The organism is Stenotrophomonas sp. TWI602 (genome assembly GCF_039674045.1).
Classification (GTDB): domain Bacteria; phylum Pseudomonadota; class Gammaproteobacteria; order Xanthomonadales; family Xanthomonadaceae; genus Stenotrophomonas.
The window spans coordinates 344,797-400,866 of record NZ_JBDJMT010000002.1; the positions used below are offsets into that span (position 1 = coordinate 344,797).

Below are 56,070 nucleotides of genomic sequence, written 5' to 3' on the forward strand. Positions count from 1 at the left end.
CGCGCGGGACCGGCTCTTCCTCCACCTTGGTGGTGCCGCCCTTGGCCTTGATCCGCTTCTTCAGCAGCGTGTGCAGGCGCTCGCGGAACTCATCGTGGTACTCGTCCGGCTTCCACTCGCCGGACATCGACTCGATCAGCTGCTCGGCCATGGCCGTTTCCTTGCTGTTGATCCGGTACTCGGCCAGGCTGCCGCTGGGCAGCTTGTAGTCTTCCGGGTCCACCAGTTCCTGCGGATAGCGCAGGATCATCAGTACCAGCGCGTCGCCGTGCGGCATCACCGCGCACAGGTACTCGCGGGTGCGCACCACGACCCGCGCGATGCCGACCTTGCCGGTGCTGCGCAACGTTTCGCGCAGCAGCACGTAGCCTTTCTCGGCTTTCTTGGCGGGCACCAGCAGGTAGGGCTTCTCGTAGTAGCGCGGATCGATCGTGCCGGCATCGACGAAGGTCTCCACCTCCACCGCCTCATGACTTTCCGGCGCGGCCGAGCGGATGTCGTCTTCTTCCAATACGACGTAGCTGCCCTTGTCGTACTCGTAGGCTTTGACGATATCCTTCCACGGCACTTCTTCGCCGGTATCCGCGTTGACGCGCTCGAAGCGGATTGGTTTGCGGTCGCGCGAATCCAGCATCCGGAAGTGCAGATCCACATTGCGTTCGCCGGACATCAGCGACACCGGGACATTGAGCAGCCCAAATGACAGCGTGCCGGTCCAGATCGGTCGGGCCATGGTGGCGCCACTCCAACACTTCAGGGAGGGCAGCTGTACCGCGCAGCACGTGAAACGCCTGTGTCCGGGCTGTGCAGGCCGGCTGCACGCCGCGGCTACTGCAGCAGGCCGTGCACCGCCGCCGCCGGCATGTGGTCCAGGGCCAGCCACGCGTCTTCGACCACGGCGCGGGCCTGGTGCCAGCCCAGCCGCGACTGCCCGCGCATCTGTTCCCAGTGCTCGGCCAGCTCGCCATCGGTGTCATCGGCACCGCGCGGCCAGTCCGCGTAGTGGGTGGTCAGCGCGAAGGCGTAGGCCGGATACAGGTCGCGCCAGCTGCGGCGGCCGTGGCTGCGGCGCTGCTCATAATCGCTGCGCATGTACTGCAGGTAGTCCTGTGCGATCGCCTGCGCGTCCTCGGCGCGGTCGCGGCGCGCACGGCGCCCGCTCCGTTCCGGCTGCAGGTAGGCGTTGAACAACGCGGGTGCGGCACGGCGGTCCAGGCGGGGCATGACACGACTCCGACAGCGGCGGGGCAGGCAGGAATAGTCCCGCCGCCGTTATCCAGCCGTGACAGATTCGTTGATGCGGCGGGATTCGCAGCGACTTCACCCGCCGCGCGCTGTAGTGGGGCGCACAGCAACTGGAGAACTCCCATGCCCCGCGATCCCCTGCGCGACGCCACCGCCCCGGTCCCCGGCGAGCAGCGCGCCAAACATGACAACCAGGACGCCGAAGACCGCGGCGCCGGCATGTCCGTGCCCGACGACGCACCCGATCACCTGCCGGTGGCGGTCACGCCGGATCCGGTCCCGCGCGACCGCAAGGATTCGGCGGCCGGCGAGAAAGGCCCGGCCGGTCATCATCGCCGCGAAGATGAATACCAGCGCCGCCAGCGCAAGGAACACGCCAGCGACAACCAGGACGAGGCGCTGGAAGAGACGTTCCCGGCCAGCGACCCGACCTCACCCTTCGTGCCGGCCAAGCCGCCCAGGTAAGTCCCTTGGGTCAGGGCGCCCACTGCCACTGCAGGCCCACGTTGTAGCGGCGGTCCGGGCCGGGTTCGAAGAAGCGCTGGTTGCCGTCGTTGACGATCACCGAGCCGATGTAGCGCTGGTCCAGCGCATTGTCGATCCGCGCGAAGGCCCGCAGCGTGCCCTGCGCGGTGGTCCAGCGCCGCGATAGTTCCAGATTCAGCAGCGCATAGCCCGGCGATCGCTCGGTGGCCAGATCGTTGACCACGGTGTCGCTGGAGGCCACCACCTCGGCGGCCCACTGCCACGGGCCCGGGCGGTACTGCACCCGCGCGTTCCACTGCTGCCTGGGTACGCCCGGCAGGCGTGAGCCGGCCGCCACCGTGTTGCAGCCAGCGGCCGCGCACAGCGCATACGGATCACGCACGGTGGCCTCGATCCAGGTGTAGGCCAGCGAAAGATCCGCCTGCGCGCCCAGCGGCTGCACATAGCTGGCCTCCGCGCCCTGCCGGCGCGTGCGGCCGATGTTGCGGTAGGTGCTGCGGCCGCCGCTGTTGCTCGCCACGGCCAGCTCGTCATCGGTATCGGCGCGGAACAGCGCCGCCTCGATCTGGGCGCCACTGCGCCCATGCCACTTGCTGCCGACTTCCAGGTTGCGGCTGCGGGCGGCCGAGAGATCCAGCGCCAGCCCGGCCTGGCCATCGGCGCGATAGCCCAGCTCGTTGAAGGTCGGGGTTTCGAAGCCACGTCCGGCCGACGCGTACAGCCGCCAGGCATCGCTGGCGCGGAACACCACGCCGGCCACCGGCGTGGTCGCTTCGTAGCGACGCGATCCGCTGTCGTCCGGATTGCCGGCGGTGATGTAGTGGTCGTTGGAGTGGAAGCGGACGGTGCTGTGGCGCACACCGAGCAACAACGACCAGCGCGGCGCCCACTGCCACCACGCCTGCGCGAACTGGTCCACGTTCTCGACCCGGTCGCTCTGGTCGCGGCGCAGGCGGCCCTTGATACCGACCTGATCACCCACGAAGTTCTCGTAACCGCGGCGATCCTGCTGCTGACGGTCGGCATTGGCACCGATCACCACATCCAACGGGCGGCCGGCCCAGTCACCGTGCCACGCCCAGCGCGCGTCCAGGCCGCCATAGGCCCCGTCCAGATCGATCACCCCGCCGGCGTGCAGCGGGTTGGCCTGCGGCCCCGGTGGGATCGCCAGGTACTGCTCCACGCTGCGCTGGCCGGCATAGCCCATCGCACGCCAGGTCTGCGCGCCCTCCGTTCGGGTGAAGACCAGCCCGGCCTGGGCCTGGCGCACGGATTTGCGGGTGTTGTACTGGGTAGCCACCGCGGTCGCCTGACGCGGGTTCTCGCGCACCTGGGCGCGGGTGAGGCCGAGCGGATCCTGTGCGTCGGGCGCATCGAAGTAGTTCAGGACCAGATCCAGCTGGCCGCCGCCGACATCGGTGCCCAGCCGGGCGTTGACCGACTCGCGCCGGGCCTGGCTGTGATCGCGCCAACCATCGGTGCGGAAGTGGTTGGCGGCCACGTTGTAGCGGATCGGCCCCTGCACGCCGCGCAGCTGGGCGCCGGCGCTGACAGTGTTGTCGCTGCCGGTATCCAGCCGCAGGCGCCACGGGTCGCCCTCGGCGCCATCCGCGCTCCAGACCTGGACCACGCCACCGGACGAGTTGCCGTACAGCGCCGAGAACGGCCCGCGCAACACCTCCACGCGCTGCGCCGAGAGCAGGCTGGCGTGGGAGAGCTGGCCCTGGCCGTCGGGCATGGTGGCCGGCACACCGTCCACCAGCACGCGTACGCCGCGCACACCGAAGGTCGAGCGCGCGCCGAAGCCACGGATCGAGAGCTGGGTGTCCTGCGCGTAGTTCTGGCGATCGCGGGCGACCACCCCGGGGATGCCGTTGAGGGCCTCGGAGAGCTGGGCCAGCGGGCCGGTACGGTCCTCGTCCACCCAGACCGTGGTCAGCGAGGCCGGCAGATCGATATCGGCCACCTGCGCCACGCGGGCGGCCTGGACCTGGACCGTCGGCAGCCGCTCGATCGAGGCAGCGGGAGCGGGGGTGTTCTGGGCCTGCGCCAGCGACGGCAGCAACACGGCCGAGGCCAGCGCACAGTGGCGGGCCAGCGGGGTAAGACGGAGCATGCGGGGCGGGATCCTCGGTAAATGGGCGTGCCGCACGCCATGGTACGGAAGACGACGTGACGACGGCCTCGGCGCCCTCGGCGGGGCTTTGTTACGATGGGTCGGTTTTGGCTGATTCTGCCGCCAACTCCGCGTCGCGCCACCCTCCCCCTTCCGTCATCCGAATGAGTACCGCCGTGTCCTTCTTTGCAAATGTGGAACTGGTCCCAGGCGACCCGATCCTGGGCCTGACCGAGGCTTACAACGCCGACAGCCGCCCGATCAAGGTCAACCTGGGCGTGGGCATCTATTACGACGAGAGCGGCCGCATCCCGCTGCTCCGCGCCGTGAACACGATCGAACAGCAGCTGGCCACTGACGCCAAACCGCGCGGCTACCTGCCGATCGACGGTCTGCCGGCCTACAACCAGGCCACCCGCGAGCTGGTCTTCGGCAAGGATTCGCCGCTGCTGGCCGCAGGTCGCGTGGCCACCTCGCAGACCATCGGCGGCAGCGGTGCGCTGCGCATCGGCGCGGACCTGCTGCACAAGCTGTTGCCACACGCCACCATCGCCATCAGCAACCCGAGCTGGGAAAACCATCGCGCGGTGTTCGGCGCGGCCGGCTTCGAGGTGGTCGATTACACCTACTTCGATGCCGCCACCCATGGCGTGGACTTCGACGGCATGCTGGCCGACCTCGGCAAGCTGCAGCCGGGCACCGTGGTGCTGCTGCACGCGTGCTGCCACAACCCGACCGGTGCCGACCTCACCGTCGCGCAGTGGAAGCAGGTGGCCGAGCTGTTGAAGGACCGCCAGCTGTTCCCGTTCATCGACATGGCCTACCAGGGCTTCGACAAGGGCATCAGCGAAGACGGCGCCGCCGTGCGCATCATCGCCGAGGCCGGCATCGACAGCTTCGTGGTCGCCAACTCGTACTCCAAGTCGTTCTCGCTGTATGGCGAGCGCATTGGCGCGCTGTCGGTGGTCGCCCCGGACGCGAACGCGGCCAAGGCCGTGCAGTCGCAGGTCAAGCGCATCATCCGCACGATCTACTCCAGCCCGTCCAACCACGGTGCGGCACTGGTGGCCGGCGTGCTCAACAGCGTTGAGCTGCGCCAGGTGTGGGAAGCGGAACTGACCGAGATGCGTGAGCGTATCCACGCCCTGCGCCATGGTCTGGTGGAGAACCTGGTCGCCGCCGGCGCACCGGAGTACGCCTTCATCAACGACCAGGCCGGCATGTTCTCGTACTCGGGCCTGAGCCGCGCCCAGGTGGACCGCCTGCGCGACGAGTTCGCGATCTACGCCGTCGGCACCGGCCGCATCTGCGTGGCCGCACTCAACCAGGGCAACCTGGCATACGTGGCCAAGGCCGTGGCGACCGTCAGCAAGGGCTGAGCAGTAGTGCTCCTGTGAAGCAGAACGGCCGCCCTGCGCGGCCGTTTTTCTTTGCCGCGCCGGCAGCGCGTTGCGCGCGGTGGGAACGGTTACGGCGGCCCGCGCCTCGTAATGGCTCCGGCGAAGGGCGACAATAGGCGCTTCTCCTCTGAAGGCCGCCTGATTCCATGTCCCAGACGTCGCTGACCCGCTATCTGATCGAAGAGCAACATGCCGGCCGCATCAACGCCGATCTGCGCCAGCTGATCGCTGTTGTCGCCCGCGCCTGCACCAGCATCTCCATCGCGGTCAGCAAGGGCGCGCTGGGCGGTGTGCTCGGCGAAGCCGGTACCGGCAACGTGCAGGGCGAGGCGCAGAAGAAGCTGGACGTGATCAGCAACGAGATCCTGCTGGAAGCCAACGCCTGGGGCGGTCACCTGGCTGCCTGTGCCTCGGAAGAAATGGATCACTGCCAGCCGGTGCCCGACACCTACCCGCGCGGTGACTTCCTGCTGCTGTTCGATCCCCTCGATGGCAGCTCCAACATCGACGTCAACGTGTCGGTCGGCACCATCTTCTCGGTGCTGCGCTGCCCGCCGGGCACCGAGCAGCCCAGCGATGCCAGCTTCCTGCAGCCGGGCACCGCGCAGGTCGCGGCCGGCTACTGCATCTACGGGCCGAGCACGCAGATGGTGCTCACCGTCGGCCACGGCACGCACGCGTTCACCCTGGACCGCGAGAAGGGCGAGTTCGTGCTGACCACGCCGGACATGCAGATCCCGGCGGACACCCAGGAATTCGCGATCAACATGTCCAACCAGCGGCATTGGGAAGCCCCGATGCAGGGCTACGTGCAGGACCTGCTGGCCGGCAAGGAAGGCGCGCGCGGCAAGAACTTCAACATGCGCTGGATCGCCAGCATGGTGGCCGACGTGCATCGCATCCTGACCCGCGGCGGCATCTTCATCTACCCGTGGGACACGAAGGATCCCTCCAAGGCCGGCAAGCTGCGCCTGATGTACGAAGCCAACCCGATGGGCCTGCTGGTCGAGCAGGCCGGCGGCGCCGCCACCACCGGCCGCGAGCGCATTCTCGACATCCAGCCCGATCAGCTGCACCAGCGCGTGCCGGTGTTCCTCGGGTCGCGCAATGAAGTGGAAGAAGCCACCCGTTACCACCGCGAACACGACAGCGCGGCGGGTTGATTTGCTACACAGGGCTGGCCATCCGGTCAGCCCTGTTGATACGTGGCAACGGCGTGACATCGGCCACGGCAGCGGTCACCATCGGCCATTCGTGCCCACGGATGACCCCATGACTGCCGACGCACCGCTCGATTTCATCGAAGTAATCCACAACGCCGTCCCCAACGAGGTCTGCGCGGCCCTGCAGGCCCAGATGCGATCCAGTGCGCAGTTGCAGCCGGGCGAAGTGGGCAGCGGTGTGTTCCCGGAACTCAAGCACAGCAAGGATCTTCGCATCAGCGGGCGCCCCGAGTGGCGGCAGGCCGAAGCAGTGCTGCAGCAGGCGGTTTTCAAGGGTTTGCTGACTTATCTACGCCGTTATCCACAGGCCCTGATCTCGCCGTTGATGTTGCAGATCCAGGACAGCCAGGGCCAACCGCGCCGGTTGGCGGCCGAGGATTTCCCCGACATGGACGACGCCACGCTGTCCGACCTGGCCCGCACCTGCCTGCGGCCCGGTGCCATCAATCTGCAATGGTATGCGGCGGGCGAGGGCGGCTATCCGTACTGGCACTGCGAGCTGTACCCACGCGATCCGGCCGGCGAAACGCTGCACCGCCACCTGCTGTGGACGCTCTACCTCAATGACGATTTCGATGCGGGCGAAACCGAGTTCCTGTTCCAGGGCCGCAAGGTTGCGCCGCGCACGGGCAGCCTGTTGATCGCACCGACGTCGTTCACCCACACGCATCGGGGCAACCGGCCGCAGGGTGGGGACAAGTTCATTGCGACGAGCTGGATTCTTTTCCAGAGTGCGCAGAAATTATTTGGTGGGAATTGATCAGCGCGCCGACACCAGCAACACAGCACCGACCACCACTACCGCCGCCAACACCATCACCGTGATCAGCACATTGCGCCCGGTGCGCTTCGCCTTGGCCTTCAACCCGGCCAGCACGTCCAGATCGAGATAGAGACGATCAGCGCCCGCGTCGCGGATGACGCCGTTGTCGCGGTAGTAACTCAGCGGAGCATGGAGTGCCAGGTCTAGACCTTTGCGTAACTCGCCAAGAGACGACGAAATCACCTTCGATATTTTCCGTACTTCTGATCAAGCGATCTGACGTTTTCCTCCGTCTTCTGGACAACCAAAAATCGAGAATGAAGAATAATTGCAGGCAGAAGTGCCAGGAGTGCAAATAATAAGCCTGAGATCAGAACCTGAAGAACATTGCCAGTAACCAATCCAATTATGAATGCAGACCCCAGTAGGCCGGCAAATATATATGTATAGGACACCAGTAATATATACCTGAGCCAGCCTATATCCGATTCAATGATTGATCGACATCCTCTACATTTGACGACGAGCACTCTCTCAAGCGATTTAAATGCTGGCAATCGCTGTGCTCTTGTGCCGCATGCTGGACACTTGAATTTAAAAGATGAATTCATCGACATGTTTCCTCCCCAACTATTCCTGCTGTCGCTATTGCTTTAGAGTCATTGTAAGTGGCGGTAAACATTGAGCCATAGAAGGCGGCAGCGGAAGCATAACCACCCACGTGCCCGCCAAATGCAGTCCCGACGGCGATGCCGGAGATCAGTGATGCTTCCGGCGCCTACTGCAGCCAGTAGTCGTGTGTTGCTTGCTTCACTTTGTGTGCGCAGCTCTATCGCAGTCTGCTGCGACTACTACACCAGCACTCGATGCCCATTGGTCAGCGCGCCAACACCAGCAACACAGCACCGACAACCACAACCACGGCCAACACCATCACCGTGATCAGCACATTGCGCCCGGTGCGCTTCGCCTTGGCCTTCAGCCCGGCCAACACGTCCAGATCCAGATAAAGACGATCACCGCCCGCGTCGCGGATGACGCCGTTGTCGCGGTAGTACTTCAGCGCTACCTGCAATGCAGGGTCGATGCTGTCCGCCGCGATCGCGCTCTGCGGGGACAACGCCTGATGGCCGGTGAAGTGTGCGATCACCGCGTCGCGCTGCTGCTGCACCGCTGCGGTGATGGCAGCGTTGATCGCGATGTTGGTCGCGTTCGATGCGGCCGAGGTGGCTGCCGATGACATGGGGTTCCCCCTGGATATCCGATATGGACGTCAGGCCACCGCGGCGCGGTGCCTTGGCCCGATTGTTGGTCGGGCGCGCCCTAAAGTCCATCGGGGGCTGATCAGAACAACGAGCCCTGCGGTGACTCCGCCCGCGGCGGCAACGGCCGCAGGAAGCGGGTGCAATCCAGTTTCGGCCAGTGGCTGTGCTGCGCATCGAAGCCCAGGCGCTTGCGGGCCAGCTTGAAGCGGTTGGACAGCAGGTCGGCGTAGACCCCTTCACCGCGCATGCGCGTGCCGAATTGGCTGTTGTAATCCTTGCCACCGCGCAGCTGGTTGATGGTGCTCATCACGTGCGTGGCGCGGTCTGGATGGTGGGTGTCGAGCCAGTCGCGGAACAGCGGCGCCACTTCCAGCGGCAGGCGCAGCAGCACGTAGCCAGCGGTGGAGGCACCCGCATCGTGGGCGGCTTCAAGCACGGCTTCCAGTTCGGCATCGTTGATCCACGGGATCACCGGCGCGACCATCACCCCGACCGGGATGCCGGCATCGCTCAGGCGACGCATCGCGCGCAACCGTGCATGCGGGGCCGAGGCACGCGGTTCCAGCTTGGCCGACAGGTGCGGGTCCAGCGAGGTCACCGAGAAGTGCACGCTGACCAGGTGCTTTTCGGCCAGCGGCGCAAGCAGGTCGATGTCGCGCTCGACCAGCGCGTTCTTGGTGATCAACGAGAACGGGTGCTGGGTTTCGAGCATCACCTCGATCAGCTGGCGGGTGAGCTTGAGCTTGCGCTCGATCGGCTGGTAGGCGTCGGTGTTGATGCCCAGCGCGATCGGCTGCGGCACGTAGCCGGGGCGCGAGAACTCCTTGCGCAGCAGCTGCGGCGCATTGGTCTTGGCGAACAGCTTGGTCTCGAAGTCCAGCCCGGGCGAGAGATTGAGATAGGCGTGCGAGGGTCGGGCGAAACAGTACGAGCACCCGTGCTCGCAGCCGCGGTACGGATTGACCGACTGGCTGAAGCCGACGTCCGGCGACTTGTTGCGGCTGATGATGCTACGGGCGGTCTCGGCGCGCACTTCCGTGCGCAGACGCGGCGCGGCGAACTCCTCGCTCTCGTCCGGCGCCCAGCCGTCGTCCATCGCTTCGCTGACGGTGACCTCGAAACGGCCCGCCAGGTGCGTGCGGGAGCCCCGGCCTTTGATCGCAATACCCATCGTCAAAGGCTATCGCCGGGAGGTCTCAGGGAATGAGACGTCGTGGCGTGGCAACGGCGGGGATAGGGGATAGCCATGGTTAGTAGTATTACTAACCACAGGCGTAAAGGGAAGTGAAACCCGCGCCGGGTAAGGGTCGGCGGAGGTGGAGACCGATTTGATCCCCCAATTTATCCACAGGGCCAGAGCGCGTGCCTGCGGTGCCACGTCACGGTCGGCTGAGCCGACCAACGGTCGGCGCTACCTGATGCCGGGCGCCCCTTACGCGGCAGGGCTACGCGCCGCATCACAGCAGCCGCAGATAGCCCTTCACCGTGGCATCCAGCCCGTCATACAGCGCCTCGCTGATCAGCGCATGGCCGATCGAGACTTCCAGCACGTCCGGCACGGTCCGCAGGAAATCGGCCAGGTTGTCCTGCGACAGGTCGTGGCCGGCGTTGACGCCCAGGCCGGCCGCCTGGGCGCGGCGCGCTGCATCGGCAAACACCGCCAGCATGGCGGTGGCGTCACCGGCGGCATGCGCCTCGGCGTAGGGGCCGGTGTAGAGCTCCACGCGGTCGGCCCCGATCTCGGCGGCCTGGGCGAGGTCGGGATTGCCCGCGTCCACGAACAGGCTGACCCGGCAGCCATACGACTTCAACTCGGCGATCAGCGGGCGTAGGCGCTGCGCGTCGCGGCCGAAGTCGAAGCCGTGGTCGGAGGTGAGCTGCCCGTCGCCATCCGGCACCAGGGTGGCCTGGGCGGGGCGGGTCTGCGCGCACAGCGGCAGCAGCCCGGGATAGCCCTCACGCGGGGGCGCGAACGGGTTGCCTTCGATGTTGAACTCCACGCCGCGCTCGGCCGTCAGCGCGGACAACGCGAGAACGTCCTCGGCGCGGATGTGGCGTCGGTCCGGGCGCGGGTGCACGGTGATCCCATGCGCGCCGGCATCCAGGCAGGCACGGGCGGCCTGCAGCACGTCCGGGTCGGTGCCGCCGCGCGAGTTGCGCAGGACGGCGATCTTGTTCACGTTGACGCTGAGTTGGGTCATGGCACTACGAGGGGTCGGATTCACCCTGAGCAGCCGGGGTGCGCGCCTGGAGGGCGAGCTCCCGCAGCCGACGGAGTTCGTTGGGATCGGTGATGGCCGCGCGGGTGGGCTGCACATCGCCGAAGCGGGCCACGTAGAGGCCGCGGACCCACGCCAGCAGGAACACCAGGGTGCCCAGCAGCGACAGCGCCATCAGCCCCATGTGGGGGGTCTTGAGCGCCATGCCGAAACAGGCCAGCGCGAACAGCAGAAACAGCCAGTACATGTCGTTCTCCCCGATTGACCGGGCCAGTGTAGCGCTGGCGCCGGGTGCGGTTCCACGGGGAGCAGTGGCTACAGCAGCGGCGAGGCCAGGCGGGCGAACGCCTCGGGCACACGGTGCCGCCACAGCGAACGCTGGCGGTCGTTGTAGACCGGCGCGGCGCTGCTGTATTCGGCCAGCAGGATCTCGGCCAGCGCCGCAACGCGGCCGGTGTCGCTGATCATCATCGAGAGCTCGAAGTTGAGCCGGAAGCTGCGGTGATCGAAGTTGGCACTGCCGACGATGCACACGTCGTCATCGGCGATGAAGGCCTTGGTGTGCAGCATGCGTGGGCCGTACTCGTAGATCTTGACCCCGGCCTGCAGCAGCTCGTCGAAATAGGAGCGCGCGGCCTGGGTGACGAACCAGGAGTCGCTCATCTTGGGCACCAGCAGGCGCACGTCCAGGCCACCGAGTGCGGCCGAGGTCAGTGCCATGCGCGCGGCCTCGCCGGGCACGAAGTAGGGCGTCACCAGCCAGACGCGCTCCTTCGCTTCGTGGATCGCCGCCACGTGCAGCCGGTGGATGGTCTCCCACGACGAATCCGGACCGGAGACCAGCACCTGCGCATTGATGCTGCCCTCGCTGCGGCTGGGCATGGTTTCCGGCCACAGCTGGGCGATGTTGAAGCGCGCCGGCTCCTGGCCGGTGGCGTAGATCCAATCCTCGATGAAGACCAGCTGCAGGCTGCGCACCACGTGGCCCCGCAGCCGCATGTGCAGGTCGCGATACGCATCCGGGCGGACGCTCTCATCTTCCTCATCGGTGATGTTGATGCCGCCGGTGAAGGCCTGCAGGCCATCGATGATGACGAGCTTGCGGTGCGTGCGCAGGTTCAACCAGGGCCGCTTGAACGGTTTGAGCAGCTGTCGCGGGTGGAACCAGACGACTTCGGCGCCTGCATCCAGCAGCGGCTGCAGGAAGCGCTTGCGGATGGACGACGAGCCGACCGCATCGAGCAGCAGGCGCACGCGCACGCCGGCGGCCGCACGCTCGGTCAGCGCATCGCGCAGCGCGGTGCCGGCGTGGTCCGGATTGAAGATGTAGTACTCAAGGTGCAAGTGGTCCTTGGCCGTGGCCACCGCGGCAAGCAGTGCGCTGTAGGTGGCCGCGCCATCGACCAGCCACTCCACCTCGGTGGCCGAGCTCGGTGAGAGCCCGGTGGTGGCCTGGGCGATCTTGGCCAGCTCGGTGCAGTCCGCATCCGGTGGGCAGACGCTGCTGTAATGCTCCATCCCCGAGCGCGAACGACCACGGCGCAGGCGCTGCCGCTTCACCTTCTGCGGGCCGAGCAGGTAGTAGATGAACAGGCCAAGGTAGGGCAGGGCGGCCAGCGACAGGATCCAGCTCAGCGTGGCGACCGGCTCGCGCTTCTGCAGCATGATCCAGCCGGTCAGCCACAGCAGATAGAGAATGTAGGCCGCCACCATCAGGGGGCGCAGGTGGGGGATGGCATCGAGCCAGTCCCCGAAGACGTCGAAGGTTGCGAGCATGGCCGGATGATAGCGGGCAGCGTGGCGCTGGCGCGTATCCACGGCCGGCGGCACAAAAAAAACGCCCCTGTTTCCAGGGGCGTTTTCCAGTCGCGTCATGACTGCGTCTTGCGTATTACTGCTGTACGAAGCCGATCTTCTTCATCTGAGCATTCTTCGCGGCAGCCAACACCTTGGCCATCACGTCGTACTCGGAGTCCGGGCTGGCATCGATGCGCAGTTCCGGCTGGTTGGTCGGATCGCGCTGCACTTCCTGTTCCATACGCTGCTGCAGTTCGCCCACAGCCACGGGGCTGTTGTTCCACGACACCTGGTTGCTGGCGTCCACCTTCAGCTCGATCGGCGGCGGCGGTTCGACCGTCACCGGCGGTGGGTTGAGCACGCGCTGCGGCAGGTCAACGGCGATCGGGTACGTCATGATCGGCGCGGTGACGATGAAGATGATCAGCAGCACCAGCATCACGTCCACCAGGGGCGTGACGTTGATGTCGGCCATGGGGCCTTTGTTACCACCAGTACTGAACGCCATGGCTTACTGCCCCTTTACTTTGGTGGCGACGAAGCCCACGTCGAGCATGCCCTGTTCCTGCGCGACCTTCGTCATCTCATTGATGACGCGCATCTTGGTGGTGCGATCACCACGCAGGTTGAGGGGCGGCTGCGGGGTCTGCTGGGCGGCGGTCGCCAAGCGCGACTCAAGAGTCTGCTTGTCGATTTCCTCGTCGTTCCAGTAGATCGAGCCGTCTTCCTTGACTGCCAAGGTGATCGGGCTCGCCCGCTTTTCAGCGTCTTCCGGATTCTGCACCAGGTTGGCCTCAGGCAGATCCACCTTGACCTTGTGGGACATCAGGGGCGCCGTGATGATGAAGATGATCAGCAGCACCAGCATCACGTCCACGAGGGGCGTAACGTTGATGTCGGCCATGGGGCCGCCGCTGTTACCACTACTGAAAGCCATAACGGGCTCCGTCTAGATCGTGTTGACTACGTTCTCGCTGGGTGACGCGCGTCGCTATTAGCGAACGCGCGAACCGGTGGCGAAGAAGTCGTGCAGGTCGTGAGCGAACGTATCGAACTTGCTGATCGTGGCGCTGTTGATCTTGCTGAAGAAGTTGAAGGCGAACACGGCCGGGATAGCCACGAACAGACCGATGGCGGTCATGATCAGTGCTTCACCCACCGGGCCGGCAACGGCGTCGATCGAGGCGGAACCGGTGGCACCGATCTTGATCAGCGCGCCGTAGATGCCCCACACGGTACCCAGCAGACCCACGAACGGAGCGGTTGCGCCGACGGTGGCCAGCAGGGTCATGCCCGACTGCAGGTTGTTGCTTTCGCGGGTCACGGCCTGACGCAGGGCGCGATCGACGAACTCCGAACGGCTCAGGTTCTCACCCAGGCCACCCGAGGTGCCGCCTTCCGAACGCTGGTGGTGCGCAGCAGCCTGTGCAGCGTCCAGAGCGATCTTGGAGAAGGGCTCCGAAGCCGGCTGTTCTTCCATCGCACGGATGGCGTCCTGGGCGTTCGGGGTATCCCAGAACAGGCTCACGACCTTGTCGGCAGCAGCCTTCAGACGGGTGGCGCGGAAGATGTTGATGACGGTCCAGTACCAGGACATGGCCGACATGATGATCAGGGTCAGCAGCACGACCCAGGAGACGGCGAAGTCACCCGGCTGGGTGGTCATCTCGTGGATCAGGTGCTCGAAGCCCATCTGCGACAGGGCGTTGGAGTTGCCCCCGGCAGCAGCGGCGATGAAAAGTTCCTGCAGCATGACGCTTACCTTTGTTGTGTGTGGTGATAAAGGGTATTGCTAGAAATAACCGCTAGGGGCGGTGGCCGGCGGGCCACCGGCCACTATCAGTTCAGCGCAAAGTTGACCGGGACGCGAACGCGACCTGCGACCTTCTTCCCGCCCGATTCCGCGGAACGGAAGCTCCACTTGCGAGCTGCGTCCATGGCGGCGCGATCGAGGTCACGGTTACGGCTGGACTTCTCGACCGACACATTGGTGACGTTGCCATTGGCATCGACGTCAATGATCAGGATGACTTCACCCTGGATACCAGCACGGAACGCGGCCGGCGGGTAACGCGGGGGGTTCATGTTCTTCGACGAGATGTCGACGCTTGCCTCAATGGTGCTCGGCGGCTGCGGCGGCGACGGCGGCGAAGGCGGTGTGACGATGTCGGTCGGACGCGGGTCCGGGATATCGACCACAGGAGCCTGCGGCGGCGGCGGAACCGGGGACGGCTTCGGCGGCGACAGGTTCTTGACCGGCGGCGGCGGGGTGTCATCCGGCGGCGGCGGCGGCGGTGGCGGTGGTGGCGGCGGCGGAGCGTCGACCAGGGTCACCATGATGTTGCGTTCTTTCTCCGCCACGGCCTTGGGAGCCACAGCCGGGATCAGAAGCATCATGAAGGCGGCGAGATGCAGTGCGATTACAAAAGCGATACCCACGATACGCGGCCAGGAGAGGCCGGTGTCATCGCGTTGTTCGTACCTGTGAACGACTAGTTGTTCCGTCATGCGCCAAGAGCTCATTAGTGGGGCCGGGATACCCGGGGACAGGTAGCCCATGATCAGCGGTGCATGACACCGCAGGAACCTCCAAGCTTATACCAATCCTGAGCGCCTGCGCATCACTTATGCAGGCGTTCAGGCGTTATTCCTACTTACTTCAGGTTGATGATTTTCTTGGCATCCGCCTGGTTCTTCACACCCTTCGCCAGCGCTTGCTGGGCGGCCTGCTTGGCCTCCGGAATGCGACCTTCCGAATGCAGCACGCGTGCCAGATTCAGGTAGGTCTCGCCATCCTTGGAAAGCGGGGCAGCCTTCTGCCACGCTTCGATCGCCTTGTCCGTCTGCTGCGGGTCGGAGTAGTAGTACGCCTGGGCCAGTGCCAGGTATACCTGATAATCCGGCTTCAGGATGTTTTTCTGCAAGCCATCATTGATAACGGCAATGACGTCCTTTTCTTTGTTCTCGCTGTTGGCGTAGATCGAGTACAGCTGCTTGTACTCCCGCTCGTCGGTCAGCTGGCCGGCGGCGTACAGCTTGGCCATGACAGCGCCAGCCTGGTCCATCTGGTCGGCCTGCATGTACATGCTGGCCAGGTTCAACTGCACCTTCTTGTCGTTCGGGTTCTTGGCCGCCAGCGCTTCGGCCTGCTTGACCGCTTCACCGGTCTGGCCGGCTTCGGCCATGGCAGCCATCAGCAACTGGTTCCAGTTGTCCTTCGGCTCGGGCGAGCCGGCGATGGCCTGCTGCAGCACCGGGATGGCCTCGGCGTAGCGCTCGGCCTGGTACAGCGCCTGGCCCTTGGCGATCAGCTCTTCGGGCTTGTTCGACTTGGTCTCGGCGAAGTACTTGTCCAGCGTCGCCAGGCCTTCGTTGATCTGGTCGTCCTGCAGCTGCAGCTGACCCAGCATCAGCATCGACTGGTAGTGGCCGTTGTTGTCCAGGCCACCGAGCTGCAGCACCTGCTCGAGGTACTTCTTGGCAGCGGCGACGTCATCAAGCTGGTAGGCCGCCTGCGAGGCGAGCTGCGCGGCGAGCGACTTGTCGTAGGCGTTGGCAGCGGGATTGGCCAGGATTTCGTCGGCCTGCGCGCGCGTCTCCGGGAACTTCTGGTCGTTGTAGCTGTCAATCATTTTCTGCAGCTTCGGACCGACCTTGGCCGAGGACTTCTGCTCCGGCTCCTGGCGGGTCGCCTGCGGGTAGAGCACTTCGGCCTTGGCCTGCTTCTTCCCGCCACGCGCGCCACGCTCCGACGAGCGGGCCTGGGCGAAGGCATCGGTGATCATGGCGCCACTTACAGCGGTCGCGATGAGGACGGAAAGGACGGCTTGCTTGTGGTTGCTGAAAATCATCTTTCACCTCGATCGAACCGCCGCAGCGGCATCAAAACGGACTGTCAGAAAAATCTGAGCCGCCAAACGTATCAGAAACTGATGGCGTGAGAAATCGTTTCCGATGCTGCAATACAGCATCTTTGACTCGTATCCGGACGCGTCAACCGCACTTTGGCCTGCGCCCGGCCGCCTGGGCTTGTTGGTATACACCACTCAGGGACGGCGCGTCTCGCTGAAGTTCACGGATACGGTTGGTAGGATCGGGGTGGGTGGACAGCCATTGGGGCGAGCGACCCCCACTGGCGGCCATCATGTTCTGCCACAGATCCACTGCCTGGGCGGGGTTGAAACCGGCCTCGGCCATCAGCCGCTGACCCACGATATCGGCCTCGCTTTCCTGCGTCCGCGAGCCGGGCAGCAGGAACGCGGCTTGGGCGCCGGCGCCGCCGAGCTGGCTGACCGTACTGGCCGCACCCTCACCGTAGGCCGCACCGGCAAGTGCCCCGAGCACCGACAGGCCGGTCTGCGCGCCCATCTGGCGGGTGATGCGCTCTTCGTGGTGGCGGGAGATGACGTGCCCGATCTCGTGACCGATCACCGCGGCCAGCTGATCCTGGTTTTTGGCGACCGTGAAGATGCCGGTATTGACCCCGACTTTGCCACCGGGCAGGGCGAACGCGTTGGGTTCCTTGTCGACCATCAACGCCGTCTCCCACCGTACGCCACGGTACTGTGGCGGCAACTGGGCGACCAGCGCATTGACCACGCACTGCACGTAGGCGGTCTGCTTCGGGTCCTTGCTGAGGGTTCCCTTGGACTTGGTCTCGGTGAACGCCTGCGCGCCCAGCTGGTCCAGTTCCGCCTGCGAAACACCGCCGACCATCTGGCGGCGGCCGGTGGGCGAGGTCGTGGTGGCGCACGCGCTCACCAGCATGGCAATGGCAATTCCCAACAGCACTGGTTTCATGTGCGATCCCCCGTGTTCATGTGCGCAGTGTGGAACGCGGCCACGTAAATTTTCGTCAAGCCGCGTGATCGATCAATGGAGGCCCAGAAACATCAGCGCGACCAGGGCAATGCCGTTGTTCAAGGCATGCGCGGCGATCGGCGCCCACAAGGTTCCGGTGCGTTGGTAGAGCCAGGCGAAGGCCGCGCCCATGCCGCCATAGACGAGCCATAGCTGTGCGATTTCCCACGGGCCGTTGGCACTGGTGCCGGGGATTTCATGTACCAGGGCGAACGCCAGGCTGCTCAGGACGATGCCCAACACCGGGCGACCGGCCTGCCACAGGCGACCGAACAGGACACGGCGGAACAGCAGCTCTTCATAGGCCGGCGCGAGCACCACGGCAAACAGCGCGAGGAACCAGGGGAAGCGCGTGATCGCCTGTTCCATCAGGGCCAGGTTGGTCGGCACCGGTTCGATGCCGCCCTGCTTGGCCAGCCATGCGATCAGATTGCTGCCGATGATCACACCGGTGGCGACCAGCAGCGTCCACCCCCATGTCGAGGGGCGGCGTGCCGCCTGGAAGGACAGCGTACGTTCGGCGGGCGTGGCCCGGCGACGGAAGAAATACAGCACCAGCGCGGCACCACCGGTGGCAACGAGCGCCATCAGGATCTGGGCCAGCGCCCCGGGTTGGCCCAATTGCTGGGCAAGACCGGCAACGGCCGAAGCATCCGCACCGTCGCGAGCGGCCTGGTAGCCAACGATCGCCCCGCGGTACAGCCCCCAGACCAAGCCGCTGATCAGGCTCAGCGACAGCAGCACCAGCACGCCAATGCCCAGGTCGATGAAGAAGCCCGCGAGCGGGGAACCCGGCTTGCGCGGCAATGACGGAACGGCAGGGGGCAGCGGAGGCGTCATGGACGCCGGGGGGGTAGCGGACATCGGATTCCTGGCATCGGGGGGCGATGGCCGGCCAGGGTGCAGGTCGCACCCGGCCGGCCCGTCCCCGATTGTGTCAGATATCCAGGTTGGCGACCTTCAGCGCGTTGTCTTCGATGAAGTCGCGGCGCGGCTCGACCACGTCGCCCATCAGCGTGCTGAAGATCTGGTCGGCGGCCACGGCATCCTCGATCCGCACCTGGAGCAGGCGGCGGGTGTCGGGATTGACCGTGGTGTCCCAGAGCTGCTCGGGATTCATTTCACCCAGACCCTTGAATCGCTGGATCTGGCGGCCCTTCTTGGCTTCATCCAGCAGCCAGTTGCGTGCTTCGGCGAAGCTGGCCACCTCGGCCGACTTTGCACCGCGGCTGATCTTGGCACCGGCGCGGACCAGGCCATGCAGCAGCAGCGAGGACTGGTGCAACGCACGCAGCTCGCCGGTCTCGAACGCGGCCAGCGGCAGCACCTGGATCATCTGCTCGCCCATGTGGCGACGCGTGACCAGCACGGCGGCCGGACGCTCGTCGGTGGGTTCCTGCAGTTCCAGCGTGTAGCGCGGGGAACCCAGGCTGCCCTGGTTGAGGCGGGTCGCCAGTGCGGCGAGGCCTTCGTCGGCGCCGGCCTTGCGCAGGTGCTCCAGATCCATCGGCGTGAAATCGATCAGTGCTTCGAGCACCTGGCGATCATAGCGATGGCCGTTGCGCGCAATGGTTTCCTGCGCCGAAGCATAGGAGAGCAACAGCTTCTCCAGCGCTACGCCTTCGATACCCGGCTCGCTTTCGGCCGGGATCAACGACGCGCTCTCCACCGCACTGCTGGCCAGATACGCGTCCAGCGCCGGATCATCCTTCAGGTACAGCTCCTGCTTGCCCTGCTTGATCTTGTACAGCGGGGGCAGGCCGATGTAGATATGGCCGCGCTCGATCAGCTCCGGCATCTGACGGTAGAAGAAGGTCAACAGCAGCGTACGGATATGCGCGCCGTCGACGTCGGCATCGGTCATGATGATGATGCGGTGGTAGCGCAGCTTGTCCGGGTTGTACTCGTCCCGGCCGATGCCGGTGCCCAGCGCGGTGATCAGCGTCCCGACCTGGTCCGAGGCGAGCATGCGGTCGAAGCGGGCACGTTCCACGTTGAGGATCTTGCCGCGCAGTGGCAGCACCGCCTGGTTCTTGCGGTTGCGGCCCTGCTTGGCCGAACCACCTGCCGAGTCACCCTCGACGATGAACAGTTCGGACAGCGCCGGATCCTTTTCCTGGCAGTCAGCCAGCTTGCCCGGCAGGCCGGCGATATCCAGCGCGCCCTTGCGACGGGTCAGATCGCGCGCCTTGCGGGCGGCCTCACGTGCACGCGCCGCGTCCACGATCTTGCCGGCGATCGCCTTGGCTTCGTTCGGGTTTTCCTGCAGGAATTCTTCCAGCCGCGCACCGAAGGCACTTTCCACGGCGGGGCGCACGTCCGAGCTGACCAGCTTTTCCTTGGTCTGGCTGGAGAAGCTCGGGTCAGGAACCTTCACCGACAGCACCGCGATCATGCCTTCGCGCATGTCATCGCCGGTCAGGTTGATCTTGGCCTGCTTGGCGATGCCGTTCTGCTCGATGTAGTTGTTGAGCACACGGGTCAGCGCGCCGCGGAAGCCGGCCAGATGGGTACCGCCGTCCTTCTGCGGAATGTTGTTGGTGAAGCAGTACATCGTTTCCTGATAGGAATCGGTCCACTGCAGCGCCACGTCCACGACGATGCCGTTGGATTCGCCGGTCACCGAGATCACGTTCGGGTGCAGCGGCGTCTTCAACTGCGCCAGATGCTCCACGAAGCTGCGGATGCCGCCTTCGTAATGGAAGTCGTCGCGGCGGCCATCGCCGCGCTCGTCGACCAGCACGATCTTGACGCCGGAATTGAGGAAGGACAGCTCGCGCAGGCGGCGGGCCAGGATGTCGTAGTGGAACTCCACGTTGTCGTGGAACGCCTTCACCGACGGCCAGAAGCGCAGGGTCGTACCGCGCTTGGTGCTGGCTTCGACCTGCTTCAGCGAATTGACGGCGGCACCGTCAGCGAATTCCTGCTGGTAGTGGAAGCCGCCCTGGTAGATATCCAGCAGCAGCTTCTGCGAGAGCGCGTTGACCACGCTGACACCCACGCCGTGCAGACCGCCAGAGACCTTGTAGCTGTTGTCATCGAACTTGCCGCCGGCATGCAGCACCGTCATCACGACTTCGGCTGCAGAGACTTCGCGATCGAGCTTCTTGCTCATCTGCTCGTGCTTGCCGGTCGGGATGCCGCGCCCGTTGTCCGACACCGAGACCGAGCCATCGGCGTGGATCATCACCGACACATGGTCGGCGTGGCCGGCCAAGGCTTCGTCGATGGAATTGTCGACGACCTCGAACACCATGTGGTGCAGACCGGTGCCGTCATGGACGTCGCCGATGTACATACCAGGACGCTTGCGGACAGCCTCGAGGCCTTCCAGGGCGGTGATGCTGTTGGCGTCGTAGTTGCCGCTGTTTGCGGGGATGTTCTGTTCTTCAGTCATTGCGCTTGCCGTAGGCTCCGCAGGTCGGTCCGCCGCCGTGAGGCGGGGCGCCGAGTAATAAGGGGTTGCAACAGCAATTATACCAGCCGGGCACTGTGGCCCCTGGGGGACCACTATGGCACAGGCAGGACCTGTCCATGTTCCACGTGGAACCGGGTGATATCTGTCGCGTCCACCAGCGCCGCCGGCACCTCGGTGGCGGTGATGAAGATCTGTGCCGGGCCGGCCTTGAGCCGTTCCAGCACCCGCGCCTGGTGATGGCGATCCAACTCGGACGACAGATCGTCCAGGGCGATCACCGGCCATTCGCCGCGCTGCTCGGCATAGTCCTCGGCCTGCGCCAGCAGGCAGGTGAGGGCGGTCAGCTTGGCTTGGCCGCGCGAGAGTGCATCCCGGCCCGGAATGGTCTCAAATCCGACGCTCCAGTCGGCCCGGTGCGGACCGACCGACGTATAGCCGGCCATGCGGTCACGTTCCCGGGCCAGCAGCAGGGCGTCGGAGAGCGAAACCTCCTGCTTGCGCCACCCTGGGCTCAAACTCAGCGACTGGATCCCCAGATTGGGCGCCAGTACGGCGGCCAGTTCCACGGTCCGTTCCTGTAGCCGTTCCAGGTAATGCTGGCGGCGGGTGGTCAGCGGTTCGCCGGCCTCGGCGAGCTCCCGGTCCCACGCATCGAGCGCGTTCGGGTGCCCTCCTTGCTTGAGCAGGGCATTGCGCTGTTTCAGGGCCCGCGAGTACCGCCGCCACAGACCCATGAAGTCTGGTTCCACGTGGAACAAACCCCAATCAAGGAACCGGCGACGCGGTTCGCCGCCGCCGCTGACCAAGGCATGGCTACCGGGCTCGAAGGTGACGACCGCCAGTGCGGCGCACAGCGTCCCGAGCTGACCGACGTCTTCCCCGTCCAGTCGGCCTTTCCATTCCTGGCCGCTGTGGCGAAGCCCGGCCTTGCGACGGGTCGGGGTGTTGGCACCTTCGCGCTGCTCATCCCATTCCACGAACACTTCCAGCGCCTCCCGGCCCTGGCGTACCAGGCCATCCCGGACACGGCCGCGAAAACTGCGCCCATACGCCATGACGTGCAGCGCCTCCAGGACACTGGTCTTGCCGGCGCCATTGTCACCGGTGATCAGGTTGATGCCCGGTTGCGGTGCCAGTTCGACGGTATCGAAGCGGCGAACCTGGTGCAGGGTCAAGCGGCGGATGTGCATGCGGACGATCAACGCCGCACGGGCGGCAGACGGGTAGGGGGAATCGATCAGCTTACTGCATTGCCCAGGTTCCACGTGGCCGGATGCTCCGCGCCGGTTGTCGACCTGACCATTCGCCGAGGGCGGAAGGAGCCCGTCGGTGCGTCGCGGTGTTCAGCGCGATGGCGGCTCGGTCTGCCATGCGTGCATTTCGGGTGCGCCAACGATCATCGGGCCAGACAAGCGCGATGTTCGCCGCCGACGTCAGCGCCGCGGCCAGCACCGCCACGTGAAACCTCCGTTTCCCGCCGCATGGCCAGCTGGAGGGGCCTGAATTTTTTCAAATCTGCGCCGTACGCAGCACTGAGGTACTGCAGATTTCAACGAATTCGCACCGTTTTTTGCCCGCCTTGCGAGCCAGGACGCGGCCGGTCCCCTGTTTTTTTTGAAATCTGGACGTGAGGTCGAATCGCCGAAGCGTAGAACCCGAGCAGCTCGCGCAGACCCAAACGAGACTGTCCACACCCGCTCTGTATGGCTTATGCACAGCCTATGGGCAATCTGTGGATAAAAAGGGCCTCTTGAACGGCCTCGAAAGATATCCACAGGATCACCCCCAGGCTCAGACCCTGTTTTACCGGGGGTTTCAGGCCTATATTCCTCTTTAAAACCAACCACTTAACCTACTTTTCAACCAAATCTGGCCCTACCACCACCACCAAGCTTTAGATTTATATACAGTTTTTAAAAGCATAGAGCTGTGATCCAGCGGCCAAAAAGCCGGGTACCGCAGCGCTTCGGAGCGGACGTGCAGTTGGCGCAGTTCGCTCGGCTGACGTATGCAGAATCGACACGCACGGCAGCCGTCCGTCGCCATTCGCTCTCTGGCCCCGTCCCGTGCCGCACCAACCGAAGGGCCGGAGCAAACGTGGTCACCACCTCGTGGGGCTCGTTGCCAAAGTCCCGCTCGCTGCGTGTCCTCCGGCTCGCGAGCGTTGCGGATGCGCCACAGGATCAGCCGAACGGTACGGCCACGCCACAAACGCACCGCGAAAAAAGAATGCTCCACGTGGAACATCGTTCTCTCGCCCAAAAAGAAACCCGGCAATGCCGGGCTTCTCAGAACCACTCGGTTCCACGTGGAACCTACACCTCGCAGGTCACAGACGCAGCGGCATCACCACGTGACGTGACTTCTCGCTGCTGGCCTCACGGACCAGGGCAGAGGAGTTCGAATCGCGTAGCTGGATCACGACGTGCTCGTCGCGCAGTGCGGACAACGCGTCCAGCAGGTAGTTCACGTTGAAGCCAATGGCCAGATCGCTGACCGTGGTATCGGCCTCGATCTCTTCCTGGGCTTCTTCCTGCTCCGGGTTGTGCGCGCTGATTTTCAGGTTGCCCGGCGAGACTTCCACGCGGATGCCGCGGTACTTCTCGTTGGACAGAATCGCAGCGCGCTGCAGCGAGGCACGCAGGGCTTCGCGATCCACCTTCACTTCGCGGTCGGCACCGATCGGAATCACAGCCTCGTAATCCGGGAACCGGCCGTCGATCAGCTTGGAGGTGAAGGTCACATCGTCGCGCTTGACGCGAACGTGGCTGCGGCCGACTTCCAGCTCGATCTCACGATCGCCGCTTTCCAGCAGACGCTGCAGCTCGGTCACGCCCTTGCGCGGCACGATGATCTGACGCTTGGCGCCGCTGGCTTTTTCCAGCTCGGTTTCGCACAGCGCCAGGCGGTGACCGTCGGTCGCCACGGTACGCAGGGCATCGCCACGCAGGTCGAACAGCAGGCCGTTGAGGTAGTACCGCACGTCCTGCTGGGCCATCGCGAACGCGGTGCGTTCGATCAGTTCCTTCAGGGTCGCTTCGCCGATGGCCACGCGTTCGGTCGCTTCGACTTCGTCGACAGACGGGAAGTCGTTGGCCGGCAGCGTTGCCAGGGTGAAGCGGCTGCGCCCGGCCTGCACGGTGATCTTGTCACCGGTCTGCGAGACGGTGATCCGGCTGCCGTCGGGCAGGGCGCGGATGATCTCGAACAGCTTGCGGGCGGGGATGGTGGTCTCGCCGTCCTGGGCATCTTCCACCGCGATCCGCGACACCATTTCCACTTCCAGGTCCGTACCCGTCAGCGAGAGCTGTCCGTTCTGGACCTGAACCAGGAAATTAGCCAGAACCGGCAGGGTCTGGCGGCGTTCGACCACGTTGACGACTTGTGCCAACGGCTTGAGAAAGGCTTCGCGCTGCAGTGTGAAACGCATGTGGTTCCGTGCCCCTATGCTTTAAAAAAATGTGGAATAAATCAAAAGCTTGGTGGTGCTGGTAGGGCCAGAATCGTGGGAAAACGCGACTAAGCCTTTGTAAACAATAGGGTTTTTGACCTCGAAACCCTCTGCATTACTAGCCCCCAAGGGGTGGGGAAAGGTGTGGATAACTTTACCGCCGAATCGAGCGGCTTTTTTATCCACAACCTATCCCGCGCTTACTACCGGATTCTGCACCGTTTTATGCGATGACGCCTTAGCGGCGTACATGCATCATTCGCTCAACTTCCGGATCAGCTTGTCCCAGTCTTCCCGCAACTTGCCGTCCGCTTCCATCAACGTCCGGATCTGCCGGCAGGCATGCAGCACCGTGGTGTGGTCCCGGCCGGCAAAGGCGTCGCCGATTTCCGGCAGGCTGTGCTCGGTCAGTTCCTTGGTCAGGGCCATGGCAACCTGACGGGGACGGGCCAGCGACCGGGTCCGACGCTTGGACAGCAGATCCTTGATCTGCAGCCCGTAGTAGTCGGCCACGGTTTTCTGGATGTTGGGAATGCTGATCGCCTGCTGCTGGGCGCGAAGCAGGTCGCGCAGGGTTTCCTGGGCGAAATCAGTGGTGATCGCACGGCCGGTGAAGTTGGCGCGTGCGGCCAGGGTATTCAACGCACCTTCGAGGTCGCGGACATTGGAGCGCATCTTCTTGGCAATCAGAAACGCCACATCGTCGGGGATATCGGTGCCACGCTCGCGGGCCTTGGCCAGCACGATCGCTGCACGCGTCTCGAAGTCCGGCGGCTCGATCGCCACCGACAGGCCCCAGGCCAGGCGCGACTTCAGCCGTGCTTCCAGGCCCTCGACTTCGCGCGGGTACCGGTCGCAGGTCAGGATGATCTGCTGCTTGCCGTCGAACAGGGCGTTGAACGTGTGGAAGAACTCTTCCTGGGTACGGTCCTTGCCGGCGAAGAACTGGATGTCATCGATCAGCAGCGCGTCCACCTGCTGGAACTGGCGCTTGAACTGGTCCATGGTTTTTTCCTGCAGCGCACGGATCATCGCGCTGAAGAACTGTTCCGAACGCAGGTACAGCACCTTGGCCGCCGGATTGGCCTGACGCATCGCATTGCCGGCCGCGAACATCAGGTGGGTCTTGCCCAGGCCGGTCCCGCCGTACAGCAGCAACGGGTTGTGGGCGCGGTCGCCCGGCTTCTGCGCCGCCTGGAACGCCGCGGCCAGACCCAGCTGGTTGCTGCGGCCTTCCACGAAGTTGGCGAAGGTGTAGTGCGAATCCATGTTGCCGGCGAACGGCACCAGCGGTTCGGCCGGCGCCGCCGGTGCGGACAGGCCCGGAATCGGCGCGATCTGCGCCTCTACCGGACGCGGACGCGAGCCGATTTCAAGAAAAACGTCGCCGAAACCGGCGAAGTGCGCCAGCAGCTCCTTGATGCGCGGCAGATACAGCTCGCGCACCTGGTCGACGATGAAGGCGTTTGGCGCATAAAGCACCAGGCTGTCCGCGCGCAGATCTGCCTGCAGCGGCTTCAACCAGGTGTGAACATCCTCGGGCGGAAACTCCGCTTCGAGGCGTTCGAGAGAACGAGACCAGGCATCCATCGGCAATAATCGTCTGGGGCCAGCGGATAGGCGAACAAAAGCGCCGCACCGCAGGCCGGAAGGGGGGAAGAATGGATGGCGCAGACTACCACCGACGAGGGGGGCCGGGAATGGTTGTCCCAAAGTTATTCACAAAACGATCCACAGCTATTGCACAGCCCGGTGAATTCCCGTAGTGACAGACACTTGACGGGACCTCGATGAGGTCTATAGAATTTCCGGTTCTTTCCGTCCCCTTCATATAGAGGCCCGCATGGCCACCAAGCGCACTTTCCAACCCAGCAACCTCAAGCGTAAGCGCGACCATGGCTTCCGTGCCCGTATGAAGACCGCTGACGGCCGCAAGATCCTGTCGCGTCGCCGCGCCAAGGGCCGTAAAGTCCTGAGCGCTTGATTGCAATGCCGCTTTCCGCGGCAGACGCAATCCTGACTGTGAGCAGTTCCGACCCGCGCAAGCGATTTCCTCGCTCTGCGCGGGTTCGTACGCGTGCCGAATATACAACGGTCTTCAACGGCGCCCGCCGTGTGTCCGATCCGCTGATGACCCTGCACTGGCTGAAGAGCGATACGCCAGCCAGGTTGGGTCTTGCGGTGTCGCGCAAAGTCGATCCCCGAGCCGTGGGTCGCAACCGAGTGAAGCGTGTGTTGCGCGATGCCACACGCCACGTACGGCCGTGGATGAGTGCCGGCGATTACGTCGTCGTTGCCCGCAGTGCCGCCCGTACCGCCAGCAATTCAGAACTCCGCCAGGCCTTTGAACGCCTGTTGCGCCGCCTTGGCGCATTGCCCATGCCGGGCGCGGACGGCACAATGCCGCCGCCCCTGGGCGTTGCACCCCTTTCCCAGTCCGAGCCGGCATTGCGTGCCGGCCCCGTCGAGCCTGCACGCTGATGAACCAGACCCGCGTTTTCCTGATTTTTGCCTGGCTGATGGTGGCCGTGTTGCTGTGGATGGAGTGGGGCCGCGATAAAGCCGCGCCGCCGACCCCGGCCGTGGCCACCCAGACTACCCAGGCCAGCGTGCCCGGTGCGGCTGCCGGCAGCATCCCCGGTGCGCCCGTGCCCCAGGCGGACGGTTCCCTGCCGGCGGCACAGCCGGCCGCACAGACCGAGGCCGGTCCGGCCCGCGTGACCATCACCACCGACGTCCTGCGTCTGGTGCTGGACGGTGGCACGGTGCTGGATGCCGAGCTGCTGCAGTTCCCGCAGACCAAGGAAGAAGGCAGCCCGCCGGTCCGCCTGCTGACCGAAGAAGCGACCCACCCGTACCGCGCGGTGAGTGGCTGGATCAGCGAAGACAAGACCATGCCGGTGCCGGCCGCCAACGGCTTCAAGCTGGTCGGCGACAACCACGACTTCGTGCTGGCCAAGGGCCAGGACGAGGTCACGGTGCCTTTCGAATGGACCGGCCCGAACGGCGTGACCATCCGCCGCACCTACTCGCTGGGTCGCAACGAGTACGCGATCACGGTCAAGGATGAAGTGGTCAACGGTGGCAGCGCCCCGTGGAGCGGCTACGTGTTCCGCACCCTGGACCGCACCCCGACCATCCTCTCGCGCAGCATGACCAACCCGGACTCGTTCAGCTTCAACGGCGCGACCTGGTTCAGCCCGCAGGACGGTTACGAGCGTCGCGCGTTCAAGGATTACCTGGACGACGGCCACCTCAACCGCACCATCACCGGCGGCTGGCTGGCGATGCTGCAGCACCACTTCTTCACCGCGTGGATTCCGCAGGCCGACCAGGCCGCGCAGTACTCGCTGGCGCAGAACAACGGCCGCGACCAGATCGAAGCGCGTGGCCCGGCCTTCACCGTGGCCCCGGGCCAGCAGGTCAGCACCGAAGCCCGTCTGTGGGTCGGCCCGAAGCTGGTCAACCTGATCGCCAAGGAAGACGTGAAGGGCCTGGACCGCGTGGTCGACTACAGCCGCTTCTCGCTGATGGCGATCATCGGCCAGGGCCTGTTCTGGGTCCTCAACCAGGTCCACAAGGTCGTCAACAACTGGGGCTGGGCGATCGTCGGCCTGGTGGTGCTGCTGAAGCTGGTGCTGTATCCGCTCTCGGCCGTGCAGTACAAGTCCGGCGCCAAGATGCGTCGCTTCCAGCCGCGCATCGCGCAGCTCAAGGAACGCTATGGCGATGACCGCCAGAAGTTCCAGACCGCGATGATGGAGCTGTACAAGAAAGAGAAGATCAACCCGATGGGCGGCTGTCTGCCGATCCTCATCCAGATGCCGATCTTCTTCGCGCTGTACTGGGTGCTGGTGGAATCGGTGGAACTGCGCCAGGCCCCGTGGCTGGGCTGGATCCAGGATCTGACCGCACGTGACCCGTACTTCATCCTGCCGGTGATCAACGTGGCGGTGATGTGGGCCACCCAGAAGCTGACCCCGGCACCGGGCATGGACCCGATGCAGGCCAAGATGATGCAGCTGATGCCGCTGGTGTTCGGCGTCATGATGGCCTTCATGCCGTCCGGTCTGGTGCTGTACTGGGTCGTCAACGGTGGCCTGGGCCTGCTCCAGCAGTGGTGGATGACCAAGCGTCATGGCAGCGATCCGCTGCCGGTCGTCACCGCCAAGAAGTAAGCCACACAGGAGACCCGCCGCAAGGCGGGTTTCCTGCATCTGCGGTCCGGCCAACCGTGCGGTCCGTAGAATGCCCCCTGATTCCCCGCACCCTGCAGTGAGCCCGACATGACCCATGCCCCCGACACCATCGTGGCCATCGCCACCGCGCCCGGCGCTGGCGGCGTCGGCATGCTGCGGCTGTCCGGCCCACAGGCGCGGCCCATCGCCGAGGCGATCGGCGTGCGCGCGATGCAGCCACGGCATGCGCACTACGCGCGCTTCCGCGATGCGGGCGACGAGGTGATCGACGACGGCATCGCGCTGTGGTTCCCGGCGCCGAACAGCTTCACCGGCGAAGAGGTGGTGGAACTGCAGGGGCACGGCAGCCCGGTGGTGCTGCAGCAGCTGGTCGCGCGCTGCATTGCCTTGGGCGCACGCCAGGCACGACCCGGTGAGTTCAGCGAGCGCGCCTTCCTCAACGGCAAGCTCGACCTGGCCCAGGCCGAGGCGATCGCCGACCTGATCGCTGCCAGCGATACCCGCGCAGCGCGCGCGGCGCGCCGCTCGCTGGACGGCGTGTTCTCGCGCCGTGTGGACGAGGTCGCAGAACAGCTTGTTCTGCTGCGGATCCACGTGGAGGCGGCAATCGATTTCGCCGACGAACCGCTCGATACCCTCGGCGGGGCGCAGGTGCGCAGTGGCCTGGTCACCGCCCTGCAGGCGTTGATCCGGCTCCGCGAGGATGCCGAACGCGGCCGCAAACTGCGCGACGGCCTGCACGCCGTGCTGGTCGGGCCGCCGAACGCCGGCAAGAGTTCGTTGCTCAATGCGCTGGCCGGCAGTGAACGGGCGATCGTCACCGACATCGCCGGGACCACCCGCGACACCCTGCGCGAGACCATCCGCATCGACGGTCTTGAGCTCACGCTGGTCGACACCGCCGGCCTGCGCGACGGCGGCGACGCGATCGAGCGCGAAGGCATGCGCCGGGCGCGCGTGGAGATGCAGCGCACCGACCTGGCCATCGTGGTGGTCGATGCACGCGATCCGCAGGCCGGCCGCGACGCGGTGGGCGACAGCATCGACGATGTGCCGCAGCAGCTGTGGATCCACAACAAGAGCGATCTGCTGGCCGCGATGCCGTCCGACGCTCGTGCAGACGTGGTGCATGTCTCGGCCGCGACCGGCCTCGGCCTGGATCAGCTGCACGCACGCCTGCGCGCGCTGGCCAGCGGCAGTGCCGGCGACAGCGTAGACGGTGAGTTCTCCGCGCGCGCCCGCCACGTCGAGGCGATCAGCCAGGCCATCGGCCATGCCGAGCGCGCCGAATCGGAGCTGGTCCACGAGCATCTGGAGCTGGCGGCGGAGGAACTGCGCCTGGCCCATGAGGCGCTGGGCGAGATCACCGGGCGGATGAGCGCCGATGACCTGCTGGGGCGGATTTTCTCGAGCTTCTGTATCGGGAAGTAGGCACGCGGCCTTTCTTCGCGCTGTCACAGCCTTGCAGCAGACTGACCGGGTTCTTTATCGACAGGGGTTTGCAGTGTCCAAGCAGTTGTGGGGAGGTGTGTTGCTGGTGTCGCTGGCCGTGGCACCATCGGTGGCCATGAGCGCTGAATCTTCTTCCTCCACGCCGGCCAGGGCCGCCGTCTACGGCCACCGCGGCGCCAGTGCGCTGCTGCCCGAGCACACGCTCGCCGCGTACGCGCAGGCCATCGCCGATGGCGCCGACTATATCGAGCCGGACCTGGTGATGACCAAGGACGGCGTGCTGGTATCGCGGCACGAGAACGAGATCGGCGGCACCACTGATGTGGCCGCGCACCCCGAGTTCGCCAGCCGCAAGACCGTCAAGACCATCGACGGCGAGCGCATCGAAGGCTGGTTCACCGAAGACTTCAGCCTGGCCGAACTGAAGACGCTGTACGCCCGCGAGCGCCTGCCGCAGCTGCGCAGCACCGCGTTCGACGGCCAGTTCCGCATCGCCACGCTGGACGAAATCATCGCCTTCCTGGTGCAGCAGGCCGGCCGCGCCAACCGCGGCATCGGGCTGGTGCCCGAGATCAAACACGGCACCTACTTCAAGGGCATCGGCCTGCCGATGGAAGACAAGGTGCTGGCCACGCTGCAGGGCAACGCCTATACCCGCGTGGCGCCGGTGACGATCCAGTCCTTCGAGGTCGGCAACCTGCGTTACCTGCGCGGCAAGCTCGGCCGCGACAGCAATATCCGCCTGCTGCAGCTGCTCGGCGATCCCAAGCAGCAGCCCGGTGATGTACTCGCGGCCAAGGGCAGCCAGCGCTATGCCGACCTGATCACCCCGGCCGGGCTGCGCGACGTGGCCACCTATGCCGACGGCATCGGCCCAAGCCTGCGCATGGTCATTCCGCTGGACGCGCAGGGGAAGCTCGGCACCCCGACCTCCCTGGTGCGTGATGCGCATGCGGCCGGCTTGATGGTGGTGCCGTATACGTTCCGGCCGGAAAACTACTTCCAGGCCGCGGAGTTCCGCAGCGGCGAGCCGAATGCCCGCAACGCGGAAGGTTCGGTCGCCGAGATGCGGGCCTATCTGGCCACCGGCATCGATGCCTTCTTCACCGATGACCCGGCGCTGGGCAGGCGTGCGGTGGATGGGGATGGCGCACCGGCGAGCCGGTAGGTACCGACCGTTGGTCGGTACGATCGTGATCGGCGCGATATCGGAATGTCCGGCGCACGGCAGCCACGCATGGCGTGGCTCTACCCCGGCATGCCATCAGATGGCGTCGCCGGTCAATCCAGCGATGACCCTTCATCGCGCCGCCGGAACGGCAGCACCACGAAGTCGCGGCCCTCGCGCGGTTGCCACAGCACCGGCACGCGGGTCGGGGAGGGCGGCTCCAGATCGGCGTCGCGCGCTGCCTCGATGTCGTCCTCTTCCTCATCCTCCCAGCTGTAGCGTTTGCGCGGCGCCATCGGGTCGGAGAGGCGGAACAGCAGCGCGCTGATGATGCCGGCGAAGGCACCGCCCATATGCGATTGCCAGGACACGCCCGGCTCGTGCGGCAGGATGGTCAGCAGCATGCTGCCGTAGAACAGGAAGGCGATCAGCCCGGCAGCGATCGCTGGCCGGTCGCGGCGCAGCAGGCCGAGCACGAACACCAGGAACATCAGGCCGTGGGTGATGCCACTGGCGCCCAGATGGCGGCTGCCCAGATCGCCGAGCAACCAGGCACCCAGGCCCGAGCCGAGCCACAGCAGGGGCAGCGCGCGCAGCGTTGCTTTGGGATACACGCTGCCGGCCAGGGTGCCGAGGATCAGCAGGGCTGCCGCGTTGGCACCCAGATGCTGGATCGAGCCGTGCAGCAGCGGTGCACCGAGAATGCCGAGCAGGCCGGCCTTGTCCAGCGGGGCCACGGCCCACGGACGCCAGTCGAAGTGGCCCTGGGCGGTATACACCGCGACCAGCAGCACCACGAAGGCCAGGCTCAGGTTGAACGCCCGCAGTACACCACCACGGTCGTTGCGGGACGGAACCGGCGGCGCGCCGGTGGGCTGGGGCAGGTTGGCGTTCATACCCTTAGGGATGGCGTCGCCCCGGATGAACACAAGGGCAACGTCGTGGGAGAGAGAGGTACCGCCTGCGGGACAATCCCGCAGGCGGCACGGTCGGTCAGGCGTGGCCGCCTTCTTTCGGCGGGTTCTTCAGGCTCAACACCACGGTCGCGGCGATGATCACCGCCACCACGCCCAGCGAGATCGGGGTGGGGATCTTGAAGAGGTCGATCAGCATCATCTTGATGCCGATGAAGGCCAGCACCAGGGCCAGGCCGTACGGCAACAGGTGGAAGCGATCGGCCATGCCGGCCAGCAGGAAGAACATCGCGCGCAGGCCCAGCACCGCGAAGACGTTGGAGGTCAGCACGATGAACGGGTCGGTGGTGATGGCAAAGATCGCCGGGATGCTGTCCACCGCGAAGATCACGTCGGTGACCGCGATCAGGATCAGCACCACGAACAGCGGCGTGAACCAGCGCTTGCCATCGCGCATGACGCTCATGGCGTTGCCGGCATAGTCGGGCAGCAGGCGCAGGTGCTTGCGCATCCAGCGCAGGGCGGGGTTGGTCTCAAGATCCGGCTCGCTGCCGGCCGAGAACCACATCTTCCAGCCGGTGAAGAGCAGGAACGCGCCGAACACGTAGAGCAGCCAGTGGAACTTGGTCAGCAGCACGCTGCCGGCGAAGATCATGATCGTACGCAGCACGATCGCGCCCAGGATGCCGATGATCAATACCTTCTGACGCTGTTCCTCGGGCACTGCGAAGTAGCCCATGATCATCAGGAACACGAAGATGTTGTCCACCGCCAGGGCTTTCTCGACCAGGTAACCGGTCAGGAACTCCAGGCCGACCTTGTTGGCCACCACCTGGCCGGCAGTCTCGTTCAGGTAATACCAGAGGCCACCGTTGAAGGCCAGGGCCAGGGCGACCCAGCCGATGGACCACCACAGGGCCTCCTTGAAGGTGACCTTGTGGGGGCCGCCGTGTCGCATCAAGACGAGGTCGACCAGCAGCGCGATGATCACCACCGCGCCGAAGCCGCCCCACAACCACACATTACCGATCGTCTGCATTGGGTTTATCCGTTGGAAAAATAGATTGCCTCAAGCCGGATGGCGAGGATCTGCAACGGAGGATCGGGGGGATCCAGGGACAGAGCTTCGCCATACGGCGAAGGTCTCGCTCGCAGTCCCGATGGGTGGGACTGCCGTTGCACCGGAGCCTGCGGGCTCGAATTGACGGCGACAACGTCTGGGAGCTACTCCCCTTCTGGGGCCGATTCTGCGGGGTGCCGGGGCCGGCGTCAAATCCTTTCCATGCCCCTGTGCGGCTGAACGAAACGCCCCAACCGGTAGTGACGGCCGCTGGCCATCAACCACGTAGCGGCCGGGTTTAGCGCGCTGACGGCCAGCGGCCGTCACTACCAGAGCGCCAGCGGCGTCGCTCCCAGCGCCGAGGGCTGCAGGCTTCCCGTTTACAATACGCCCATGAATACCCCTGCCCCCGTTGTCCGCCTCAAGAACGCCTGGCGCTCCAGCCACCCGTGGATCTTCCAGAAACTGGTCGAAAAGCCGGCCGTCCGTCCCAAACCCGGTGCCATCGTCGACGTCGTCGGCGTGGACGGAGAGTGGATCGGGCGTGGCTTCTACAACGGTCATTCGCGCATTGCCGTGCGCATCCTGGAGACCGATCAGGGCATCCCGGTCGACGCCGGCTGGTTCTCGCGCAAGATCGCCCAGGCGGTGTCGCTGCGCCGTGAGGTGCTCAAGCTGGACGAGATCTCCGATGCCTGGCGCGTGGTCCACAGCGAAGGTGACGGTCTGTCCGGCCTGGTCGTGGATCGCTATGGCGACCTGATCGTGGTCGAATTCTTCGCCGCCGGCATGTTCCGCCACCGCGAGTGGGTGTATGAAGCCCTGCGCGAACAATTCCCGGGCTGCCGTTTCCACAGCTTCGCCGACGAACACGTGCAGAAGCAGGAAAGCTTCGACTTCCACGGCAACACCACCACCGAAGCCTCGGTGATCACCGAGTACGGCGTGAAGTTCCGCGCCGACCCGGCCGGTGCGCACAAGACCGGCTTCTTCGCCGATCAGCGTGAGAACCGCCAATGGCTGAGCCAGCAGGTGGAAGGCAAGACCGTGCTGGACCTGTGCTGCAACACCGGTGGCTTTGCGGTGTACGCCGCCGCGCGCGGCGCGGCCGAGGTGGTCGGCATCGACATCGATGAAGACGTTATCGCCATCGCCAAGGGCAACGCCAAGCTCAACAACGTGCGCCCGAAGTTCATCCAGTCCGACATCTTCCCGTGGCTGCGCGATGCTTCCAACCGCGGCGAGCAGTTCGACGTGGTGATCCTGGACCCGGCCAAGATGACCCGCGACCGCGACCAGGTCATCACCGCGCTGAAGAAGTATCTGGACATGAACAAGCTGGCGCTGGGGGTGGTCAAGCCCGGTGGCCTGCTCGCCACGTTCTCGTGCACCGGCCTGGTGGCCGAAGATCAGTTCCTGGACATGCTGCGCCGCGCCGCCTTCTACGCCGGCCGCACCATCCAGATCCTGAAGGTGGCCGGCGCCGGTCCGGATCACCCGTTCATGGCCCACGTGCAGGAATCGCGGTATCTCAAGGCGGTGTTCTGCCGCGTGGTGGATTGAGGTCTGACCGGGCCAGACCCGTTGAACCCGGGACCGTAGAGCCACGCCATGCGTGGCTTCGCGGGCCAGATCAAGCCCAGCCACGCATGGCGTGGCTCTACAACCCAAGGTGAGGCGTCATGACGTTGCGCAGTCTGTCTTTGCTGGTCTCGCTGGCGTTGTGCACGCCACTGGCCGCCCACGCGGTCGACTTCACCCCGCAGGAACTGGCCAGGGCGTCCACGCTGCAGCAGCGGCTGCTGACCCTGGACAGCCATCTGGATACGCCGGCCAACTTCCACCGCGCCGGCTTCGACATCACCCAGCGGCACGACCACAACGCACTGTCGCAGGTGGACTACCCGCGCATGGTCGAAGGCGCGCTCGACGGCGGCTTCTGGGCGATCTACACCGATCAGGGCGACCGCAGCGCGCAGGCGCACCAGCATGACCGCGATGCCGGCCTGCTGCGGCTGACCGAGATCCGCGAGATGCTCGCCGCGCATCCGGACACCTTCCAGCTCGCGCTGACCGCCGCCGATGCCGCGCGCATCAAGGCCGCCGGCAAGCGCGTGGTCTACATCAGCATGGAGAACGCCAGCCCGCTGGTCGACGATCCCACGCTGCTCAGCTACTACCACCTGGCCGGCCTGCGCCTGCTCAGCACGGTGCATTTCGCCAACAACGAGTTCGCCGATTCGGCCACCGATCCCAAGGGCGCCGAGTGGAAGGGCCTGAGTCCGGCCGGCAAGGCGCTGGTGGATGAAGCGGTGCGGCTGGGCATCGTGATCGATCAGTCGCATGCCGCCGATGCGGTGTTCGATGATCTGATCGAGCGCATGCCGGTGCCGTTCGTGCTCTCGCACAGCTCGGCCAAGGCGATCTACAACCATCCGCGCAACCTCGACGATGCGCGTCTGAAGCGGCTGGCCAAGGCCGGCGGCGTGATCCAGGTCAACGCCTATGGTGGTTATCTGATCGACACCGCCAAGAGTGAGGCGCGCAAGGCGGCCGAGACGGCGCTGATGGCGCAGCTGGGCACCGATTACGACGGCATGAGCATCCAGCAGGGTGTCGCGCTGAAGAAGGGATTGGAGGAAATCGACCAGCGCATTCCGCTGCGCAAGGCCACGCTCGACGATTTCTTCGCGCATTTCGAGCACATCCTCACGGTGGTCGGCCCCGAACACGTGGGCATCGGGCTGGACTGGGATGGCGGCGGCGGCCTGGCCGATCTGCCCGACGTGAGCCAGCTGCCGAAGATCACCGCGTGGCTGCTGCGCAAGGGCTACAGCGAGAAACAGATCGCCGGTATCTGGGGCGGCAACCTGCTGCGCGTCATGCAGCAGGCGCAGGATCACGCGGCCAAGGTCGCCGCCGCCAAACCCTGAAGCCAGTGGCGCGTCGCGCGCTGCGCGGCAGGGTGGTGTCACCGGTGCCAACAACGAAAAAGGCAGGCCCTGGGCCTGCCTTCTTCACCCCCGCTCATCGCCGGCCCGGTGGCCGGCGCGATAGCTCAGCGTTTGCCCAGCACCGCATTGCGACGCCCGTAGGCGAAGTAGGCGATCAGGCCCAGAACGTTCCACGCCAGGAAGTACAACTGCGTGGTGCTCGGCAGGCTGAAGAACAGGTACACACAGCCGATCACCGCCAGCGGGCCGACCACGTACGCCAGCGGCGTGCGGAACTTGCGCACGCGGTTCGGCTCGCGCTTGCGCAGCACCACCAGGCACAGGCCCACCGCGGTGAACGCGGCCAGCGTGCCGGCGTTGGCCAGCGCGGCGATCTCGTCCAGACGTGCCACGCCGGCCAGCGCGGCCACCAGCACCGCGGTGAACAGCGTGGTGGCGACCGGCGTGCCGGTGCGCGCGCTGACCTTGGAAAGACCGCGCGGCAGCAGGCCATCGCGCGACATGACGAAGAAGATGCGGCTCTGGCCGTACAGGAAGGCCAGCAGCACGGTCGGCAGCGCGATCACGGCGGCAGCGCCGATCCACTTGGCCGCACCCGGGCTGCCCAGCTCGCGCAGGATCAGCGCCAGCGGCTCGGCGCTCTGGCCGAAGATCGTGTAGCTCATCGCACCCACGGCGGCCAGCGCCACCAGCACGTAGATGATGGTGCAACCGACCATCGAGCCGATGATGCCGATCGCCAGGTCGCGCTCGGGCTTCTTGGTTTCTTCAGCGGCGGTGGAGATCGCATCGAAGCCGTAGAACGCGAAGAAGATGATCGCGGCGGCCGCCATCACCCCGCGTTCCACGCCATCGGCGCCCAGCGACTTGACGAAGCCGAACGGCATGAACGGCTCCATGTGGCTGGTATCGAAGTGCGGCAGGGCGATCGCCACGAACACGGTCAGCGCGATGATCTTGATCACCACCAGGACTGCGTTGAGGGTCGCGCTTTCCTTGGTGCCGGCCATCAGCATGCCGGCCACCAGGAAGGTGATCAGCACCGCCGGCAGGTTGATGAAGCCGCCTTCCACGTGGGGGCCGGCGGTCAGCATCAAGGGCAGGTCGATCCCGAAGCCGTGCAGGAAGCCGACCGCGTAGCCGGACCACCCGACCGCGACCGTGCTCACCACCAGCGAGTACTCCAGGATCAGGCTCCAGCCGACCACCCAGGCCACCACCTCGCCCAGGGCGGTGTAGCTGTAGGTGTAGGCGCTGCCAGCGGCCGGCATCATCGTCGACAGCTCGGCATAGGACAGGGCCGCGCAGGCGCAGACCGCGCCGGCGATGGCGAAGGAAATCAGCACCGCGGGGCCGGCCAGGTTCGCGCCGACACCGATCAGGGTGTAGATGCCGGTGCCGACGATGGCGCCGATGCCCAGCGCGATCAGGTGCGGCCAACTCAGGGTCGGGATCAGTTGCCTGCCGGCTTCATGGACGGTGACAGTGTCTAGGGACTTGCGCCGGAGCAATGACATGGGGCCTCGCGGTGGATGACTGTGAACGACAAGTCTGCGAGTTTTACCGAACGCGGCGCAGCATTACTACTGCCAAGCGTCGTAAGCGGCTGCACGGCCCGCATGACTGAGGCGAAGGTGACGAAACCGGCACAAAGGCCGGACGCTCATTCCCAGTGGCAGCCCGTGTCGGTCATCGCACCGACGTCTTCACCGAACACGGTCTGCTGGCCCGTCCGCGCGTTGGTGTAGGAGAAGCCATAGATGCGCGCGCCCTGGGTGCTGATCGCATAGTGGCCGATGACCTTGCCGTCCAGGTGCTCGTCCCACACCGTATCGAACTGCCAAGGGCGATCCTCGGCCAGTACGGTGCTCTCCTGCGAGGCCAGGGTCAGCCGCAGCCACGCGGTCTTGCCGGCGTAACGCACATGGCTGACCCGCTCACCGTCGGCAGTGCCCTCGGGGAGTTTCCATTCAAGGTGGATCTGTTGGCGGCTGCCGCCGGTCAGGCAGCGGATTTCGTCGGCGTGTGCCGGCGCGATGGCCAGCAGCAGCAACAGCGGGGCGAGCCAGCGCATGGGGCAGGGTCCAACCAGGCAGAAAGAGGGCCATTGTCCTCCCCCGCGCACGCTGTCGGCAGCCTCGGCCGGATCGAGCATGCCGATCCGGCCGGTGGAGGTCAGCGGTTCAACGTTGCCATGGCCGCAGGGGCATAACGCGGGCCGGCGGCGGCATGGGCCGGGAAGATCGCATCGATCCGGGCCAGCGCGTCGGCGCTCAGCTGCACCTGCAGCGCGCCGAGGTTCTCTTCCAGATAGGCCAGCCGCTTGGTGCCCGGGATCGGCACCAGGTCTTCGCCCTGCGCCAGCACCCAGGCCAGGGCCAGCTGCCCGGGGCTCACGCCCTGGGTCTTGGCCATCGCGGTGACCGCGTCGACCAGCGCCAGGTTGCGGTCGAAGTTCTCGCCCTGGAAACGCGGCGATTGGCGGCGGTAGTCATCGGCGTCGAAATCGGCCGGGCTGCGGATCGCGCCGGTCAGGAAGCCACGGCCCAGCGGCGAGTAGGGCACGAAGCCGATGCCGAGCTCGCGCACCGTCGCCAGCACACCGTTGGCTTCCGGATCGCGCGACCACAGCGAGTACTCGGTCTGCACCGCGGTGATCGGATGCACCGCATGGGCGCGGCGGATCGTGCTTGCCGAGGCTTCGGAGAGGCCGAGGAAGCGCACCTTGCCCTGTTCGACCAGCCGCGCCATCGCCCCCACGGTGTCCTCGATCGGCACCGTGCCGTCCACGCGGTGCTGGTAGTACAGGTCGATGTGGTCCACGCCCAGCCGCTGCAGGCTGGCCTCGCAGGCGGCGATCACGTACTCGGGGCGGCCATCGACGCTGCGCGCGGCGGTGTCGCTCGGCTCCAGCCTGATCCCGAACTTGGTGGCGAGGAACACCTGGTCGCGGCGGCCGGCGATCGCCTTGCCGACCAGCACCTCGTTGGTGTGCGGGCCGTACATGTCGGCGGTGTCGAGCAGGGTGACGCCGCGTTCCAGCGCGCGGTGGATGACCGCGATCGCGTCGGCATCGCTGCCGCGGCCGCCATAGAAGGCGCTCATGCCCATGCAGCCCAGGCCGAGCGCGGAAACGGTGGGGCCATCACGGCCAAGGGTGCGGGTCTGCATGAAGTACTCCGGGGAAGGGAAGGAACAGGACCAGCATCCTCCTGCGGACTATGTGGATAAACTGGCCGCTCCTGCATCGTCTTTGAAGCAAGCCTTCACAATGAGCGCTCAGCATCCCCTGCCCGCCGTGGTTGCCTTCGCCCGCGTCGCGCACCATGCCAGCTTCACCCGGGCCGCCGACGAGCTGGGCGTATCGCCCTCGGCGCTCTCGCAGACGGTGCGTGCGCTGGAGGCCCACCTTGGCGTGCGGCTGCTGCACCGGACCACGCGCCGGGTCGGCCTGACCGAGCAGGGCGCACGCTTCCTGGCGCAGGTACGCGAGGGCCTGGCCCGGATCGACGCCGCGTTCGACGACCTGGACCAGGTGCGCGATGTCCCCGCCGGCAAGCTGCGCATCAACGTGCCGCGGATCGCTGCCGAACTGCTGGTGCTGCCGCACCTGCCCGGCTTCCTGGCGCGTTATCCACAGATCGAGGTGGAGCTGTTCGTGGAAACCGCGCTGACCGATCTGGTCGCCGGCGGCTTCGACGCGGGGATCCGCTTGGGCGAAAGCCTGGCCCGCGGCATGATCGCGGTGCCGATCGGGCCGCTGGAACGCCAGGTGGTGGTGGCCACGCCGGACTATCTGGCCATGCACGGCGTGCCCGCGACCCCGGCCGACCTGGTCGCGCACGAGTGCATCGTGCACCGGCTCAGCACCGGCCGGCGGATGGCGTGGGAGTTCACCGGCGAGGGTCGCGATTTCGAGGTCGAGGTGGCGGGCCGGCTGGTGTTCAACGACGCCGGGCTGATCCATGCCGCCGTCACCCGGGGCATTGGCCTGGCCCAGGGGTTCGAGGCGCTGTACGCCGGCGACGTGGCGGCCGGCCGGCTGCAGTGCGTGCTGCAGGACTGGCAGCAGCCGTTCGCCGGTTTCCACCTTTACTACCCGGCACGTGAGCAGATGGCGCCCAAGCTGCGGGTGTTCATCGACCACCTGCGTGAGGTGATGCGGCGCTGACGCGCGCGGCTGGGCCGGTGCCGGGCAGCAGGGCGCGTGCCCAGTCTGCCTGCGGTGGATGGCCCTGTGGATAGATCACCTGCGCATCCCCGGGGAAGCGCTTGCAGCACAACACGCCGTCGGCATCGAACAGACGCCAGCCCTGCGCCGCCGCTTCGGCCTCGGCGATGCGATGGCGCAGCCCAAGCACCAGGCTGGCGTGGCAGTCGAACAGGCACGTACGCAGATCGATCCGGTCCAGCGGCTGAAGCCCCGCGACGATGCGGGTCACGGCGGGATGGGCCAGATCGATGCGCCGGGTGTGCATGCCGAGCAGGCGCTCGTCATGACCGCTCAGGTGCTGCACGAAGTAGACAGGTGGCGGCATGGGTCCCCGCAGTGTTGCGCACGCGCCGGTGAGGCGACGTTGGACGATGGCGCCGATTGGACACCTCGCCGGTACGCAGGGGAATCTCAATGTTTGAATGAAAACCGAGCGTCGCGATGATGCTGCCTATCCGCAGCCGAACACGACGCGCGCTGTCATCGTGCACCCTGCCGGCCTGCAAGGGTTCAGCCGCTCGCGCCCAGCCGCACACCGAACCCGACCAGGAACACCCCTGCGACCCGCCTCAGCCAAAGCCCGACACGCGGGTGCTGCAGAATCCGACGGCGCAGCAGGTTGCCCACCCCGATCAGCACCGAGCAGTAGGCCAGCCCCATGACGAAGATGATCAGCGCCATGGTCGCAAACGTCACCACACCCTGGTGCCGTGCCGGATCGATGAACAACGGCAGGAAGGCCATGTAGAAGATGATCGCCTTCGGGTTGAGCAGGTTGATCAGCACCGCCTGGCGGAAGTAGTGGCCCGGCGTGAGGCGGATGCCACCTTCCTCGCCCTGGGCGCGCGGTGCGCGCAGCAGGCCGATGCCGATCCACACCAGGTACGCCGCGCCGAGGTACTGCACCGCGTGGAACACCAGCGGGTTGGCCTTGAGCAGCGCCGCCACACCGGCTACCGCCAGCCACATCAGGATCTGGTCGCCCAGCAGCAGGCCGAACAGCGCCGTGTAACCGCCGCGCACCCCGCCGCGCCCGGTGGCGGTGAGCAGGGTGAAGGTGCCTGGGCCCGGCAGTGCAAGGAACACCAGCACGGCAGCAACAAAGGTCCACAGATCCTGGATGCCCATCCACGGCATGGCGGCGACTCGACTACGGGGGGAGGGGCATTGTCCGGCAGCCGCGCGCCGGGCGATAGCGTCAGCGCGCGCCGGCCGGCAACCCGGCGAGCAGCGGCTGCAGCCGTTGCGCGAACATCGCATGCAGCTGCCGGATGGCGGGCGAGAACTGCTTGCGGTGCGGGCACACCAGGTTCAACGGAAGACTGTCGCCGGCCCCGTCCAGCAGCACCTGCAGGCGCCCGGCCTGCACATCGGCGCAGATATCCAGCCACGACTTGAACACGATGCCTTCCCCCGCCACTGCCCAGCGCCGGACCACGTCGGCATCGTCGCAGACCATGTTGCCGCGCACCGGGATCACCGTGCGCCGACCATCGGCCTCGAAGCTCCAGCGGTCATAGGCACGCCCAGCGAGTTGATAGAGCAGGCAGTGGTGCTCCTTCAGCGCTTCCAGGTTGTCCGGCGTACCGTGTAGGGCCAGGTAGTCCGGTGATGCGGCCAGCACCCGGCGATTGCCGGGCAGCAGGGGCAGGGCGACATAGCTGGCGTTGTCGAAGCGGCCCAGGCGGAAGGCGATGTCGACCGGATCGCGGAACACATCGGCCACCTGGTCGGACAACTGCAGGCGCAGCTGCAGCTTCGGGTGCGCGGCGCGGAACTCGGTCAGCCATGGCAGCAGCAGGTTGCGGCCCAGATCCGAGGGTGCGGCCACCTGCAGCGTGCCGCGCAGTTCGGCATCCTCGCCACGCACCCGGGCCTCGCCCTCGCGCAGCGCGGCCAGCACCTCCTGCGCATAGGGCAGGTACAGCGCGCCCTCGGCGGTCAGGCGCAGGCTGCGGGTGGAGCGCACGAACAGGCGCAGGTCCAGCTCGCGTTCCAGCCGCGCCACCGCCGCAGCAACCTGGCCGGGCAGCAGATCCGCCTCGCGTGCGGCGTTGGAAAAGCTGCCCAGCGCGGCGGTGCGGACGAACAGGGCGAGGTCGTCGAACCGGATCATTTTCATTCCTGCAGTGAAAGTGCTGCCCGATTTTGCGCCTTTCTCCACCCCGCCGTGAAGCGCACGCTGTCCGCCTTCCCCACTGGATCTCCCCCGATGAAAGCCGTCGCCTATACCCAGCATGGCCTGCCGATCAGCGACCCCGCCGCGCTGGTGGACATCACCCTGCCGATCCCCACCCCCGGCCCGCGCGATCTGCGGGTCGAGGTCCGCGCGATCTCGGTGAACCCGGTCGATACCAAGGTCCGCACCGGCGTGGCGGTCACCGAGCCGCGCGTACTGGGCTTCGACGCGGTCGGCATCGTGGATGCGGTGGGCGACGCGGTGACCCTGTTCCAGCCCGGCGACGCGGTCTTCTATGCGGGCGCGATCGGCCGCGCCGGCAGCAATGCCGAGTACCAGCTGGTGGACGAGCGCATCGTCGGCCACAAGCCGGCCAGCCTGGATGACGCCGCCGCCGCGGCGTTGCCGCTGACCGCGATCACGGCCTGGGAGCTGCTGTTCGATCGCCTGCGCATCGCGGAAAACGGCGGCGAAGGGCAGACCCTGCTGGTGATCGGTGCCGCCGGTGGCGTCGGCTCGATCCTGGTCCAGTTGGCTCGCCAGCTGACCCGCCTGACCGTGATCGGCACCGCCTCGCGCCCGGATACCCAGGACTGGGTCTACGCGCTGGGCGCGCACCACGTGATCGACCACACCCAGCCGCTGAGCGAAGGCCTGCAGCGCCTGGGCATCGCCGAGGTCAGCCACGTGGCCAGCCTGACCCATACCGACCAGCACTACGACCAGATCGTCGCGGTGCTCGCGCCGCAGGGCCAGCTGGCGCTGATCGACGATCCCGGCCAGCTCGATGTGATGGCGCTCAAGCGCAAGAGCCTGTCCCTGCACTGGGAATCGATGTTCACCCGCTCCAGCTTCAACACCCCCGATGTGCAGCGCCAGCACGAGCTGCTCGAGCGCGTCGCCGCGCTGATCGACGCGGGCGTGCTGCGCACCACGCTGGGCGAACACTACGGCCGCATCAACGCCGCCAACCTGCGTCAGGCGCACGCCCTGATCGAGAGCCACCGCGCGCGCGGCAAGCTCGTGCTCGAAGGGTTCTGACGCAGCCAATGAGACCGCCGCGGCCTACACTTGGCGCATGCAAACCGAATTCCTCATTCTCGGCGGCCTGGTGTGTGCCGTCCTCGTGCTGCAGCTGCTCGCGCTGCTGCGGCGTTCCGGCAACGGCGGCCTCGAACAGACCCTGCGCGAGGAAGCGCGGGTCGGCCGCAGCGAACTGCGTGAGCAGCTCGAAGGCCTGGGCCGCCAGCAGGATGCCCGGCTGGAGAGTTTCGCGCGCGCGCTGACCGATCTCTCCACCCGCACCGACCAGCGCCTGGACCTGCTGCGCGATGCGCTCGGTGAAGACGCGCGCAAGGCACGCGAGGAAAGCACGCTCAGCCAGCAGCGCACCGGCGACCTGCTGGCACTGCGCATGCAGGAAGTGCGTGCGCAGCTGGAAGCATTCGGGCAACAGCAGCAGGCGCGCATTGAAGCGTTCGGCCAGCAGCTGGTGGACCTGACCACGCGCACCGACAGCCACATGGCCGCGCTGCGCCAGGCCCTGGCCGAAGACGCGCGCCTGGGCCGCGAGGAAACCGGGCAGTCGCAGCAGCGCCTGGGTGAATCGCTGGGCCTGCGCCTGCAGGAAATGACCCAGCGCAACGAGCAGCGTATCGGCGAAATGCGCGCCACGCTCGAGCAGCAGCTCAAGAGCCTGCAGAGCGACAACGCCGAGAAGCTCGACCAGATGCGCGTGACCGTGGACGAGAAGCTGCAGACCACCCTGGAAACCCGCCTGGGTGCTTCGTTCCAGCTGGTCTCCGAGCGGCTGGAGCAGGTCCAGCGCGGGCTTGGCGAGATGCAGCAGCTGGCCACCGGCGTGGGCGACCTCAAGCGCGTGCTGACCAACGTCAAGAACCGCGGCAGTTGGGGCGAAGTGCAGCTGGACAACATCCTCGAGCAGACGCTCACCCAGGAGCAGTACGCGCGCGGCGTCAAAGTGCGCCCGGACAGCAACGAGATCGTCGATATCGCCGTGCGCCTGCCGGGCCGCGGCCATGAAGACACCCCGGTGTGGTTGCCGATCGATTCCAAGTTCCCGCGCGAGGATTACGAGCGCCTGCTCGATGCGCAGGAGCAGGGCGACGTCGAGGGCGTGCGCGTGCAGGGCGCGCAGCTCGAGCGCGCGATCCGCATCCAGGCCAAATCGATCTGCGACAAGTACATCGCCCCGCCACACACCACCGATTTCGCGGTGATGTTCCTGCCCACTGAAAGCCTGTACGCCGAAGTGATCCGCCGCCCCGGCCTGATCGACCTGCTGCAGCGCGACCACCGTGTGGTGGTGGCCGGCCCGACCACCGTGACCGCGCTGCTCAACAGCCTGCAGATGGGCTTCCGCACGCTGGCCATCGAACAGCGCTCCAGTGAAGTGTGGGGCCTGCTCGGTGCGGTCAAGAGCGAGTTCGGCAAGTTCGCCGGCATCCTGGAAAAGGCCGAGAAGCAGATCACCACCGTCGGCCGCAGCCTCGGCGAAGCCAGCCGCAAGACGCGCACCATCGAGCGCCGCCTGCGCAGCGTGGAAACGCTGGGCAGTGAACAGACCCAGGACCTGCTCGGCGACATGAGCGGCGAGGACGAGGACGTGGCCGGCGACGAAGCCAGCCCGCCGCAGGACTAAGCGCCGACGCCCTGCATGCACGCGATCGCGCATGCTGCGGGGCACGTCTTTTCCCTGCTTTCTCCCATCCTTCAAGGAACCGTCCATGCGCCTGCCCCTGATGCTGTCTCTCCTGTTCGCCCTGGCCGGGTGCAGCAGTGCCCCACCTGCAGACACCACCGCAGCGACACCGACAACGCCCAGCGCCGCCGAATGCACCGCCGCCGGTGGCAGCCTGCAGCCGCTGGGCCGCCTGCAGCGCGTGCAGTGCGTGGTGCCCTACGCCGATGCCGGCAAGGTCTGCAGCGCCAAGGCCGACTGCAGTGGCCAGTGCCTGGCCACCAGTGATGTCGCGCCGGGAACGGCCGCGCGCGGCGTCTGCCAGCGCGATGTCAGCCAGAACTTCGGCTGCCGCCAGCGCATCGATGGCGGTGTGGCGATGGGCACGATCTGCGTCGATTGACGCCCCCCGGGCACGGCTATGCTGTGCCTCCCCTGATCCAACGCAAGGAATCTGCAGTGAGCCAGACCGTCTACGACATCCCCGTGACCACCATCGAAGGTCAGCCGACCTCGCTGGCCGACTACCGCGGCAAGGTGCTGCTGGTCGTCAACGTCGCCTCCAAGTGTGGCCTGACCCCGCAGTACGAAGGCCTGCAGACGCTGTACGCCGACAAACAGGCCGCCGGCCTGGAAGTGCTGGGGTTCCCGGCCAACAACTTCCTGGCCCAGGAGCCGGGCAGCGAAGCGGACATCCAGCAGTTCTGCCAGCTGGAATACAACGTCAGCTTCCCGATGTTCGCCAAGATCAGCGTGGCCGGTGAGGACACCCATCCGCTGTATCAGCAGCTGACCGCCGCGCAGCCGGCCGCCACCGGCGAAGGCCCGATGCGCGAGAAGCTGCAGGGCGCCGTGGCCAAGTATCCGGAGCTGGTGGTCAACGCCGCCCCGGGCGTGCTGTGGAACTTCGAGAAGTTCCTGATCGGCCGCGACGGCCAGGTCATTGCCCGCTTCGCCCCGGACGTGCCGGCCGACGATGCCCGCCTGGTGGCCGCGATCGACGCCGCGCTGGCGGCCTGATCGGCGGACCCGGAAACAAAAAAAAGCCCCGCTTCGGCGGGGCTTTTTCTTTGCTCGCACCACGACCAACGGTCGTGGTCTACCAACTCGGTAGGTACCGACCGTTGGTCGGTACTCCGATCAGTTACCCCAGTTCGGCATCGGCATCGCATCGACCGGAATCGGTGCGTCCGGATCGTCCTTGCCGCGCGCATGCTTGCCACGCAGGTCATTCTCGATCTGGTAGTTGCGGCGCTGCAGCCACGCATCACGGACCAGCGAGTACTCGTCCACGGCGTTGTCGCGCATGTCGTCCACCGCCAGCAGCTGCGACCGCATGTCCACCAGCTGCAGGCCCTGCAGGCCGATGCGGATCTTGTCCTCTTCGATCGTACGGATCGGCGAGAGCGGCATGTCGCCGGCCAGGCCGAACACGTCACGCACGGTACGCGGGCCGAAGAACGGCAGTTCCACGTAGCGCGAACGGCGCCAGCCCCACGTGCCCAGGGTCTGGCCGAAGTCTTCCTTGCGACGCGGCACCATCGCCTTGCTGGCCGGATCGAACAGACCGCCGATACCCAGCGTGGAGTTCATCAGGAAACGGCCCAGGCTGTCCCAGGCGTCGTCCGGACGGCCCTGCAGCAGCTGGTTGGTGATCGTCACCGGCGCGCGCAGGTTGCTGAAGAAGTTGCTCACGCCGGTGCGTGCGAAGCGCGGCACCACGTTGGTGTAAGCCACCGCCAGCGGGCGTGCGACCGCACGGTCGACCACGTTGTTGAAGCTGTGCACCTTGCGGTTGAACGGTTCCCACGGATCGTACGGCGCGCCGGTGGGCTCGGTGCCGTCCGCGGTCGGGGCCGGGCCGCCGTACAGCGCGGCGAAGTCGTCCTCGGCGTTGGTCGGCGCGGTGCCGCCGGTGACCGGTGCGGCCGCCGGATCGGTGCTGGCCTGCGTTGCTTCGGTGGCCGTGTCGGCGCCGGCCTCGGCCGGTACCGCATCGGTGTTGGCCACATCGGCGGCCGGTGCCGCCGCCGGGGCGACCTCGACGCTGACCGGTGCGCTGTCGCGTGCCGGCTTGCCGGCACAGGCGCTCAGGGCCAGCGCCAGCACAAGGAGGGGGAGGGTGCGTATGACGTTCATGTCAGCTCGCCGCAGAAAGGGCATGGAAATCCAGGGTGGGTGCCAGCCGGTAGGCGGCACTGAGGTCGGTGAAACCGTCCGGGCTGCCGACGATCGTCGGCGTTGTCCCGTTTGCACGCAGGCGCGCGGCCAGCTCGGCCAGCAGCGCCAGACCGGCGCTGTCGAGCCGGCTCACTGCCGCCAGATCCACCTGCTGCACGCCGTCCAGCGCGGTCAGCGAGGGCCACAGGGCCGTCACCGCCGCGCGGTCGAGCGGCCCGCTGAACACCAGCGAGCTGCCGTTGCGCTGCACGCTGGCGTTGTTACTTGCCACGCGGGGCCTGCCCGGCCTGCATGCTGCCGTTGCGCAGTTCGGTGGCCACCTGCTGGATCGACTTCTGGCGCAGGGGGGCGTCGAACTGGGTCTTGAAGGTCTGCACGTAGGAGATGCCTTCGATCATCACATCGAAGATCTTCCACTGGCCGTTGACGTTGCGCATCAGGTAGTCGACCGGGGTCGGCTCGTTGCCGGCGCGGATCAGCTCGGTGGACACGCGCACGCCGCGGTTGCCCGGCAGCGGCGACTCGCTCTTCAGGCGGAAGGTCGGCTTGCCCTGGATCTCGAGCAGCGCCGAACCGTAGCGCTGCATCAGGTTGTCGGCCATCGCATCGGCGAACAGCTTGACGTCGGCATCGGACGCGCCGCGGCCGTGCACGCCCAGCACCAGGCGGGCGGCGTAGTCGCGGTCGAAGGTCTTGTTGAGCTCGCTGTTGATGAAGTCACGCAGCACGGCCGGGTTGGCCCGGAACTCGGTGCGGCGCTGCTGCAGCGAGGTCAGGATGCGGGTGCTGGCGTCCATCACGGCCTTGCTGGCCTGGCCCTGCTGGGCGGCAGCGGCCGCCGGGGCCGCCTGGGCGAAGGAGAGCGAGGGCGTGGCGGCGAGCAGGGCCGAGGCCAGCAGCGCCGGGATCAGGGTCTTTTTCATGGTTGCGGTTCCGTTGCAGGCGCGGGCGCGCCGTTGCCATCGTGGGAGTCAGCGCCACCGGTGTTGGCCGGACCGCTGAACATGTACTTGCCGACCAGCTGGAGCAGGTCCACCGCCGGCTGGGTGAAGACGATCTCGTCGCCGGACTTGAGCACGTCCGGATCTCCGCCCGGCTGCAGTCCGATATAGCTCTCGCCGAGCAAACCGCTGGTGAAGATGCCGGCCGAGGTGTCGGCGGGCAGATCCTTGAACTTGCCGTCGAGCTTGAGGGTCACGATCGAGTCGAACTTCTGGGGATCCAGTTCGATGCCCGAGACCTGGCCGATGGTGACGCCGCCGATCTTGACCGGGGCCTGCTTGCGCAGCTGGCCGATCTGGGTGAAGCGCGCCTTGAGTTCGTAGCCGCTGCCACCGGTGCCCCACCGTTGATTGGTGGAGGCCACGGCCAGCACCAGCAGCGAGGCCAGCGCCAGCAGCAGGAACGCGCCGACGGAAAATTCGAGTCTGGGACCGCGGATGGCCATGGGATATCTCACTGTTCTTTGTCAGGTGCCTGGACAGGTGTCCGGGCGGGAAGTCTTTGCGTACCGAAGAAGCGCACCGAAGAAGCGTACCGACCAACGGTCGGTACCTACTGGAACATCATGGCGGACAGCACGAAGTTGAAGACCAGCACCAGCAGCGAGGCGTTGACCACCGCACGCGTGGTGGCGACCGAGGTGCCTTCGATGGTGGGTTCGGCATGGAAACCGACATAGGAGGCCACCAGGGCCGCCGTGCCGCCGAAGATCGCCGACTTCAGCATCGCCACGCCGAAGTCGTCCCAGAAGTCCACGCTGTTGCTCAGCGCCGACCAGAACACGCCATTGTCCAGGCCGAGCACGTGCACGGCCTCGAAGTAGCTGGCACTGATCGCCAGTGAACAGAAGATGCCGGTCAGCAGCGGAACGGTCAGTACCGCCGCCCAGAAGCGCGGGGCAACGACCTTGGCGACCGGGTCGATCGCCATCAGCTCCAGGGCCTTGATCTGATCGGTGGCCCGCATCAGGCCCAGCTCGGCGGCGATCGAGCTGCCGGCGCGGCCGATGAACAGCAGCGCGGTCAGCACCGGGGCCAGTTCGCGGTACAGCGACAGGCCAAGCAGGGTGGACAAGGCGTCCGCAGCACCGAAGGTGGTCAGCGTGCGGTAACCCTGCAGGGTCAGCACCAGGCCCACGAAGGCACCGCCCACGGCGATGATCGGCAGGGAACGTGCGCCGATCTTGTAGATCTCGCGGGTCAGCTCGGCCAGGAAATCGGCGGTCGGCAGCGAGCCGCGCAGCACCGTCAGCGAGAACAGGCCGGCGCGACCGAGCGAGCGGGTGGCGTCAACGAACGGCATCAGGCAACCCTCGCACGCGGTGCGGCATCAAACGGGATCGGGCCGTCCGGCTCACCATGCAGGAACTGCCGCAGCAGCGGGTCCTGGCTGGATTCGAGCGCGGCCGGGCTGCCCTGGAACACGATGCCGCCGTTGGCGATCGCGATCACCTGGTCGCAGATCGGCAGGGTCTCGTGCACGTGGTGGCTGACGATGATGCTGGTCAGCCCCAGGCTGTGGTTGAGGCGCTGGATCAGGCTCATGATCACGCCCGAGGCGATCGGGTCCAGCCCGGTCAGCGGCTCGTCGTAGATCATCAGCGGCGGGTCCAGTGCCAGCGCGCGGGCCAGGGCCACACGGCGCGCCATGCCGCCGGACAGCTCGCGCGGCCAGGCATCGGCAGCGGCCAGCAGGCCGACCGCGTGCAGCTTCATCTGCACCAGGCGGCGCAACACGGGTTTGGGCAGGCGGGTATGGGTGCGCAGCGGCAGGGCCACGTTCTCGGCCACGGTCAGATCGGTCAGCAGGCCGTTGCCCTGCAGCAGCACGCCCACGCTCTTGCGCATCTCCAACAGCGCGCGTGCGCCGGTCGGGATGGGCTGGCCGAACAGGGTGACCTCGCCGGCAACCGGCCGCAGCTCACCGGTCAGCGCGGCCAGCAGGGTGGACTTGCCACTGCCCGACGGGCCGAGCACGGCGGTGATGCTGCCGCGCGGAACGGTCAGCGAAACGTCGCGCAGGATCGTACGTCCGCCGCGGTCGATGCGGACGTTGGACAACTGCACCAGACTCTCTTCGGAAACCGTCATGGGCGCCATTAACAAAATTCCAACGTTGTAAGATCGTGGTGAACGGCTGAACATAACCGAACTGCACCGTGCAGTATTGTCGCACGGGCAGGTGAGGGCAGCGCCCCGACGGCCACGCCGTGGGCTGCAACACAGCGTGTCGGGCCGGTATCGGCCATGGCCTCTTCCGTGTCCTGACACCCGTCAGCGCTGCGTTCGTGCGCGGGCTGCGGCACACTCCTGCGATGACCGACGCCGCTTCAGACTTCCGCCTGTACCACTCCAACTCGCTCGATGTGCTGGCCGCCCTGCTGGCCACGACGCTGCGCACGCCCGTGCCGGGCCAATCGATCCTGGTGCCGGAGGTGGTCCTGATCCCGCAGGTCGCGATGCGCCGCTGGCTGCAATCGACCCTGGCGGCCGAGTATGGCATTGCCGCCAATCTCGAGTTCCTCACCCCCGGCGAGCTGGTCGCCCGCGCCCTCAACGCCAACGTGCCCGGCGAACATGACGATCTCAATGCCGAGGGCCTGCGCTGGGGACTGTATGCCGCGCTGCGCGACCCGGTGCTGATGGCGCAGCCGCCGATGGCGGCCCTGCAGGCCTACCTGTCCGCGGCCGATCCGCTCAAGCCGTGGGCGCTGGCCGCCGAGCTGGCGGCGGTGTTCGAGAAGTACCAGGCCTGGCGTCGCGATTGGCTGCTGCGGTGGGAGGCCGGCGCGGCACCGAACGACCCGCAGGCGATCCTGTGGCGGCATATCGCCAGCGGCAAGCAGTACCGTGCGCGCCGCATCGATGCCTATCTCGCCCGTTTCGAGGGCGCCGGCCAGCCGCTTCCGCAGGGCCTGCCGGCGCGGGTGTTCGCCTTCGCCACGCTCAACATCTCCCCGGACGTGCTGCGGGTGATGGCCACCCAGGCGCGGGTCGGCACGATGCACTTCTATCTGCCCACGCCGACCCAGGCCTACTGGGGCGATCTGCAGACGCTGGGCGAGAAGCTGCGCAGTGGCGCGCCCGATCCGTTCGGCGAGGCGGCCGGCGAGAACCGCCTGCTGCAGGCCTGGGGCGCGGCGGGCCGCGACTTCATGGCGGTGCTGGGCAGCTACGAGGTCGTGCACCCCTCCGGTGAGATCGCCGCCTACGACGATCCCGAAGAGGACGCGCGCCCGGACATGGACGCCGGTGGCCTGTCCGACAGCCTGCTGCATCGCCTGCAGCGCGACCTGTTCCACCGCCGCGGGCAGCCCGCCGGCCCTCTGCGCGAGGCACTGCGCTACGACGACCCGAGCCTGCAGGTGCATGCCTGCCATACCCGCCTGCGCGAGCTGCAGGTGCTGCACGACCAGCTGCGCGGCCTGCTCCAGGACCCGCGCTTCGATCCGCCGCTGCAGGCGCGCGACATCGCGGTGCTGGCGCCGGACATCGATCCCTACGTGCCCTACCTGGAAGCGGTGTTCGGCGGGCGCGGCGGCGGCGATGACCACATTCCCTATGCGCTGGCCGACACCAGCCCGCTGGCGGGTGAACCCCTGGCCGATGTGTTCGTGCACCTGCTCGGGTTGCCGGTCTCGCGCTTCGGTTTGAACGAAGTGCTGGATCTGCTCGCCAGCGCGCCGCTGGCCGAAGCGGCCGGTCTGGATGCGGCGGCGTTCGACCGCCTGCACGATTGGCTGCAGGCCGCCGGCGCACGCTGGGGGCTGGATGCGACCCATCGCGGCCAGCACCAGGCCCCGGTCGATGATGCCTTCACCTGGCAGTTCGCACTCGATCGCCTGCTGCTCGGCCATGCCAGCGGCAGCGACGGCGACATCGCCGGGGTCGCGCCGTGGCCGGAGCTGGAAGGCAGCGCGCTGGATGCGCTGGACCGCCTGCTCGGCCTGCTGCGGGTGCTGGCGCGCTACCAGAAGGCGTTGGGAGAGGCGATGTCGCCTGGCCAGTGGCGGCAGCGTCTGCTGGGGCTGCTCGATGCGCTGCTGCCGGCACCGCCGCAGGCCGCCAACAGCCAGCGCGCGCTGGAGCGGCTGCGCAAACTGATCAACGAGTTCGCCCGTGACGCCGACATCGCCGGCTTCGAGGGCGACGTGCCGCCGGAGGTGCTGCGCGCGCATTTCGCCGGCGTGCTTGCCCAGGCCGATACACGTGCGCCGCTGCTGACCGGCGGCGTCAGCTTCGGGCGGATGGTGCCGATGCGCCTGCTGCCGTTCCGGGTGATCTGCGTGCTGGGCCTGAACGATGGCGATTTCCCGCGCCGCGACCCGGCTGCCGGGCTCAACCAGCTCACCGCCGAACTGGGCACCGACAAGCGCCGGCATGGCGACCGTTCGCTGCGCGAGGACGACCGCTTCCTGTTCCTGCAGCTGTTCGCCTCGGCGCAGGACGTGTTCTACCTGAGCTACCTGGGCGCCGATCCGCGCGATGGCAGCGTGCGCGAACCCTCGGTGCTGGTCAGCGAGCTGATCGATGCCGCTGCCGAGTACCACCTGGATCCGCCCGCGGCGGCCAAGCGGATGACGGTGCGGCACTCGCTGCAGCCGTTCGCCCCGGCGGCATTCGGTGGCGGTGAGGAACCGCGACGTTTCAGCTACCGCCAGCAATGGCACCCGGCTGCCGGCTCGCTTGGCGGCGCACGGCGCGCGCTGGCACCCTGGTTCGCACGGCCCCTGCCGCCGATGGACAGCGTTGCGGGCGAGGCCGAACTTAGCGTGGATGCGCTGCGTCGGTTCCTCACCGATCCGGCCAGCCAGTTCCTCTCGCAACGGCTCGGCCTGCGCCTGCCCGACGAGGTGGACAACGCCGAGGATGTGGAGCCGCTGGTGATGGCGGCGCGCGGTGGCGATACCGTACTGCTGCAGCAGGCGGTGATCGAGGCCACCCTCGACGAGGAGGCCGCGCCGCTCTACCCCCGGCTGCGCGCGCGTGCGCTGCTGCCCTCCGGTGCACTGGGCGAGCGTCAGTTCGCGCTGCTGCAGGCGCAGACCGAACCCTACGCACAGGCGCTGGCGCAGTGGCAGGCCGGTACCGCTGCCGGCAGCCGCCGCTACGACGTGGATATCGACGGGGTGCGCCTGCATGGCCGGGTCGAGGGCCTGCACCCGCATGGCCTGGTGCGCCTGCGCCCGGGCCCGCTCAATGGCCGCGCCGCGATCCGCCAGGGCCTGGACTGGCTGCTCGCCAACGCCGCCGGTGACCCACAGCCACTGGTCCAGTTCCACGACGCGGGCGATGACGGGCTCGGCCCGCACACGCTGCCGCCGCTGGAGGCCGAACGCGCGCACGAGGTGCTGCGACGCCTGCTGCAGCTGCGCAGCGAAGGGCTGCGCGCGCCGCTGTTGTACGGCCCGTCCACCGGCTGGGTGCTGTACACCGCCGCCGAGGCCAAGCGCGAAGCCGAGGGCCGCGCCAAGTGGCATGGCAGCGACCGCACCTGGGGCGAATCCACCGGCGCCGGCTACCCGCTCGCGCTGCGTGGCCATGATCCGTTCGCCAGCGCGGACAGCTACCGACAATTGCTGCACAACAGCTTCGTGGTGTTCACCGCGGTGCGCGAGGGCCGGGTGTTCCCGGGCTTTGACGAGAAAGGAGCCCTGCGATGATCGACCACGACCTGCTCACCGATCCCTACCTGGCGCTGCCGCTGGAGGGCGTGCGCCTGATCGAGGCCAGCGCCGGTACCGGCAAGACCTTCACCCTGGCCACGCTGTTCACCCGGCTGGTGGTGGAGAAGGGCTGGCGCATCGGCCAGATCCTGGCGGTCACCTTCACCGATGCCGCGACGCAGGAACTGCGCAAGCGCATCCGCGAGCGCCTTGCATTGGCCGCACAGCTGGTCGAGCGCGCGCCGAGCGAACAGGACAGCCCGGAGGTCGTCCTGACCCGGGTGATCCTGCACCGCCAGCTTGCCCTCGGCGAAGAAACACCGGCCGCGCTGGCGCGTCGGCTGCAGACCGCGGCTGACGAAATCGACCTCGCCTCGATCTTCACCATCCATGGCTTCTGCACCCGCGTGCTGCGTGAGCATGCCCTGGAGAGCGGACACACCTTCGATCCGCCGACCCTGCTGCCGAGCGAACGCGCGCTGCACGAGGAACTCGCCGCCGACCTGTGGCGCGTGCATGCCAACGACCCGGCCACGGTCGATGCGCTGACCTGGCTGTGGTCCGCGCCCGAGGCGCTGGCCGGTGATCTCTCCACGCTGATCAAGCCATTGCCGTTGCTGCCAGCGCGGCCAACCCACATCTTCGATGATCCCGCGCCGCAGCTGCGGCTCGCCGCGGCCGCGCTGGCCGAGGCGATCGAAACCCACGCCGAAGACGCGCAGGCACAGATCGCCGTCGCCTTCGATCGCAAGATCTTCGACGGTCGCCGTGCCAAACGGCCCAGCTTCGACAAGGCCTTCGGCGAGCTGTTTGCCGGCCGCAGCGCGCAGCACTGGCCGCGCGGCGACAAGAGTCACCTGGGCAAGCTGCTGCCGGTGCAGCTGCTGGCCTTCTGCAAGGACGGCATGGACGGCCAGTGCCCGGTCTCGCCGCTGTTCGATGCACTGCAACGCTGGTGGCACGCCGCCGACGCGCGCGAGCAGTGGCTGCGCCAGCAGGCCACCGCGTTCCTGCATGACCTGCGCGATGAAGCGCGTGCGCGCCTGGCCGAGCTCAAGCGGATCGGACGCGTGCAGACCTACGATGACCTGATCGACGGTGTCGCCGATGCACTCGACGGCCCGCACCGCGCCACCCTGGTGCAGCAGCTGCGCGCGCAATACGCGATCGCGCTGGTGGACGAGTTCCAGGATACCGACGACCGCCAATGGGGCATCTTCCAACGCGTGTTCGGCGATTCGCAGGAGACCCGCGAGGCCGGCCTGGCACCGGCGCTGTTCCTGATCGGCGATCCGAAGCAGGCGATCTACGGTTTCCGCGGCGGCGATATCCACACCTACCTCAAGGCCAAGCGCCAGGCCGATGCAGCGCCTGCGCTTGACCGCAACTTCCGCTCGCGTCCGGCGGTGCTGCACGCGATCGAAGCGCTGTACGCCAATGCCGGCGAACGTGCCTTCCTCGAAGCCGACATCGCCTTCGAGCCGGTGCACCCCGGCAGCACCCGCGTGGATGCGGATTTCCTGCGCGACGGGATTCCCGCACCCGGCCTGACCGTGCGCGTGCTGCACAACACCGAGGCGGGCGATCTCAAGGCCGATCCCTCGCGCCAGCAGGCCAGCGACGCCTGTGTCGCCGCGATCCACCAGATCCTCGGCGAGGCCCGGCAAGGGCGCGCGCTGCTGCGCGACGTGCCGGTGCAACCCGGCGACATCGCGGTCCTGGTGCGCTCGCACAAGGAGGCCACGCGCATCCAGCAGGCGCTCGGTGCGGTGGGCATTCCCGCCGTCGCCGCGGGCAAGCAGAGCCTGTACGCCACGCCCGAGGCACACGAGCTGCGCCTGCTGTTGCTGGCCCTGCTGCAGCCGGCCGATGAAGGACGCCTGCGCGCGGCGCTGTCGACCGTGCTGCTCGGCGAAGATGCCGAGGCGATCGACGCGCTGGAACGCGAAGGCGATGCGCAGCGCTCGTTCCAGGTGCGGTTGCTGGAATGGCGCGAGCGCTGGCAGCGCGGCGGTCCGTTCGCGGTGATCGCCGATCTCTGCGCCGAACATGCCGAGCGCCTGCTCGGCCTGCTGGATGGCGAGCGCCGCCTGACCAACTACCTGCAGCTGGGCGAACTGCTGCAGCAGGCGGCCGGGC

52 protein-coding genes (2 of these 52 cut by a window edge) are annotated in these 56,070 nt (G+C 66.7%); 18 read left to right on the forward strand and 34 right to left on the reverse strand.

From position 1 onward, the window contains the following. On the reverse strand, positions 1-733 hold the 5' portion of the coding sequence (locus tag ABE483_RS04110; protein WP_070474208.1) for a Ku protein. Its footprint begins 209 nt before the window's first position; 733 of the gene's 942 nt are visible here — the first part of the coding sequence; it begins with the start codon at positions 731-733; its stop codon lies off the left edge, out of view. 95 nt (positions 734-828) lie between these two features. Beyond that, entirely contained in the window at positions 829-1,224 is a 396-nt protein-coding gene (locus tag ABE483_RS04115; protein WP_313210543.1) for a hypothetical protein, read from the reverse strand. 144 nt (positions 1,225-1,368) lie between these two features. Here ABE483_RS04115 and ABE483_RS04120 point away from each other — a divergent pair, with 144 nt between their 5' ends. Further along, the gene (locus ABE483_RS04120) at positions 1,369-1,710 is read left to right on the forward strand and encodes a hypothetical protein (protein WP_102788774.1); all 342 of its coding nucleotides are present in this window, start codon (positions 1,369-1,371) and stop codon (positions 1,708-1,710) included. A 10-nt stretch (positions 1,711-1,720) separates the two neighbouring features. On the opposite strand, the gene ABE483_RS04125 is transcribed toward ABE483_RS04120, so the two are convergent. Further along, positions 1,721-3,847, reverse strand: a complete 2,127-nt coding sequence (locus ABE483_RS04125) for a TonB-dependent receptor (RefSeq protein ID WP_346481160.1) — start codon at positions 3,845-3,847, stop codon at positions 1,721-1,723. A 176-nt stretch (positions 3,848-4,023) separates the two neighbouring features. Here ABE483_RS04125 and ABE483_RS04130 point away from each other — a divergent pair, with 176 nt between their 5' ends. From ABE483_RS04130 to ABE483_RS04140, 3 genes are all read left to right on the forward strand, one after another. Beyond that, the gene (locus ABE483_RS04130; protein WP_070474201.1) at positions 4,024-5,226 is read left to right on the forward strand and encodes an amino acid aminotransferase; all 1,203 of its coding nucleotides are present in this window, start codon (positions 4,024-4,026) and stop codon (positions 5,224-5,226) included. Between the two features lie 167 nt (positions 5,227-5,393). Continuing rightward, a complete protein-coding gene (locus ABE483_RS04135) occupies positions 5,394-6,410 on the forward strand; it encodes a class 1 fructose-bisphosphatase (RefSeq protein ID WP_346481161.1) in 1,017 nt (338 codons plus the stop codon). 109 nt (positions 6,411-6,519) lie between these two features. Then, entirely contained in the window at positions 6,520-7,230 is a 711-nt protein-coding gene (locus ABE483_RS04140) for a 2OG-Fe(II) oxygenase (RefSeq protein ID WP_346481182.1), read from the forward strand. On the opposite strand, the gene ABE483_RS04145 is transcribed toward ABE483_RS04140, so the two are convergent. The 17 genes from ABE483_RS04145 to dnaA all read right to left on the reverse strand — a co-directional run bounded on the left by ABE483_RS04145 (position 7,231) and on the right by dnaA (position 25,833). Next, a complete protein-coding gene (locus tag ABE483_RS04145) occupies positions 7,231-7,476 on the reverse strand; it encodes a hypothetical protein (protein WP_346462788.1) in 246 nt (81 codons plus the stop codon). It abuts the gene before it with no gap. Positions 7,477-8,110: 634 nt separating this feature from the next. Then, complete coding sequence (locus ABE483_RS04150; RefSeq protein WP_346481162.1) at positions 8,111-8,476, reverse strand: hypothetical protein; 366 nt, start codon at positions 8,474-8,476, stop codon at positions 8,111-8,113. A gap of 101 nt (positions 8,477-8,577) precedes the next feature. Then, positions 8,578-9,669 (reverse strand): PA0069 family radical SAM protein, encoded by a 1,092-nt coding sequence (locus ABE483_RS04155; RefSeq protein WP_346481163.1) that lies wholly within the window; start codon positions 9,667-9,669, stop codon positions 8,578-8,580. Positions 9,670-9,955: 286 nt separating this feature from the next. Continuing rightward, on the reverse strand, positions 9,956-10,699 hold the full coding sequence (locus ABE483_RS04160; RefSeq protein ID WP_346481164.1) for a pyridoxine 5'-phosphate synthase: 744 nt from the start codon (positions 10,697-10,699) through the stop codon (positions 9,956-9,958). Between the two features lie 4 nt (positions 10,700-10,703). Then, the gene (locus tag ABE483_RS04165) at positions 10,704-10,964 is read right to left on the reverse strand and encodes a hypothetical protein (protein WP_070474188.1); all 261 of its coding nucleotides are present in this window, start codon (positions 10,962-10,964) and stop codon (positions 10,704-10,706) included. Positions 10,965-11,032: 68 nt separating this feature from the next. Next, positions 11,033-12,493, reverse strand: a complete 1,461-nt coding sequence (cls, locus tag ABE483_RS04170; RefSeq protein WP_346481165.1) for a cardiolipin synthase — start codon at positions 12,491-12,493, stop codon at positions 11,033-11,035. Positions 12,494-12,608: 115 nt separating this feature from the next. Next, positions 12,609-13,022, reverse strand: coding sequence for a biopolymer transporter ExbD (locus tag ABE483_RS04175; RefSeq protein ID WP_046272258.1), 414 nt, complete (start codon positions 13,020-13,022; stop codon positions 12,609-12,611). Between the two features lie 3 nt (positions 13,023-13,025). Further along, entirely contained in the window at positions 13,026-13,451 is a 426-nt protein-coding gene (locus ABE483_RS04180) for a biopolymer transporter ExbD (protein ID WP_046272259.1), read from the reverse strand. Between the two features lie 57 nt (positions 13,452-13,508). Continuing rightward, positions 13,509-14,267 carry a TonB-system energizer ExbB gene (exbB, locus tag ABE483_RS04185; protein ID WP_019184055.1) on the reverse strand — a complete coding sequence of 253 codons (759 nt, stop codon included), beginning with the start codon at positions 14,265-14,267 and terminating at the stop codon, positions 13,509-13,511. Between the two features lie 86 nt (positions 14,268-14,353). Next, entirely contained in the window at positions 14,354-14,911 is a 558-nt protein-coding gene (locus tag ABE483_RS04190; protein WP_172407616.1) for an energy transducer TonB, read from the reverse strand. 257 nt (positions 14,912-15,168) lie between these two features. After that, positions 15,169-16,365, reverse strand: a complete 1,197-nt coding sequence (locus ABE483_RS04195; protein ID WP_313211271.1) for a tetratricopeptide repeat protein — start codon at positions 16,363-16,365, stop codon at positions 15,169-15,171. Positions 16,366-16,507: 142 nt separating this feature from the next. Beyond that, positions 16,508-17,314 (reverse strand): M48 family metallopeptidase, encoded by an 807-nt coding sequence (locus tag ABE483_RS04200; protein WP_346481166.1) that lies wholly within the window; start codon positions 17,312-17,314, stop codon positions 16,508-16,510. A 72-nt stretch (positions 17,315-17,386) separates the two neighbouring features. Then, positions 17,387-18,238, reverse strand: a complete 852-nt coding sequence (locus ABE483_RS04205; RefSeq protein ID WP_313211273.1) for a CPBP family intramembrane glutamic endopeptidase — start codon at positions 18,236-18,238, stop codon at positions 17,387-17,389. A 73-nt stretch (positions 18,239-18,311) separates the two neighbouring features. Further along, on the reverse strand, positions 18,312-20,771 hold the full coding sequence (gyrB, locus tag ABE483_RS04210; RefSeq protein ID WP_313211274.1) for a DNA topoisomerase (ATP-hydrolyzing) subunit B: 2,460 nt from the start codon (positions 20,769-20,771) through the stop codon (positions 18,312-18,314). A 113-nt stretch (positions 20,772-20,884) separates the two neighbouring features. Then, complete coding sequence (gene recF, locus ABE483_RS04215; protein ID WP_346481167.1) at positions 20,885-21,982, reverse strand: DNA replication/repair protein RecF; 1,098 nt, start codon at positions 21,980-21,982, stop codon at positions 20,885-20,887. Positions 21,983-23,121: 1,139 nt separating this feature from the next. After that, positions 23,122-24,222, reverse strand: coding sequence for a DNA polymerase III subunit beta (dnaN, locus tag ABE483_RS04220; protein WP_019184048.1), 1,101 nt, complete (start codon positions 24,220-24,222; stop codon positions 23,122-23,124). A gap of 276 nt (positions 24,223-24,498) precedes the next feature. Then, a complete protein-coding gene (gene dnaA / locus ABE483_RS04225; RefSeq protein WP_046272260.1) occupies positions 24,499-25,833 on the reverse strand; it encodes a chromosomal replication initiator protein DnaA in 1,335 nt (444 codons plus the stop codon). Positions 25,834-26,086: 253 nt separating this feature from the next. On the opposite strand from dnaA, the gene rpmH reads away from it, so the two are divergent. The 5 genes from rpmH (at position 26,087) to ABE483_RS04250 (ending at position 31,062) form a co-directional block, all read left to right on the forward strand. Beyond that, on the forward strand, positions 26,087-26,227 hold the full coding sequence (gene rpmH / locus ABE483_RS04230) for a 50S ribosomal protein L34 (protein WP_006404565.1): 141 nt from the start codon (positions 26,087-26,089) through the stop codon (positions 26,225-26,227). A 5-nt stretch (positions 26,228-26,232) separates the two neighbouring features. Further along, a complete protein-coding gene (gene rnpA, locus ABE483_RS04235; protein ID WP_313211276.1) occupies positions 26,233-26,724 on the forward strand; it encodes a ribonuclease P protein component in 492 nt (163 codons plus the stop codon). Continuing rightward, positions 26,724-28,421 carry a membrane protein insertase YidC gene (yidC, locus tag ABE483_RS04240; RefSeq protein ID WP_088435262.1) on the forward strand — a complete coding sequence of 566 codons (1,698 nt, stop codon included), beginning with the start codon at positions 26,724-26,726 and terminating at the stop codon, positions 28,419-28,421. Before rnpA ends, yidC begins: the two co-directional genes overlap by 1 nt. Positions 28,422-28,529: 108 nt before the next feature. Beyond that, on the forward strand, positions 28,530-29,873 hold the full coding sequence (gene mnmE, locus ABE483_RS04245; protein WP_313219799.1) for a tRNA uridine-5-carboxymethylaminomethyl(34) synthesis GTPase MnmE: 1,344 nt from the start codon (positions 28,530-28,532) through the stop codon (positions 29,871-29,873). 136 nt (positions 29,874-30,009) lie between these two features. Next, positions 30,010-31,062 carry a glycerophosphodiester phosphodiesterase gene (locus ABE483_RS04250; RefSeq protein WP_346462820.1) on the forward strand — a complete coding sequence of 351 codons (1,053 nt, stop codon included), beginning with the start codon at positions 30,010-30,012 and terminating at the stop codon, positions 31,060-31,062. A 113-nt stretch (positions 31,063-31,175) separates the two neighbouring features. Here ABE483_RS04250 and ABE483_RS04255 read toward each other — a convergent pair whose 3' ends face one another. Both ABE483_RS04255 and ABE483_RS04260 read right to left on the reverse strand, forming a co-directional pair. Next, the gene (locus tag ABE483_RS04255) at positions 31,176-31,958 is read right to left on the reverse strand and encodes a rhomboid family intramembrane serine protease (RefSeq protein WP_070474180.1); all 783 of its coding nucleotides are present in this window, start codon (positions 31,956-31,958) and stop codon (positions 31,176-31,178) included. 97 nt (positions 31,959-32,055) lie between these two features. After that, positions 32,056-33,015, reverse strand: a complete 960-nt coding sequence (locus tag ABE483_RS04260; protein WP_070474178.1) for a TerC family protein — start codon at positions 33,013-33,015, stop codon at positions 32,056-32,058. 414 nt (positions 33,016-33,429) lie between these two features. Here ABE483_RS04260 and ABE483_RS04265 point away from each other — a divergent pair, with 414 nt between their 5' ends. Further along, the gene (locus ABE483_RS04265; protein WP_346481168.1) at positions 33,430-34,599 is read left to right on the forward strand and encodes a class I SAM-dependent rRNA methyltransferase; all 1,170 of its coding nucleotides are present in this window, start codon (positions 33,430-33,432) and stop codon (positions 34,597-34,599) included. A 119-nt stretch (positions 34,600-34,718) separates the two neighbouring features. Continuing rightward, the gene (locus ABE483_RS04270; RefSeq protein ID WP_346462796.1) at positions 34,719-35,969 is read left to right on the forward strand and encodes a dipeptidase; all 1,251 of its coding nucleotides are present in this window, start codon (positions 34,719-34,721) and stop codon (positions 35,967-35,969) included. Positions 35,970-36,094: 125 nt separating this feature from the next. On the opposite strand, the gene ABE483_RS04275 is transcribed toward ABE483_RS04270, so the two are convergent. The 3 genes from ABE483_RS04275 to ABE483_RS04285 form a co-directional block, all read right to left on the reverse strand. Then, on the reverse strand, positions 36,095-37,507 hold the full coding sequence (locus tag ABE483_RS04275) for an amino acid permease (protein WP_346462797.1): 1,413 nt from the start codon (positions 37,505-37,507) through the stop codon (positions 36,095-36,097). A 146-nt stretch (positions 37,508-37,653) separates the two neighbouring features. Then, positions 37,654-38,064, reverse strand: coding sequence for a hypothetical protein (locus ABE483_RS04280; protein WP_313211281.1), 411 nt, complete (start codon positions 38,062-38,064; stop codon positions 37,654-37,656). 101 nt (positions 38,065-38,165) lie between these two features. Next, positions 38,166-39,161, reverse strand: a complete 996-nt coding sequence (locus tag ABE483_RS04285; protein ID WP_313211282.1) for an aldo/keto reductase — start codon at positions 39,159-39,161, stop codon at positions 38,166-38,168. A gap of 100 nt (positions 39,162-39,261) precedes the next feature. Between ABE483_RS04285 and ABE483_RS04290 the strand changes: the two genes are divergently transcribed. Then, the gene (locus tag ABE483_RS04290) at positions 39,262-40,161 is read left to right on the forward strand and encodes a LysR family transcriptional regulator (protein WP_346462798.1); all 900 of its coding nucleotides are present in this window, start codon (positions 39,262-39,264) and stop codon (positions 40,159-40,161) included. Here ABE483_RS04290 and ABE483_RS04295 read toward each other — a convergent pair. From ABE483_RS04295 to ABE483_RS04305, 3 genes are all read right to left on the reverse strand, one after another. After that, the gene (locus tag ABE483_RS04295) at positions 40,127-40,528 is read right to left on the reverse strand and encodes a hypothetical protein (protein WP_070474169.1); all 402 of its coding nucleotides are present in this window, start codon (positions 40,526-40,528) and stop codon (positions 40,127-40,129) included. The genes ABE483_RS04290 and ABE483_RS04295 overlap by 35 nt on opposite strands. A gap of 185 nt (positions 40,529-40,713) precedes the next feature. After that, positions 40,714-41,340: a leucine efflux protein LeuE gene (gene leuE, locus ABE483_RS04300; protein ID WP_346462800.1), complete on the reverse strand. Its 627-nt coding sequence runs from the start codon at positions 41,338-41,340 to the stop codon at positions 40,714-40,716. 61 nt (positions 41,341-41,401) lie between these two features. After that, the gene (locus tag ABE483_RS04305) at positions 41,402-42,325 is read right to left on the reverse strand and encodes a LysR family transcriptional regulator (protein ID WP_346471695.1); all 924 of its coding nucleotides are present in this window, start codon (positions 42,323-42,325) and stop codon (positions 41,402-41,404) included. A 90-nt stretch (positions 42,326-42,415) separates the two neighbouring features. Here ABE483_RS04305 and ABE483_RS04310 point away from each other — a divergent pair, with 90 nt between their 5' ends. From ABE483_RS04310 to ABE483_RS04325, 4 genes are all read left to right on the forward strand, one after another. Beyond that, on the forward strand, positions 42,416-43,423 hold the full coding sequence (locus tag ABE483_RS04310; protein WP_102788759.1) for a zinc-binding alcohol dehydrogenase family protein: 1,008 nt from the start codon (positions 42,416-42,418) through the stop codon (positions 43,421-43,423). Positions 43,424-43,460: 37 nt separating this feature from the next. Beyond that, positions 43,461-45,044 carry a DNA recombination protein RmuC gene (rmuC, locus tag ABE483_RS04315; protein ID WP_313211286.1) on the forward strand — a complete coding sequence of 528 codons (1,584 nt, stop codon included), beginning with the start codon at positions 43,461-43,463 and terminating at the stop codon, positions 45,042-45,044. Between the two features lie 85 nt (positions 45,045-45,129). Beyond that, positions 45,130-45,486: a hypothetical protein gene (locus ABE483_RS04320; RefSeq protein ID WP_346462802.1), complete on the forward strand. Its 357-nt coding sequence runs from the start codon at positions 45,130-45,132 to the stop codon at positions 45,484-45,486. 56 nt (positions 45,487-45,542) lie between these two features. Beyond that, positions 45,543-46,103, forward strand: coding sequence for a glutathione peroxidase (locus tag ABE483_RS04325; RefSeq protein ID WP_346481169.1), 561 nt, complete (start codon positions 45,543-45,545; stop codon positions 46,101-46,103). 120 nt (positions 46,104-46,223) lie between these two features. Here the strand turns inward: ABE483_RS04325 and ABE483_RS04330 are convergent, their stop codons facing one another. From ABE483_RS04330 to ABE483_RS04355, 6 genes are all read right to left on the reverse strand, one after another. Next, entirely contained in the window at positions 46,224-47,222 is a 999-nt protein-coding gene (locus tag ABE483_RS04330) for a VacJ family lipoprotein (protein WP_313211288.1), read from the reverse strand. Position 47,223: 1 nt separating this feature from the next. Next, the gene (locus ABE483_RS04335; RefSeq protein ID WP_313211289.1) at positions 47,224-47,535 is read right to left on the reverse strand and encodes an STAS domain-containing protein; all 312 of its coding nucleotides are present in this window, start codon (positions 47,533-47,535) and stop codon (positions 47,224-47,226) included. Continuing rightward, a complete protein-coding gene (locus tag ABE483_RS04340) occupies positions 47,525-48,187 on the reverse strand; it encodes an ABC transporter substrate-binding protein (RefSeq protein WP_019183995.1) in 663 nt (220 codons plus the stop codon). Before ABE483_RS04340 ends, ABE483_RS04335 begins: the two co-directional genes overlap by 11 nt. Continuing rightward, a complete protein-coding gene (mlaD, locus tag ABE483_RS04345) occupies positions 48,184-48,711 on the reverse strand; it encodes an outer membrane lipid asymmetry maintenance protein MlaD (protein WP_019183994.1) in 528 nt (175 codons plus the stop codon). The genes ABE483_RS04340 and mlaD overlap by 4 nt, the downstream gene beginning before the upstream one ends. Positions 48,712-48,818: 107 nt before the next feature. Then, positions 48,819-49,568: an MlaE family lipid ABC transporter permease subunit gene (locus ABE483_RS04350; protein ID WP_019183993.1), complete on the reverse strand. Its 750-nt coding sequence runs from the start codon at positions 49,566-49,568 to the stop codon at positions 48,819-48,821. Then, a complete protein-coding gene (locus ABE483_RS04355; RefSeq protein WP_019183992.1) occupies positions 49,568-50,356 on the reverse strand; it encodes an ATP-binding cassette domain-containing protein in 789 nt (262 codons plus the stop codon). Before ABE483_RS04355 ends, ABE483_RS04350 begins: the two co-directional genes overlap by 1 nt. Positions 50,357-50,580: 224 nt before the next feature. On the opposite strand from ABE483_RS04355, the gene recC reads away from it, so the two are divergent. Together recC and recB are read left to right on the forward strand one after the other, a co-directional pair. Beyond that, on the forward strand, positions 50,581-53,928 hold the full coding sequence (gene recC, locus ABE483_RS04360; RefSeq protein WP_346481170.1) for an exodeoxyribonuclease V subunit gamma: 3,348 nt from the start codon (positions 50,581-50,583) through the stop codon (positions 53,926-53,928). Then, positions 53,925-56,070, forward strand: partial view of an exodeoxyribonuclease V subunit beta gene (gene recB, locus ABE483_RS04365; RefSeq protein WP_346481171.1) — the 5' portion only. 1,496 nt of this gene lie beyond the right edge of the window; only the first 2,146 of its 3,642 coding nucleotides appear in the window; it begins with the start codon at positions 53,925-53,927; the stop codon falls past the right edge of the window. Before recC ends, recB begins: the two co-directional genes overlap by 4 nt.

What these genes read in the sequence shown, in the direction of transcription:
- ABE483_RS04295 (WP_070474169.1), bottom strand. Translation starts at nt 40,528, where the DNA reads ATGCCGCCACCTGTCTACTTCGTGCAGCACCTGAGCGGTCATGACGAG.
- ABE483_RS04180 (WP_046272259.1), bottom strand. Translation starts at nt 13,451, where the DNA reads ATGGCTTTCAGTAGTGGTAACAGCGGCGGCCCCATGGCCGACATCAAC.
- ABE483_RS04195 (WP_313211271.1), bottom strand. Translation starts at nt 16,365, where the DNA reads ATGATTTTCAGCAACCACAAGCAAGCCGTCCTTTCCGTCCTCATCGCG.
- exbB (WP_019184055.1), bottom strand. Translation starts at nt 14,267, where the DNA reads ATGCTGCAGGAACTTTTCATCGCCGCTGCTGCCGGGGGCAACTCCAAC.
- ABE483_RS04115 (WP_313210543.1), bottom strand. Translation starts at nt 1,224, where the DNA reads ATGCCCCGCCTGGACCGCCGTGCCGCACCCGCGTTGTTCAACGCCTAC.
- ABE483_RS04310 (WP_102788759.1), top strand. Translation starts at nt 42,416, where the DNA reads ATGAAAGCCGTCGCCTATACCCAGCATGGCCTGCCGATCAGCGACCCC.
- ABE483_RS04265 (WP_346481168.1), top strand. Translation starts at nt 33,430, where the DNA reads ATGAATACCCCTGCCCCCGTTGTCCGCCTCAAGAACGCCTGGCGCTCC.
- leuE (WP_346462800.1), bottom strand. Translation starts at nt 41,340, where the DNA reads ATGCCGTGGATGGGCATCCAGGATCTGTGGACCTTTGTTGCTGCCGTG.
- ABE483_RS04125 (WP_346481160.1), bottom strand. Translation starts at nt 3,847, where the DNA reads ATGCTCCGTCTTACCCCGCTGGCCCGCCACTGTGCGCTGGCCTCGGCC.
- recF (WP_346481167.1), bottom strand. Translation starts at nt 21,982, where the DNA reads ATGCACATCCGCCGCTTGACCCTGCACCAGGTTCGCCGCTTCGATACC.
- dnaN (WP_019184048.1), bottom strand. Translation starts at nt 24,222, where the DNA reads ATGCGTTTCACACTGCAGCGCGAAGCCTTTCTCAAGCCGTTGGCACAA.
- ABE483_RS04200 (WP_346481166.1), bottom strand. Translation starts at nt 17,314, where the DNA reads ATGAAACCAGTGCTGTTGGGAATTGCCATTGCCATGCTGGTGAGCGCG.
- ABE483_RS04120 (WP_102788774.1), top strand. Translation starts at nt 1,369, where the DNA reads ATGCCCCGCGATCCCCTGCGCGACGCCACCGCCCCGGTCCCCGGCGAG.
- ABE483_RS04320 (WP_346462802.1), top strand. Translation starts at nt 45,130, where the DNA reads ATGCGCCTGCCCCTGATGCTGTCTCTCCTGTTCGCCCTGGCCGGGTGC.
- ABE483_RS04255 (WP_070474180.1), bottom strand. Translation starts at nt 31,958, where the DNA reads ATGAACGCCAACCTGCCCCAGCCCACCGGCGCGCCGCCGGTTCCGTCC.
- recC (WP_346481170.1), top strand. Translation starts at nt 50,581, where the DNA reads ATGACCGACGCCGCTTCAGACTTCCGCCTGTACCACTCCAACTCGCTC.
- cls (WP_346481165.1), bottom strand. Translation starts at nt 12,493, where the DNA reads ATGCTCGCAACCTTCGACGTCTTCGGGGACTGGCTCGATGCCATCCCC.
- ABE483_RS04205 (WP_313211273.1), bottom strand. Translation starts at nt 18,238, where the DNA reads ATGTCCGCTACCCCCCCGGCGTCCATGACGCCTCCGCTGCCCCCTGCC.
- ABE483_RS04190 (WP_172407616.1), bottom strand. Translation starts at nt 14,911, where the DNA reads ATGATGCTTCTGATCCCGGCTGTGGCTCCCAAGGCCGTGGCGGAGAAA.
- ABE483_RS04330 (WP_313211288.1), bottom strand. Translation starts at nt 47,222, where the DNA reads ATGAACGTCATACGCACCCTCCCCCTCCTTGTGCTGGCGCTGGCCCTG.
- ABE483_RS04270 (WP_346462796.1), top strand. Translation starts at nt 34,719, where the DNA reads ATGACGTTGCGCAGTCTGTCTTTGCTGGTCTCGCTGGCGTTGTGCACG.
- ABE483_RS04275 (WP_346462797.1), bottom strand. Translation starts at nt 37,507, where the DNA reads ATGTCATTGCTCCGGCGCAAGTCCCTAGACACTGTCACCGTCCATGAA.
- ABE483_RS04250 (WP_346462820.1), top strand. Translation starts at nt 30,010, where the DNA reads ATGAGCGCTGAATCTTCTTCCTCCACGCCGGCCAGGGCCGCCGTCTAC.
- mnmE (WP_313219799.1), top strand. Translation starts at nt 28,530, where the DNA reads ATGACCCATGCCCCCGACACCATCGTGGCCATCGCCACCGCGCCCGGC.
- ABE483_RS04285 (WP_313211282.1), bottom strand. Translation starts at nt 39,161, where the DNA reads ATGCAGACCCGCACCCTTGGCCGTGATGGCCCCACCGTTTCCGCGCTC.
- rnpA (WP_313211276.1), top strand. Translation starts at nt 26,233, where the DNA reads ATGCCGCTTTCCGCGGCAGACGCAATCCTGACTGTGAGCAGTTCCGAC.
- ABE483_RS04160 (WP_346481164.1), bottom strand. Translation starts at nt 10,699, where the DNA reads ATGACCCAACTCAGCGTCAACGTGAACAAGATCGCCGTCCTGCGCAAC.
- ABE483_RS04150 (WP_346481162.1), bottom strand. Translation starts at nt 8,476, where the DNA reads ATGTCATCGGCAGCCACCTCGGCCGCATCGAACGCGACCAACATCGCG.
- yidC (WP_088435262.1), top strand. Translation starts at nt 26,724, where the DNA reads ATGAACCAGACCCGCGTTTTCCTGATTTTTGCCTGGCTGATGGTGGCC.
- ABE483_RS04355 (WP_019183992.1), bottom strand. Translation starts at nt 50,356, where the DNA reads ATGACGGTTTCCGAAGAGAGTCTGGTGCAGTTGTCCAACGTCCGCATC.
- ABE483_RS04155 (WP_346481163.1), bottom strand. Translation starts at nt 9,669, where the DNA reads ATGGGTATTGCGATCAAAGGCCGGGGCTCCCGCACGCACCTGGCGGGC.
- ABE483_RS04140 (WP_346481182.1), top strand. Translation starts at nt 6,520, where the DNA reads ATGACTGCCGACGCACCGCTCGATTTCATCGAAGTAATCCACAACGCC.
- ABE483_RS04340 (WP_019183995.1), bottom strand. Translation starts at nt 48,187, where the DNA reads ATGAAAAAGACCCTGATCCCGGCGCTGCTGGCCTCGGCCCTGCTCGCC.
- ABE483_RS04280 (WP_313211281.1), bottom strand. Translation starts at nt 38,064, where the DNA reads ATGCGCTGGCTCGCCCCGCTGTTGCTGCTGCTGGCCATCGCGCCGGCA.
- ABE483_RS04165 (WP_070474188.1), bottom strand. Translation starts at nt 10,964, where the DNA reads ATGTACTGGCTGTTTCTGCTGTTCGCGCTGGCCTGTTTCGGCATGGCG.
- rmuC (WP_313211286.1), top strand. Translation starts at nt 43,461, where the DNA reads ATGCAAACCGAATTCCTCATTCTCGGCGGCCTGGTGTGTGCCGTCCTC.
- ABE483_RS04135 (WP_346481161.1), top strand. Translation starts at nt 5,394, where the DNA reads ATGTCCCAGACGTCGCTGACCCGCTATCTGATCGAAGAGCAACATGCC.
- ABE483_RS04175 (WP_046272258.1), bottom strand. Translation starts at nt 13,022, where the DNA reads ATGGCGTTCAGTACTGGTGGTAACAAAGGCCCCATGGCCGACATCAAC.
- ABE483_RS04350 (WP_019183993.1), bottom strand. Translation starts at nt 49,568, where the DNA reads ATGCCGTTCGTTGACGCCACCCGCTCGCTCGGTCGCGCCGGCCTGTTC.
- ABE483_RS04260 (WP_070474178.1), bottom strand. Translation starts at nt 33,015, where the DNA reads ATGCAGACGATCGGTAATGTGTGGTTGTGGGGCGGCTTCGGCGCGGTG.
- gyrB (WP_313211274.1), bottom strand. Translation starts at nt 20,771, where the DNA reads ATGACTGAAGAACAGAACATCCCCGCAAACAGCGGCAACTACGACGCC.
- rpmH (WP_006404565.1), top strand. Translation starts at nt 26,087, where the DNA reads ATGGCCACCAAGCGCACTTTCCAACCCAGCAACCTCAAGCGTAAGCGC.
- dnaA (WP_046272260.1), bottom strand. Translation starts at nt 25,833, where the DNA reads ATGGATGCCTGGTCTCGTTCTCTCGAACGCCTCGAAGCGGAGTTTCCG.
- ABE483_RS04305 (WP_346471695.1), bottom strand. Translation starts at nt 42,325, where the DNA reads ATGAAAATGATCCGGTTCGACGACCTCGCCCTGTTCGTCCGCACCGCC.
- ABE483_RS04290 (WP_346462798.1), top strand. Translation starts at nt 39,262, where the DNA reads ATGAGCGCTCAGCATCCCCTGCCCGCCGTGGTTGCCTTCGCCCGCGTC.
- mlaD (WP_019183994.1), bottom strand. Translation starts at nt 48,711, where the DNA reads ATGGCCATCCGCGGTCCCAGACTCGAATTTTCCGTCGGCGCGTTCCTG.